General features: G+C 65.7%; 56 protein-coding genes and 1 pseudogene (1 of these 57 running past the window's edge). 26 read left to right on the top strand and 31 right to left on the bottom strand.

Features of this window, described 5'->3' with window-relative positions; translation table 11 throughout:
• Both LL06_RS15350 and LL06_RS15355 read right to left on the bottom strand, forming a co-directional pair.
• A partial coding sequence (locus tag LL06_RS15350; RefSeq protein WP_035528671.1) for a 3'(2'),5'-bisphosphate nucleotidase CysQ occupies window positions 1-457 on the bottom strand: 457 nt, incomplete at its 3' end.
• Entirely contained in the window at window positions 444-1,787 is a 1,344-nt protein-coding gene (locus LL06_RS15355; protein WP_035528674.1) for a TldD/PmbA family protein, read from the bottom strand. The genes LL06_RS15355 and LL06_RS15350, both read right to left, overlap by 14 nt.
• A gap of 99 nt (window positions 1,788-1,886) precedes the next feature.
• On the opposite strand from LL06_RS15355, the gene LL06_RS15360 reads away from it, so the two are divergent.
• From LL06_RS15360 to LL06_RS15370, 3 genes are read left to right on the top strand one after another with little or no spacing between them, the layout of a single operon-like run.
• The gene (locus tag LL06_RS15360; protein ID WP_035528677.1) at window positions 1,887-3,704 is read left to right on the top strand and encodes a monovalent cation:proton antiporter-2 (CPA2) family protein; all 1,818 of its coding nucleotides are present in this window, start codon (window positions 1,887-1,889) and stop codon (window positions 3,702-3,704) included.
• Between the two features lie 54 nt (window positions 3,705-3,758).
• The gene (locus LL06_RS15365; protein WP_035528680.1) at window positions 3,759-4,175 is read left to right on the top strand and encodes a VOC family protein; all 417 of its coding nucleotides are present in this window, start codon (window positions 3,759-3,761) and stop codon (window positions 4,173-4,175) included.
• Window positions 4,172-5,635 carry an MATE family efflux transporter gene (locus LL06_RS15370; RefSeq protein ID WP_081964004.1) on the top strand — a complete coding sequence of 488 codons (1,464 nt, stop codon included), beginning with the start codon at window positions 4,172-4,174 and terminating at the stop codon, window positions 5,633-5,635. The genes LL06_RS15365 and LL06_RS15370 overlap by 4 nt, the downstream gene beginning before the upstream one ends.
• 61 nt (window positions 5,636-5,696) lie before the next feature.
• Here the strand turns inward: LL06_RS15370 and LL06_RS15375 are convergent, their stop codons facing one another.
• From LL06_RS15375 to LL06_RS15385, 3 genes and pseudogenes are all read right to left on the bottom strand, one after another.
• Window positions 5,697-6,581 (bottom strand): patatin-like phospholipase family protein, encoded by an 885-nt coding sequence (locus tag LL06_RS15375; protein WP_035528686.1) that lies wholly within the window; start codon window positions 6,579-6,581, stop codon window positions 5,697-5,699.
• Window positions 6,582-6,639: 58 nt separating this feature from the next.
• A pseudogene (gene rsmD, locus LL06_RS15380) lies at window positions 6,640-7,194 on the bottom strand (16S rRNA (guanine(966)-N(2))-methyltransferase RsmD); the annotation flags it as partial.
• The gene (locus LL06_RS15385; protein ID WP_035528689.1) at window positions 7,175-8,896 is read right to left on the bottom strand and encodes a pseudouridine synthase; all 1,722 of its coding nucleotides are present in this window, start codon (window positions 8,894-8,896) and stop codon (window positions 7,175-7,177) included. The gene LL06_RS15385 and the pseudogene rsmD, both read right to left, overlap by 20 nt.
• Before the next feature lie 191 nt (window positions 8,897-9,087).
• Between LL06_RS15385 and LL06_RS15390 the strand changes: the two genes are divergently transcribed.
• Window positions 9,088-9,534, top strand: coding sequence for a nucleoside deaminase (locus tag LL06_RS15390; protein WP_052161623.1), 447 nt, complete (start codon window positions 9,088-9,090; stop codon window positions 9,532-9,534).
• Between the two features lie 16 nt (window positions 9,535-9,550).
• Here the strand turns inward: LL06_RS15390 and LL06_RS15395 are convergent, their stop codons facing one another.
• On the bottom strand, window positions 9,551-10,216 hold the full coding sequence (locus tag LL06_RS15395; RefSeq protein ID WP_035528695.1) for a hypothetical protein: 666 nt from the start codon (window positions 10,214-10,216) through the stop codon (window positions 9,551-9,553).
• A gap of 189 nt (window positions 10,217-10,405) precedes the next feature.
• Window positions 10,406-13,405 (bottom strand): isoleucine--tRNA ligase, encoded by a 3,000-nt coding sequence (gene ileS, locus LL06_RS15400; protein WP_035528698.1) that lies wholly within the window; start codon window positions 13,403-13,405, stop codon window positions 10,406-10,408.
• A gap of 353 nt (window positions 13,406-13,758) precedes the next feature.
• On the opposite strand from ileS, the gene LL06_RS15405 reads away from it, so the two are divergent.
• Window positions 13,759-14,217, top strand: coding sequence for an antitoxin Xre/MbcA/ParS toxin-binding domain-containing protein (locus tag LL06_RS15405; RefSeq protein ID WP_244447152.1), 459 nt, complete (start codon window positions 13,759-13,761; stop codon window positions 14,215-14,217).
• A gap of 2 nt (window positions 14,218-14,219) precedes the next feature.
• Window positions 14,220-14,654 carry an RES family NAD+ phosphorylase gene (locus LL06_RS15410; RefSeq protein ID WP_035528701.1) on the top strand — a complete coding sequence of 145 codons (435 nt, stop codon included), beginning with the start codon at window positions 14,220-14,222 and terminating at the stop codon, window positions 14,652-14,654.
• 62 nt (window positions 14,655-14,716) lie between these two features.
• Here LL06_RS15410 and LL06_RS15415 read toward each other — a convergent pair whose 3' ends face one another.
• The 4 genes from LL06_RS15415 to LL06_RS15430 are packed head-to-tail and all read right to left on the bottom strand — an operon-like array spanning window position 14,717 to window position 18,042.
• Entirely contained in the window at window positions 14,717-15,469 is a 753-nt protein-coding gene (locus tag LL06_RS15415; protein WP_035528704.1) for an SDR family NAD(P)-dependent oxidoreductase, read from the bottom strand.
• A complete protein-coding gene (locus LL06_RS15420; RefSeq protein ID WP_035528707.1) occupies window positions 15,466-16,185 on the bottom strand; it encodes an SDR family oxidoreductase in 720 nt (239 codons plus the stop codon). Before LL06_RS15420 ends, LL06_RS15415 begins: the two co-directional genes overlap by 4 nt.
• Complete coding sequence (locus LL06_RS15425; RefSeq protein WP_035528710.1) at window positions 16,182-17,171, bottom strand: bifunctional riboflavin kinase/FAD synthetase; 990 nt, start codon at window positions 17,169-17,171, stop codon at window positions 16,182-16,184. Before LL06_RS15425 ends, LL06_RS15420 begins: the two co-directional genes overlap by 4 nt.
• A gap of 22 nt (window positions 17,172-17,193) precedes the next feature.
• The gene (locus LL06_RS15430; protein WP_035528823.1) at window positions 17,194-18,042 is read right to left on the bottom strand and encodes a TIGR01459 family HAD-type hydrolase; all 849 of its coding nucleotides are present in this window, start codon (window positions 18,040-18,042) and stop codon (window positions 17,194-17,196) included.
• A 258-nt stretch (window positions 18,043-18,300) separates the two neighbouring features.
• Here LL06_RS15430 and groES point away from each other — a divergent pair, with 258 nt between their 5' ends.
• From groES to LL06_RS15455, 5 genes are all read left to right on the top strand, one after another.
• Window positions 18,301-18,597, top strand: coding sequence for a co-chaperone GroES (groES, locus tag LL06_RS15435; protein ID WP_035528712.1), 297 nt, complete (start codon window positions 18,301-18,303; stop codon window positions 18,595-18,597).
• 69 nt (window positions 18,598-18,666) lie between these two features.
• Window positions 18,667-20,310 (top strand): chaperonin GroEL, encoded by a 1,644-nt coding sequence (gene groL, locus LL06_RS15440; protein WP_035528714.1) that lies wholly within the window; start codon window positions 18,667-18,669, stop codon window positions 20,308-20,310.
• A gap of 522 nt (window positions 20,311-20,832) precedes the next feature.
• Entirely contained in the window at window positions 20,833-21,216 is a 384-nt protein-coding gene (locus tag LL06_RS15445; protein WP_152599634.1) for a hypothetical protein, read from the top strand.
• Window positions 21,217-21,333: 117 nt separating this feature from the next.
• Window positions 21,334-21,813: a DUF427 domain-containing protein gene (locus LL06_RS15450; RefSeq protein ID WP_035528717.1), complete on the top strand. Its 480-nt coding sequence runs from the start codon at window positions 21,334-21,336 to the stop codon at window positions 21,811-21,813.
• An 88-nt stretch (window positions 21,814-21,901) separates the two neighbouring features.
• Window positions 21,902-22,285 (top strand): DoxX family protein, encoded by a 384-nt coding sequence (locus LL06_RS15455; protein ID WP_052161619.1) that lies wholly within the window; start codon window positions 21,902-21,904, stop codon window positions 22,283-22,285.
• A 66-nt stretch (window positions 22,286-22,351) separates the two neighbouring features.
• Here the strand turns inward: LL06_RS15455 and LL06_RS15460 are convergent, their stop codons facing one another.
• From LL06_RS15460 to LL06_RS28415, 6 genes are all read right to left on the bottom strand, one after another.
• Window positions 22,352-22,693, bottom strand: a complete 342-nt coding sequence (locus tag LL06_RS15460) for a hypothetical protein (protein ID WP_035528733.1) — start codon at window positions 22,691-22,693, stop codon at window positions 22,352-22,354.
• A 452-nt stretch (window positions 22,694-23,145) separates the two neighbouring features.
• Window positions 23,146-23,871 (bottom strand): ATP phosphoribosyltransferase, encoded by a 726-nt coding sequence (gene hisG / locus LL06_RS15465; RefSeq protein ID WP_052161620.1) that lies wholly within the window; start codon window positions 23,869-23,871, stop codon window positions 23,146-23,148.
• Complete coding sequence (locus tag LL06_RS15470; RefSeq protein ID WP_035528737.1) at window positions 23,868-24,989, bottom strand: ATP phosphoribosyltransferase regulatory subunit; 1,122 nt, start codon at window positions 24,987-24,989, stop codon at window positions 23,868-23,870. Before LL06_RS15470 ends, hisG begins: the two co-directional genes overlap by 4 nt.
• Before the next feature lie 40 nt (window positions 24,990-25,029).
• Entirely contained in the window at window positions 25,030-26,652 is a 1,623-nt protein-coding gene (gene hisS / locus LL06_RS15475; RefSeq protein WP_035528828.1) for a histidine--tRNA ligase, read from the bottom strand.
• A 160-nt stretch (window positions 26,653-26,812) separates the two neighbouring features.
• A complete protein-coding gene (locus LL06_RS15480) occupies window positions 26,813-27,295 on the bottom strand; it encodes a BA14K family protein (RefSeq protein WP_035528739.1) in 483 nt (160 codons plus the stop codon).
• A 156-nt stretch (window positions 27,296-27,451) separates the two neighbouring features.
• Window positions 27,452-27,586 (bottom strand): hypothetical protein, encoded by a 135-nt coding sequence (locus LL06_RS28415; protein ID WP_280114115.1) that lies wholly within the window; start codon window positions 27,584-27,586, stop codon window positions 27,452-27,454.
• Window positions 27,587-27,668: 82 nt separating this feature from the next.
• Here LL06_RS28415 and LL06_RS15485 point away from each other — a divergent pair, with 82 nt between their 5' ends.
• The gene (locus LL06_RS15485; RefSeq protein WP_244447153.1) at window positions 27,669-28,592 is read left to right on the top strand and encodes a DMT family transporter; all 924 of its coding nucleotides are present in this window, start codon (window positions 27,669-27,671) and stop codon (window positions 28,590-28,592) included.
• Window positions 28,593-28,639: 47 nt separating this feature from the next.
• Here LL06_RS15485 and LL06_RS15490 read toward each other — a convergent pair whose 3' ends face one another.
• Both LL06_RS15490 and LL06_RS15495 read right to left on the bottom strand, forming a co-directional pair.
• Entirely contained in the window at window positions 28,640-28,990 is a 351-nt protein-coding gene (locus tag LL06_RS15490; RefSeq protein ID WP_052161621.1) for a hypothetical protein, read from the bottom strand.
• The gene (locus LL06_RS15495) at window positions 28,990-29,622 is read right to left on the bottom strand and encodes a DNA-3-methyladenine glycosylase I (protein WP_035528749.1); all 633 of its coding nucleotides are present in this window, start codon (window positions 29,620-29,622) and stop codon (window positions 28,990-28,992) included. The genes LL06_RS15490 and LL06_RS15495 overlap by 1 nt, the downstream gene beginning before the upstream one ends.
• A 253-nt stretch (window positions 29,623-29,875) precedes the next feature.
• Here LL06_RS15495 and LL06_RS15500 point away from each other — a divergent pair, with 253 nt between their 5' ends.
• Together LL06_RS15500 and LL06_RS15505 are read left to right on the top strand one after the other, a co-directional pair.
• Entirely contained in the window at window positions 29,876-30,643 is a 768-nt protein-coding gene (locus tag LL06_RS15500) for a L,D-transpeptidase (protein ID WP_035528752.1), read from the top strand.
• 275 nt (window positions 30,644-30,918) lie between these two features.
• Window positions 30,919-31,539, top strand: a complete 621-nt coding sequence (locus LL06_RS15505; RefSeq protein WP_152599636.1) for a L,D-transpeptidase — start codon at window positions 30,919-30,921, stop codon at window positions 31,537-31,539.
• Between the two features lie 82 nt (window positions 31,540-31,621).
• On the opposite strand, the gene glcF is transcribed toward LL06_RS15505, so the two are convergent.
• The 5 genes from glcF to LL06_RS15525 all read right to left on the bottom strand — a co-directional run bounded on the left by glcF (window position 31,622) and on the right by LL06_RS15525 (window position 36,951).
• Complete coding sequence (glcF, locus tag LL06_RS15510; RefSeq protein ID WP_035528758.1) at window positions 31,622-32,956, bottom strand: glycolate oxidase subunit GlcF; 1,335 nt, start codon at window positions 32,954-32,956, stop codon at window positions 31,622-31,624.
• 3 nt (window positions 32,957-32,959) lie between these two features.
• Entirely contained in the window at window positions 32,960-33,703 is a 744-nt protein-coding gene (locus LL06_RS26910; RefSeq protein WP_081964005.1) for an endonuclease NucS domain-containing protein, read from the bottom strand.
• Window positions 33,704-33,799: 96 nt separating this feature from the next.
• Window positions 33,800-34,177 (bottom strand): membrane protein, encoded by a 378-nt coding sequence (locus LL06_RS15515; protein ID WP_035528761.1) that lies wholly within the window; start codon window positions 34,175-34,177, stop codon window positions 33,800-33,802.
• Between the two features lie 45 nt (window positions 34,178-34,222).
• Window positions 34,223-35,437, bottom strand: coding sequence for a glycolate oxidase subunit GlcE (gene glcE / locus LL06_RS15520; RefSeq protein WP_035528763.1), 1,215 nt, complete (start codon window positions 35,435-35,437; stop codon window positions 34,223-34,225).
• Window positions 35,434-36,951 carry an FAD-linked oxidase C-terminal domain-containing protein gene (locus tag LL06_RS15525; RefSeq protein WP_035528765.1) on the bottom strand — a complete coding sequence of 506 codons (1,518 nt, stop codon included), beginning with the start codon at window positions 36,949-36,951 and terminating at the stop codon, window positions 35,434-35,436. Before LL06_RS15525 ends, glcE begins: the two co-directional genes overlap by 4 nt.
• Window positions 36,952-37,193: 242 nt before the next feature.
• Here LL06_RS15525 and LL06_RS15530 point away from each other — a divergent pair, with 242 nt between their 5' ends.
• The 5 genes from LL06_RS15530 to LL06_RS15550 all read left to right on the top strand — a co-directional run bounded on the left by LL06_RS15530 (window position 37,194) and on the right by LL06_RS15550 (window position 42,078).
• A complete protein-coding gene (locus tag LL06_RS15530) occupies window positions 37,194-38,210 on the top strand; it encodes a LysR family transcriptional regulator (protein WP_035528767.1) in 1,017 nt (338 codons plus the stop codon).
• Window positions 38,211-38,342: 132 nt separating this feature from the next.
• On the top strand, window positions 38,343-39,170 hold the full coding sequence (locus tag LL06_RS15535; protein WP_035528770.1) for an FCD domain-containing protein: 828 nt from the start codon (window positions 38,343-38,345) through the stop codon (window positions 39,168-39,170).
• A gap of 35 nt (window positions 39,171-39,205) precedes the next feature.
• Window positions 39,206-39,952 (top strand): (Fe-S)-binding protein, encoded by a 747-nt coding sequence (locus tag LL06_RS15540; protein WP_035528773.1) that lies wholly within the window; start codon window positions 39,206-39,208, stop codon window positions 39,950-39,952.
• Between the two features lie 21 nt (window positions 39,953-39,973).
• Window positions 39,974-41,410, top strand: a complete 1,437-nt coding sequence (locus tag LL06_RS15545; protein ID WP_035528776.1) for a LutB/LldF family L-lactate oxidation iron-sulfur protein — start codon at window positions 39,974-39,976, stop codon at window positions 41,408-41,410.
• Window positions 41,407-42,078 carry an LUD domain-containing protein gene (locus LL06_RS15550; RefSeq protein WP_035528779.1) on the top strand — a complete coding sequence of 224 codons (672 nt, stop codon included), beginning with the start codon at window positions 41,407-41,409 and terminating at the stop codon, window positions 42,076-42,078. Before LL06_RS15545 ends, LL06_RS15550 begins: the two co-directional genes overlap by 4 nt.
• Before the next feature lie 100 nt (window positions 42,079-42,178).
• Here LL06_RS15550 and LL06_RS15555 read toward each other — a convergent pair whose 3' ends face one another.
• Window positions 42,179-43,087 (bottom strand): MOSC domain-containing protein, encoded by a 909-nt coding sequence (locus LL06_RS15555; protein ID WP_244447154.1) that lies wholly within the window; start codon window positions 43,085-43,087, stop codon window positions 42,179-42,181.
• Here LL06_RS15555 and LL06_RS15560 point away from each other — a divergent pair.
• From LL06_RS15560 to LL06_RS15575, 4 genes are all read left to right on the top strand, one after another.
• Window positions 43,067-43,708 (top strand): LysE family translocator, encoded by a 642-nt coding sequence (locus tag LL06_RS15560; RefSeq protein ID WP_035528831.1) that lies wholly within the window; start codon window positions 43,067-43,069, stop codon window positions 43,706-43,708. The two genes, LL06_RS15555 and LL06_RS15560, sit on opposite strands and share 21 nt — an antisense overlap.
• A gap of 42 nt (window positions 43,709-43,750) precedes the next feature.
• Complete coding sequence (locus LL06_RS15565) at window positions 43,751-44,485, top strand: 16S rRNA (uracil(1498)-N(3))-methyltransferase (protein WP_035528784.1); 735 nt, start codon at window positions 43,751-43,753, stop codon at window positions 44,483-44,485.
• 142 nt (window positions 44,486-44,627) lie between these two features.
• Window positions 44,628-46,001, top strand: a complete 1,374-nt coding sequence (locus tag LL06_RS15570) for a glutamate--cysteine ligase (protein ID WP_035528788.1) — start codon at window positions 44,628-44,630, stop codon at window positions 45,999-46,001.
• A gap of 109 nt (window positions 46,002-46,110) precedes the next feature.
• Window positions 46,111-46,992, top strand: a complete 882-nt coding sequence (locus tag LL06_RS15575) for a DUF937 domain-containing protein (protein WP_035528790.1) — start codon at window positions 46,111-46,113, stop codon at window positions 46,990-46,992.
• 104 nt (window positions 46,993-47,096) lie between these two features.
• On the opposite strand, the gene LL06_RS26915 is transcribed toward LL06_RS15575, so the two are convergent.
• The gene (locus LL06_RS26915) at window positions 47,097-47,378 is read right to left on the bottom strand and encodes a DUF1127 domain-containing protein (protein WP_081964006.1); all 282 of its coding nucleotides are present in this window, start codon (window positions 47,376-47,378) and stop codon (window positions 47,097-47,099) included.
• 134 nt (window positions 47,379-47,512) lie between these two features.
• On the opposite strand from LL06_RS26915, the gene LL06_RS15585 reads away from it, so the two are divergent.
• Complete coding sequence (locus LL06_RS15585) at window positions 47,513-48,472, top strand: LysR substrate-binding domain-containing protein (protein ID WP_035528796.1); 960 nt, start codon at window positions 47,513-47,515, stop codon at window positions 48,470-48,472.
• Window positions 48,473-48,500: 28 nt separating this feature from the next.
• Here the strand turns inward: LL06_RS15585 and LL06_RS15590 are convergent, their stop codons facing one another.
• Entirely contained in the window at window positions 48,501-48,920 is a 420-nt protein-coding gene (locus tag LL06_RS15590; protein ID WP_035528798.1) for an MAPEG family protein, read from the bottom strand.
• A gap of 172 nt (window positions 48,921-49,092) precedes the next feature.
• Between LL06_RS15590 and LL06_RS15595 the strand changes: the two genes are divergently transcribed.
• A complete protein-coding gene (locus LL06_RS15595) occupies window positions 49,093-50,115 on the top strand; it encodes a hypothetical protein (RefSeq protein ID WP_161784983.1) in 1,023 nt (340 codons plus the stop codon).
• Here LL06_RS15595 and LL06_RS15600 read toward each other — a convergent pair.
• The 3 genes from LL06_RS15600 to LL06_RS15610 form a co-directional block, all read right to left on the bottom strand.
• Window positions 50,106-50,726 carry a hypothetical protein gene (locus LL06_RS15600; protein ID WP_035528803.1) on the bottom strand — a complete coding sequence of 207 codons (621 nt, stop codon included), beginning with the start codon at window positions 50,724-50,726 and terminating at the stop codon, window positions 50,106-50,108. The genes LL06_RS15595 and LL06_RS15600 overlap by 10 nt on opposite strands.
• Window positions 50,726-52,225, bottom strand: coding sequence for an IMP dehydrogenase (guaB, locus tag LL06_RS15605; RefSeq protein ID WP_035528804.1), 1,500 nt, complete (start codon window positions 52,223-52,225; stop codon window positions 50,726-50,728). Before guaB ends, LL06_RS15600 begins: the two co-directional genes overlap by 1 nt.
• A gap of 227 nt (window positions 52,226-52,452) precedes the next feature.
• Window positions 52,453-53,427 carry an MBL fold metallo-hydrolase gene (locus LL06_RS15610; RefSeq protein WP_035528807.1) on the bottom strand — a complete coding sequence of 325 codons (975 nt, stop codon included), beginning with the start codon at window positions 53,425-53,427 and terminating at the stop codon, window positions 52,453-52,455.
• Between the two features lie 197 nt (window positions 53,428-53,624).
• Between LL06_RS15610 and LL06_RS15615 the strand changes: the two genes are divergently transcribed.
• Window positions 53,625-55,040, top strand: a complete 1,416-nt coding sequence (locus LL06_RS15615; RefSeq protein WP_035528810.1) for an MFS transporter — start codon at window positions 53,625-53,627, stop codon at window positions 55,038-55,040.
• Here the strand turns inward: LL06_RS15615 and LL06_RS15620 are convergent.
• A protein-coding gene (locus tag LL06_RS15620; protein ID WP_035528813.1) for an RlmE family RNA methyltransferase crosses the window boundary here: on the bottom strand, window positions 55,023-55,178 show its end. Its footprint extends 582 nt past the window's final position; the window shows 156 of its 738 coding nt (coding positions 583-738); its start codon lies off the right edge, out of view; the stop codon is at window positions 55,023-55,025. The two genes, LL06_RS15615 and LL06_RS15620, sit on opposite strands and share 18 nt — an antisense overlap.

Genomic DNA, 55,178 nt, shown 5'->3' on the forward strand with positions numbered 1-55,178 from the left:
CCTCGCCCTGGCCGGACCAGAGCCGCACCTCGTTGAGAAATGCCCCGCCGCCGGCGCGCGCATGCCAGACCTCGCCGCGCGCCGGCGCCGCCAGCACGCCGGCCACCGGCCTGCCGTCCTCGACCAGGCCGATGCTCACACACCAGTCGGGCCGGCCGGAGACATAGGCGCGGGTGCCGTCGATCGGATCGATGATGAAGACGCGGCGGTGCAGGATCCGCGCATCGCTGTCTTCCCGCTCCTCGGACAGCCAGCCATAATCGGGGCGGGCGGAGAGAAGCACCTGGTGCAGCATCCGGTCGATGGCGATGTCGGCTTCCGACACCGGGGAGCGCCCGTCGTTCTTGTACCAGACCTCGGGGTCCTGGCGGAAATGCGCCATGGCGATGTCGGCCGCCAGGCGCGACGCGTCCAGCATCAGGGCCAGATCGTCGGCATGGGCGTCAGTCGCCAGCAAGCGTCATCCCTTCCACGGCGATGGTGGGTGCCGCGATCGCATATTTGGGATCGATGTCGTCGGCGAAGATCATGCGCTTGAACATGTCCTTGAGATTGGAGGCGATGGTCACCTCGGAGACGGCGAAGCTGATTTCCCCGTTCTCGATCCAGAAACCGGAGGCGCCGCGGCTGTACTCGCCGGTCACCTGGTTGACGCCCTGGCCGATCAGTTCGGTGACATAGAAGCCGCTGCCGACCGAGGCGATCAGCTCCTTCGGCGTCTGCCGGCCGGGGGTGACGATGACATTGGTGGAGGACGGCGAGACGCCGCCGCCGCGGCTCGCGCGGCCATTGCTTTTGAGACCCAGTTCGCGGCCCACGGCGGTGGTCAGGTACCACTGCTTGAGGACGCCTTCCTCGACCATGGTCAGAGGGCCGATGGAGACGCCTTCGCCATCGAAGGGTCGCGAGCCGGAACCACGGCGGATAAAGGGGTTGTCCACCAGCGTCAGCCCGTCGATGGCGATCTTCTTGCCCATCATGTCCTTGAGGAAGCTGGTCTTGCGGGCGACGGCGGCGCCGTTGATGGCGGAGATGAGATGGCCGATCAGGCCGCGCGCGGCGCGCGGATCGAACACCACGGTTACGTTCGAGCCGGTCTTGACCTTGCGCGGGTTGACCCTCGCCGCGGCGCGTTCGCCAGCGCTCCGGCCGATGGCTTCTGCGGGATCGAGATCATCGAAGAACACGCGGCTGTCGAAGTCATAGTCGCGCTCCATCTTGGTGCCGTTGCCGGCGATGACGCTGACCGAGCGGGAGAAACCCGAGCGCTCGAACGCGCCCGAAAACCCGTGCGATGTGGCCAGCACCATGCCGAACAGCCCCGCGCCGGCGCCAGCGCCGATGGAACTGGCCACGCCCGGCACCGCGAGTGCCGCCGCCTCGGCCGCCGTCGCGGCCTCGATCAGGCTTTCCGCCGACGGCTCGGTGGCGTCGAACAGGTCGAGATCGGGCCAGGACTGCGCGAGCATCCCGGCATCGGCGAGACAGGCATGCGGATCCTCCGGGGAGACCCGCGCCATGGCGACGGCGCGCTCGGCGAGCGCCTTCTCGTCGGCACCCTGGCCGGCCTGGACGACGGCCACTTTCTGGCCGACAAAGACCCTGAGGCTGAAATCATCGGATTCGGAGGATTCGGTGTTTTCCACCTGGCCGTTGCGAACCGACGCCGATCGGGAGCGGCGGCGAACCACCACGGAATCGGCCTGGTCGGCGCCGGCCGCGCGGGCGCGTTCGATAAGTCGCTCCGCTGTTGCCAGCAAGCCTTCGTTTTGTCTGGATTCGCTCATGATTTTTGGCCTTTCACTTGGCTCTCATGTATTGTTCCGGCGGTCAACCATCAAGTCCCATGCATGAATGGACTCATAAACGCAAAAGGAGCGTCGTGAATGGCCGCAGCCGAAACCAGCCTTTACACGGAAGGCCTCGTCCTGCTGTGCGCAGCGCTCGTCGCCGCCCCGGTTTTCAAGAAAATAGGGCTCGGGACCGTTCTCGGCTACCTCGCTGCCGGCATCGTGATCGGCCCGCTGTTCAGGTTCATCCGGGATGGCGAGGAGATCCTGCATTTCGCGGAACTCGGAGTTGTGCTGCTTCTGTTCATCATCGGACTTGAGCTCAAGCCCTCTCGGCTCTGGCAGATGCGGCGCGACATCTTCGGCCTCGGGCTGGTTCAGGTCATCGTCTCGGCGCTGGTCATCTTCGCCGCGACGGTGGCGTTTGGCGGGCAAATATGGGCCGCGGCCCTCGTGATCGGCTTCGGGCTGGCGCTGTCCTCGACCGCCTTCGGCATCCAGATCCTCGAGGAGCGCGGCGATCTCAACACGAGGTACGGGCAGCAGTCGTTTTCGATCCTGCTGTTCCAGGACCTGGCGATCGTGCCGATCCTGGCGCTGGTGCCGCTGGTCGCCCCGTCGACTGGGGAGGATAGTGGGTCCATCGTCCAGGACGTGGCGATCACCGTCGCCGCGATCGCCGCCCTGCTGGCGGCCGGGCGCTACCTGCTCAATCCGCTGTTCCAGCTCATCGCCGGAACCGGCGCCAAGGAAGTGATGATCGCCGCGGCGCTGTTCGTGGTGCTGGCCTCGGGCATGCTGATGCAGGTCGCCGGCCTGTCGATGGCGATGGGCGCCTTCATCGCTGGCGTCATGCTGGCCGAATCCTCCTACCGGCACGAGCTCGAAGCCGACATCGAGCCGTTCCGCGGCATCCTGCTCGGGCTGTTCTTCATTGCGGTGGGCCTGTCGCTCGATCTCGCGGTGATCGCCGACAACATCCTCGTCATCCTCGTTGCCGTGCCGGTGCTGATGATCCTCAAGGCGCTCGTGATCTATGCCGCCTGCCGGATGTTCGGATCGGGCCACAATGACAGCGTCAAGATCGCCGGTCTGTTGCCGCAGGGCGGCGAGTTCGGCTTCGTCATCTTCAGCGCGGCGGCAGCGGCCGGGGTCTTTTCCCCGGCCACCGCCTCGCTGCTGGTGGCGATCGTCATCATCTCGATGGCGTTGACGCCGCTGGCGGCCGTGCCCGTGCGGTACCTGCTGCGAACGGATCATGCCGACCACATCGACGAGGATTTCGCGGGCGCGGGTTCCGATGTGCTGATGATCGGGTTCTCGCGCTTCGGCCAGATCGCCTCGCAGATGCTGCTGGCGGGAGGATCGGACGTGACCATCATCGACCATTCCGCCGACCGGATCCGCTCGGCGTCGAAGTTCGGCTTCAAGATCTATTTCGGCGACGGCACCCGCAAGGATGTGCTGATCGCCGCGGGCATCAACCGCGCCAAGATCGTCGCCGTCTGCACCCAGAAGAAGGAAATCACCGACAAGATCGTCGACCTGGTGCAGGCGGAGTTTCCCACCGCCCGCATCTTCGCGCGCGCCTATGACCGGACCCACACGCTGTCGCTGCGCGCCCGCGGCGTCGAGTATGAAATGCGCGAGACCTTCGAATCCGGCATGGTGTTCGGCCGCAAGACGCTCGAAGCGCTGGGCGTCACCGAGGACCTGGCGATGGAGATCAGCGACGATGTGCGCCGGCGCGACGAGGAGCGGCTCGCGCTGCAGGCCGTGGAAGGGATTCTCGCGGGCAGCGACAGGCTGCTCACCCGGCCGGTCACGCCCGAGCCGCTGATCAAGCCCAAGCGCGAATCCGAACGTCTGGACAAACCGCTCGAACCCGATATCACCTTGCAGGATCCCGCCTGAGCGCCACTTGGCAACAGATGCCGCCCGGCAGCCCCTATTGAAGAAAGACAGCCCATGACGCCATTCCACCTCGCCTTTCCCATCCGCTCCATCGAGGACACGCGCCATTTCTACGGCGACGTGCTGGGCTGCCCGATGGGCCGCTTCACCGAGAGCTGGATCGATTTCGACCTGTTCGGCCACCAGATGTCGGGCCATGTCCGCCCGGATGCGGGTGCGGGCGCCTCGTCCGGCGCGGTCGACGGCCATTCCGTCCCGATCCCGCATTTCGGCGCCGTGCTGCAGATGGACGACTGGAAGAAGCTCGCCGCGCGGCTCGAGGCAGCAGACGGGATCGACTGGATCATGAAGCCGACCCTGCGCTTCGAAGGCCAGCCGGGCGAACAGGCGACGCTGTTCATCCGCGATCCGTCGGGCAATGCGCTGGAATTCAAGGGGTTCGCCGACCTGGGGCAGGTCTTCGCTTCGTGAGCACGCGCGAGCCTGGAGCGCCCGGACCGGCTGCCGATCCCCGATCAGGCAGGAAGCCCGGGATCTTCGTCACCGGCTCGACCATGCGGCACGTGGTGACCATGACCGCCACCGGCTCGATCGGCCTGGTGGCGGTGTTCATCGTCGATGCGCTCAACCTGTTCTACATCTCGCTCCTGGGGCAGCAGGAACTGGCCGCGGCCATCGGCTATGCCGGCACGCTGCTGTTCTTCTCAACCTCGGTCGCCATCGGCCTGTCGATCGCGGCCACCGCGCTGACCGCGCGCGCGCTCGGCCGGGGCAACCGCGGCGAGGCGCGCGAGATCGCCGGCGCCTCGATCGCCTATATGCTGATCCTGATGATCGCGACCGTGGCGATGGCCTATCCGTTTCTGGCCGATCTCGTGCGCATGATGGGCGCCAGGGGCCGCACCGCTGAGCTCGCCACCGAATTCATGCAGATCGTGCTGCCGTCCCTGCCCGTGCTCGGCGTCGGCATGTGCCTTTCGGCGCTGCTGCGCGCCGTCGGCGACGCCAAGCGCGCCATGTATGTCACGCTCGGCGCGGGTGCGCTGACCGCGGTGCTCGACCCCGTCTTCATCTTCGGCTTCGACCTCGGCATCCATGGGGCGGCCATCGCCACGGTGATCTCGCGCTTCGCGCTGATCGGCATCGGCTTTTACGGGCTCGTCCGGGTGCACAATCTCGCGGCGCTGCCGTCTCGCGCGGTGCTTGTCCGCGAAGTCCGGCCGTTTCTCGCCATCGGCCTGCCGGCCCTGATGACGCAGATCGCCACGCCCGTGGGCAACACCTTCGTCACCACCACCATGGCGCAGCATGGCGACGCCGCCGTCGCCGGCTGGGCCGTGGTCGGGCGGCTGATTCCGGTCGCGTTCGGGGCATTGTTCGCGCTCTCGGGCGCCGTCGGGCCCATTCTCGGCCAGAATTATGGCGCCAGGCGCTATGACAGGCTGATCCTGACCATGCGCGACAGCCTGATCTTCATCATGATCTACACGCTCGCCGCCTGGGCGCTGCTGGCGCTGTTCCGCAACCAGATCGCCGACCTGTTCGGCGCCACCGGCGAGGCGCGCGAGGTGATCGTCTTCTTCTGCCTGTTCGTCGCCGGCAGCTTCATCTTCAACGGCATGCTGTTCGTCGCCAATGCGGCGTTCAACAATTTGGGCTACGCCCTCTATTCCACCCTGTTCAACTGGGGCCGGTCGACGCTCGGGGTGATCCCCTTCGTCTGGCTTGGCTCGCACTGGTACGGGGCGCCGGGCGCGCTTGCGGGATCCGGCCTGGGCGCGGTGGTGTTCGGGCTCGCCGCGGTCATCGTCAGCTTCCGGATGATCTCGAAAATCGGCGATCGTGACGGCGGCGGGCCGGATGCGGTCCCGGTGCCGGTTCCGCCGGCGGGGCAATCGGCCTTCACCAGCGGCAAGGCCTCGACGCTTTAGGACATTGAATTGACGCGCCTGCGGTCATGCCCAAGGGAAATCCCTTTGGGCGCGCCACATCTCAAGACGAGCCGTAAAAGGCGAAGGCGGCATCGAGGTCGCGCTTGAGCTGCTCGGCGACGCCTTTCGAATCAGCCAGAATCTCGCGAGCCTTGAGGAAATCGAGCACCCGGTACTGGTGCACCTCGGGCCTGAGAAGAATGTGCGGCGGAAAGGCGTGGCGCTTCATCTCGATGATCGACTGCATCATCAACTGGCTCGAGCCGAACATCATGTCGATGGTCGAGGGCGTCTGGCCCGGAGACCCGGCCGGCAGGCCGACGACGTCGACGCCGATGATGATGTCGGCGAGCCCGCTCAGCTTGTCGAAGGGCACGGGATTGAAGATGCCGCCATCGATCATGATCCGGTCGCCGATCACCACCGGCCGGAACACCGCCGGGATGGCGGCGGAGGCGGCGATGGCGGTGCGCAGGTCGCCCGCTTCGCACACCACCTCGCAGTGGCCGTAGTAATCGGTGACCATGATCTTGGTCGGGATCTTGAGCTCCTCGAAGGTGCGGGCGACGGAGTCCGGAAGAAATGCCTCGAGGATGCGCTCGACATTGAACTGGCCGAGCCGCAGCCCGTTCTCCATGGCGTCCTTGACGCCGAGCGGGCGGGCTGCCTTCCAGATCCTGCCAAAGGCCGTGGACCGTTTTCCGACAGTCGCGAGCGTATGGTCGCGGATGTCCTTGCCCGACAGGCCCGACGCCATCGCCGCCCCCATGATCGCGCCGATCGACGATCCGGAGATCGCCACGGGGGTGATGCCCAACGCGTCCAGCGTCTCGATGATGTGGATATGGGCGACCCCGCGGGCGCCGCCACCGCCGAAGGCCACCGCGACGCTCGGTCCGGACGATGGGACCGGAAGAGCGGGAATGCTGGTGCCGACTTTATCCATTGTCCAGACTGCCTTCCGTGGCGCTTTCCTGACCCGTCCGCTCCGGGCCAGTATCCCCACCATTATACCGGAAAAACCGCATAATCGTGTCGCCAAATGCGCGGGTTTCCAGGAGTTCGAAGCCTGCTCCCGGATCGGGCCGGGCGGCGGCCTCTTCCTCGAGCACGATCACCCCGCCCGGCGAGATCCAGCCGCCCTTGGCCGCCGAGGCAAGCGCCTGATCGCCCAGGCCCCTTCCATAGGGCGGATCGGCGAAGATGAGATCGAACCGGCCCATCGTGCCGGACGGGCCGAGCTTGGTGGCGTCGCGGCGAAACAGCCGCGCGCGGCCCTGCAGGCCGAAGGTCTCGATGTTCTTCTGGATGATGCCGCGGCCTTCGACGCCGCTTTCGACGAACAGCGCCGACCGGCAGCCGCGCGACAGCGCCTCGAGCCCCAGCGCCCCGGTGCCCGCGAACAGATCGAGGACGCGGGTGGACTCAAGGGCTTCGGGATAGCCGTGGCTCAGGATGTTGAACAGGCTTTCCCGGCTCCGGTCCGTGGTGGGCCGGATCGCCTGGCTCTTCGGCGCGGCAAGGCTCCTGCCGCGAAATTCACCGCCGACGATCCGCACCCGGTCCACGTCCCTTTCCGGAAGCAGGTTTGCCGCCGCGGCCTTCGCCCGCGGGCTTGCCAGACGGCTTGCCATAGGGCTTGCCCGGGCCCTTGGCGGGTCCGTCGAACGACTTGCCGCCTCGCGCTTCGCCGGCGGGCTTTCCGGACGGCTTGCCGAAAGTCTTGCCGGGCGCCCGGGCGGGGCCGTCGAACGACTTGCCGCCACGCGCTTCTCCCGCAGGTTTTCCGGACGGCTTGCCGTAGCTCTTGCCCGGCCCCTTCGCAGGACCATCGAACGACTTGCCGCCGGGTTTGCCCGAAGACTTGAAGTCCGGCTTGCCACCCGGCTTCTTGAAGTCGCGGGCGGGTCGCGCCTCATCCCCGTCGGCGGCGGGCCTTGGCTTGGCGCGGTCCTTGGGGAAGCTGCCGCGGCGGGTTTCCGCGCGGGCGTCGGCGCGGGCGGGCTTGCGCTCGGCGCGCTCGGCTTCGGCCTTCTTAGCCTCGGCGACCGGACGCGCGCCCGGCGCCATCCAGACATTGGTGGCGCGGCTGCGCTGGACGAAGCTGCGCTTGGCGGGCTTGCCGCCGGGCTCCTCGTTGCGCGCGCCGCCCGGCTTGTCGAATTTGCCCGGTTTTTCAAATCTAGATGCGCCGAAGGGCTTGCGCTCGCCCCGGTCGCCGGCGGGCGCGCGATCCCGGTCGCGGCCGAAGCTCTTGCCGTCGCGCGACGGGCCGTCCCGCGAAGGACCCTCGCGCGAGGGCCGGCCGGGCTTGGTGTCGAGCCGCGCCCGGGCGCGCTCGGTCTTCTCCGAGCTCGAGATCCATTCCCGCTGCGCCGGCTTGGACACGGGCTTGGCCTTGGCTTCGGGTTTGGCGGGAGGAAGATGCTCGCTCAGCGGCGCATCGAAATTGGCGCCCGATTCCTCGATCATGCGCTCGCCCAACTGTTCGCGCAGGATGCGGCTCTTGATCTCGACGACCTCGCCCTCGCGGATGTCGCCCAACTGGAACGGTCCGAAGGAGATGCGGATCAGGCGGTTGACGTCGAGGCCCAGCGCGCCGAGCACGTTCTTGATCTCGCGGTTCTTGCCTTCGCGCAGGCCCATGGTGATCCAGACATTGTGGCCCTGCTTGCGGTCGAGCGTCGCCTCGATGGCGCCGTAGAGCACGCCCTCGACCGCGATGCCGTCCTTGAGTTCGTCGAGCCGGGCCTGGTCGATGTCGCCATAGGCGCGCACGCGGTAGCGGCGGAGCCAGCCGGTCTGCGGCAGTTCCAGCGTGCGGGCCAGGCCGCCATCATTGGTGAGCAGCAGCAGGCCTTCGGTGTTGATGTCGAGGCGGCCGACGGTCATGACCCGCGGCAGGTGCTTGGGCAGCTTGTCGAAGACGGTGTCCCGGCCTTCGGGATCCTTGTTGGTGGTCACCAGTCCCGCGGGCTTGTGGTAGACCCAGAGCCGGGTGCGTTCGATGCCGCCGATCTCCTCGTTGTCGACCTCGATGCGGTCGGACAGCGACACCACCACCGCCGGGGTCTCCAGGATCTTGCCGTTGACCTTGATGCGGCCCTCGGCGACCATGCGCTCGACGTCGCGGCGCGAGGCGACGCCCGCGCGCGCCAGGATCTTGGCAATGCGGCCGCTGTCGGCGGCGGCTTCGGCAGGCTCGGGAGTCTGCTTGGCGGAGTGCGGTTTGCCGCGTTTGGGCTTGTCTTGTTCTGTCATTTGTTGTTTGCCTGCCTTCACAGCGTGAACCGCGTTGTCTTGACGCGCCATGGCCGCTGGATACGTTCGGTTTGCGCGAGAGCCTTGCTTGGACCCGTTCCGGTCTGATGGGGCGGTTAAATGGCTGTCTATCAGGTTGGACGGGCCGGGTTAAGAGGTTTCATCGTGGTCTTCATATGTCCGGACATTTCATGATCAGCAACGGCTATATGGATCTCGCGCTCGAGGAGGCCCGCGCAGCCGCGGCGCGCGGCGAAGTGCCGGTAGGCGCCGTGATCGTGCGCGACGGCACGGTGGTGGCGCGCGCCGGCAACCGGACCCGCGAACTCAATGACGTGACCGCCCATGCGGAAATGCTTGCCATCCGGCAGGCCGCTGAGAGTCTGGGAAGCGAACGGCTGACGGACGCCGACCTCTATGTGACGCTCGAGCCCTGCACCATGTGCGCGGCGGCGATCTCGTTTGCCCGGCTGAGGCGGCTCTATTACGGCACTGATGACGAAAAGGGCGGCGCGGTGACAAGCGGCGTGCGGTTCTTCCACCAGCCCACGTGCCACCACAGCCCGGATGTCTATCCGGGCATGGCGTCCAGCGACGCCATGCGGCTGCTCAAGGATTTCTTCAAGGACCGCCGGTAAGGGCGGACGGGGCTGCTTACCAGGGCCACCAGCTACGCGTGCCGGTGCCGGCCTTCTTGGCCTCGGCGATGCGGCGCCGCTCCTTGGCCTTTTCCGGCTCGCCCAGGTCGCCGACCGGGGCGGTCTCGGCGGGCTGGCGGTAGGTCAGCGGCGGATCGGAGAGATAGCGGCGGCGATCGGAATAGGCGCCCTGCTGGATCCTGCGGCCTTCCTGGAATTTCTTGCGCTCGGCGGCGGACGCAAGCGTCTGGCCGGGCGTCGGCGGCCCGTCAGCCGCCCGGCCGGCGGTCGGTCCGGTCAGGCCGCTCGATGCGGACACCCGTCGCGCCAGCGGCGAACTGCCGGAGCTGTTGGGATTGGCGTCGGCCTCGGCGATCAGCCGCTTGCGGGTTTCCTCGGGCGATTCCACCCAGGCGGGATTGTTCTCGACCACGTTCTGCTGCGGCGCAGGAAGGCTCGCCGTGTCGGACGGCGTCACGATCGCCGGGCGCGGCTTGTATTCGATTCCCTCGGCCTTGTTGCTTCCGCCGATCGTGGCGATGTTGCCAAGGTCGTCAAGCAACTGCTCGGTCGACGACTTGTCGGTGCCATAGGTCGGGCCAAGGCAGCCGGACAACGTCAGGCTTGCGGCAATGAGTGCGCCGATGGTCACGCCGGCGCGATACTCTGTCTTCATTGTCATGCACTGGGTCCCGTCTCAGACAGTCATTTTCACATTCATGCTGCTTGTCGCCGCACAATCCGGCCTTTTTCAGGCAGGGTTTTACCGGATCAACAGCGCAAGAGCAATTGACCCGGCAAAATTCGCTTTCCGGCCAAGGGCCTGGTCCCGCCGGACCCGGAAAGTTCCCGGGCCGGCAGGGCGATCGGCTCAAAGCCGGCCGAGCGCCTTGAGTTCGCGCAGGGCGGCCGCGTCCCGGGCGGACACGTCCGGGAAGTCCGGATCGGAGCCGACATCGCCGGTGATCCGCCACGAGCGGGCGCATTTCGTCCCTTCGGCAAGCGCCGGAACGACGGCCACGGCGCCGACATCGTCGAGGCGGAAGGCGTCAGCCGGCCCTGCATTGGTTTCGACGCGGACGCCGGAGGTGATGCAGATTTCGGCGAAATCGCTGTCGCCGACCGCTGCGACCAGCGCCGGGTCGGTGATGTAGACGACCGGCGCCGCCTCCAGCGACGAGCCGATGCGCTTGTCGCGCCGCTCGATTTCCAGCGCGCCGCTGACCACGCGCCGCACGGTGCGGATCTTCTTCCACTTCGCCGCAAGCGCGTCGTCGCGCCAGCCGGCCGGCACCTCGGGGAACTGCTCGAGATGCACCGATTCGGCCTCCGGCCTGTGGGAGAGCCAGGCCTCCTCCATGGTGAAGGGCAGCATCGGCGCGAGCCAGGTCACCAGGCATTCGAAGATCTTGGCGATCACCTGCAGCGACGCGCGACGGCGCGTGCTCGACGGCGCATCGCAATAGAGCGCATCCTTGCGGATGTCGAAATAGAACGCCGACAGCTCGATGTTGGAGAAATCGGTGAGCGCGCGGGCGATGCGCTTGAAGTCGAAACTGTCGTAGCCGGTGCGCACCAGTTGGTCGAGTTCCGAAAGCCGATGCAGCATCAGCCGCTCGAGTTCGGGCATGTCGGCGGGCGCAACCTGATCGCCCGCGTCATGCGCCAGCGTGCCCAGCATCCAGCGGATGGTGTTGCGGAGCTTGCGGTAGGCGTCGATGTTGGTCTTGATCACGGTCTTGCCGAGGCGCTGGTCCTCCCAGTAGTCCGTGTTCATCACCCAGAGCCTGAGGATGTCGGCGCCCGATTCCTTCATCACATCCTGCGGGAACACCTGGTTGTTCAGCGACTTCGACATCTTGCGGCCGTCCTCGGCCATGGTGAAGCCATGGGTGATGACGGCGTCGTAGGGCGCGCGGCCGCGGGTGGCGCAGCTTTCGAGCAGCGAGGAGTGGAACCATCCGCGATGCTGGTCCGAGCCCTCGAGATAGACATCGGCCGGCCATTTGAGATCGGGCCGGTCCTCGAGCGTGAAGGCGTGGGTGCATCCCGAATCGAACCAGACATCGAGAATGTCGGTGACCTGGATCCATTTCGGATCGCTCGCGAGATCGCCCAGGAAGCGGGCGCGCGCGCCCTCGGCGAACCAGGCGTCGGCGCCCTCCGTCTCGAAGGCTTCGAGGATTCGGGCGTTGACCGCCTCATCGACCAGCACGGTGCCGTCGACATCGGCGAAGACGGCGATCGGCACGCCCCAGGCGCGCTGGCGCGACAGCACCCAGTCGGGCCGGTCCTCGATCATGCCGCGCAGCCGGTTCTGGCCGGCGGCGGGGACGAAGCGGGTATCATCGATGGCCGACAGCGCGCGCGTGCGCAGCGTCGTGCCGTCGCCGAAATCCTTGTCCATGTGGACAAACCATTGCGGCGTGTTGCGGAAGATGATCGGCTTCTTCGAGCGCCAGGAATGGGGGTAGTCGTGCTTGAGCCGGCCGCGGGCGAAGAGCGTGCCGGCCTCGATCAGCGCCTTGATGACCGAATCATTGGCGTCGCCCTTCTTGCCCTTGTCGTCGATGACGCGGGCCGGGCCGCCGTCGCGGTCGGGTCCGAGGCCGGGGGCGTCCTTGGTGTAGAAGCCGGCGTCGTCGACGGTGAACGGGATCGCGGACGAGATGCCGCGGGCTTCGAGGTCGCGGGCCGCGTCCATCCACGCCTCGAAGTCCTCGCGACCATGGCCGGGCGCGGTGTGCACAAAGCCGGTGCCGGCGTCGTCGGTGACGTGATCGCCGGCGATCAGCGGAACGGGGAAGTCGTAGCCGCCGCCGAGGCCCTTGAGCGGGTGGGCGCAGACCATGCCTTCAAGGTCGGCCGGCTTGACATCGGAAAGCCGCTTGAACTGGAGTTTGGCCTTGGCGAAGCACTCCTCGGCCAACGCATCGGCGAAGATCAGTTTCTCGCCCGGTTGCGGGCCGAAATCGTTCTCCGCCGCCGTGACTTCATAGAGTCCGTAGGCGATGCGGGTCGAAAACGAGATGGCGCGGTTGCCCGGGATGGTCCAGGGCGTGGTGGTCCAGATGACCACAGAGGCGTCACGAAGATCAGCAGAAACCTGATTCTGCTGAGCAAGTGCGTCTTCATTCGGCTGGTCACCGCCATGGATACCAAAGGCGCCAGGCGCTTTCCTAACCGGAAACTTCACCCAGATCGTGTCGCTCTCGTAGGGCTGGTACTCGACCTCGGCCTCGGCCAGCGCGGTGCGTTCGACCACCGACCACATGATCGGCTTGGAGCCGCGATAGAGCTGGCCGGATTTGGCGATCTTCAAGAGTTCGCCGGCGATCCGCGCCTCGGCGTGGAAATCCATAGTCTTGTAGGGCTTGTCGAAATCGCCCTCGATGCCGAGACGCCTGAACTCGTCCGACTGCACCGACACCCAGTGCTCGGCATAGGCGCGGCATTCCTTGCGGAACTCGATCATCGCCGCCGGCTCCTTGAGGTCGGGCTTCTCGCGGCCCTTGGAGCGGTAGTTCTCCTCCTCGATCTTCCATTCGATCGGCAGGCCGTGGCAATCCCAGCCCGGCACGTAGTTGCTGTCGAAACCGCGCATCTGGAACGAGCGGGTGATCACGTCCTTGAGGATCTTGTTGAGTGCGTGGCCGATATGGATGTTGCCGTTGGCATAGGGCGGGCCGTCATGCAGCACATATTTCGGGCGGCCGGCCGAGGAGGCGCGCAGCCGGTCATAAAGCCGCATGTCCTGCCAGCGGGCGACCAGCTCCGGCTCCTTCTGCGGCAGCCCGCCGCGCATCGGGAAATCGGTCTCGGGCAGATAGAGCGTCTTGGAATAGTCGATCGTGTCGGTGGTGTCGGTCATGGTGTCGCAATCTTCTGGGCCGTTGGCCCGTGGTAGACAGTGTATCGGAGAGTTCGGAAGTGCGGCGCGCAAGAACGCCGAAATTGCCCGGTCTCCAGCGAGCCCTGCTCAGCGGGAAACCGGGACCATAATTCGTAGCGGCGGAATGCCTGTGATCGGGACAGCCGTGGTCATGGCGGGGCTTTTATCAATCTCTGCAATTTCAGGGAAGCGCAAAGTGCGCCATTGCGAATTCCGCCACGTGCCCCTATTTTGAATGGCAACTGGCGAGGATCACGATGACGCAATCGAGGAAATCAAATCCCCATTCTCCCTCAAGGAAGAAGGCGGCCCGGGCACGCAATCAACCTCGGATGGCTGAACAGAAGTCGGGCGACAAAGCCGCCGATGGCGGGTTCATCTTGATGTCCGATGGATCAGGAATGGAGATCTTCACATCGCTCGGCAAAATGTCGAGGGACACGGGCGCGATCACGGTTCGGGCAGAAACAGCGGTGATAAATTCGCTGAAGTCCAGCGGCTTCACACTGCCGGAAATTACCAGGCTGGTCGTCTCCAAACGGTCCCTTGAGCGGCGTCAGCAGAACCGGGAACCCTTGAGCGCGACCGAGTCCGACCGGGCCTTGCGGCTGTCTCGCATTCACGACCATGCGGTGCGCGTCTTCGGTTCGGCGGAAAAAGCCAATCGCTGGCTGCGCAAGCCATCCCGCGCGCTTGACGGGGTGGTCCCGCTCGACCTTCTGGCGTCCGAAACCGGCGCACATATCGTTGACTCCGAGCTTCACGCGATCGATCACGGCATGTTTGCCTGATCATGCGGATCTGGCGGATCTCGAACCACGCCGATCTGTCGGGAATTGGCGGGACCTACCACGCCGGCCGCTGGAACCACCTCGGCAGGCGCATCGTCTATTGCGCCGAACACCCTGCGCTGGCCATGCTAGAATTGCTGGTCCATTTTGACCTCGAAGACCTGCCCGAAACCTATCAGTTGCTCGAGATCGATGTTCCCGACCGGCTGGCGGTTGAACCGGTGAACCTGCCTTCCGGCTGGAAAGACGATCCGGCGATATCGCGCGAAGCGTTCGAGGCGTTCTGCCATCAGGGCGACGCGCCGGTGATGCGCGTCCCCAGCATCATCATGCCGCATTGCTTTAACCTGCTGATCAATCCGGCTCACCCCGAACATGCGAAGCAGTCGATTGTTTCGGCGGAAATGCATCCGCTCGACCCGCGCTTTCTCAAGTAAGGCGCCCAGGTCCGGTCCTCGACTAAGCCGCCCAGGTCCGGTCCTCGACGATCGTCGCGCGACTACCGCTTCAACCGGTCATAGACCAGCCGGCGCATCAGGCCGGTCATCGGTTTGGGCAGGATCCGGCCGGCGATCGCGGCGAGGCGGTTGGCGCGGCCGGGGATGGAGGTCTTTTTGCCCGAGAGGACATCCGCCAGGATGAGGCCTGCCGCCAGATCGGGCTCCATGCGCCTGCTGGGATCGGCGCCCTCGGGCGCATAGGTCTCGGCATGCGCGGTGCGCAAGGGTCCGGGAAAGGCCACGGTGATGCTCACGCCCCTCGCCGCCGCGACCTTGTGCATGCTGCTGGCGTAGATCGCCAGCGCATCCTTGGAAGCGGCATAGGCGGCGGCGCCGGGATATCCGGTGAAATGCGACAGCGACGCGACGAAGGCGATGGCGGCCTGCGGGGCAAAGGCGCCGGCCTCGAACAGGCGGGCGGCGATCACCATCGGCGCCTCGGCATTGACGCGCAGCACCTCGAGATGGGTGCGGGCGGCGATCTCCTCGAAGCGCCCGGTGGCGCTGATCCCGGCGTTGAGCACCACCAGATCATAGGGGCCGGCGGCGATCAGGCCGGGCAGGACGCTGTCGAGCTGCGTGCGGCTCGCCAGATCGCACTGGATGAAGTCCGCCAGCGGCGCGTCGGGTTCAACCTGGTCGCGGTCGAGCACGACGACGGCGTAGCCGCGGGACGCCAGCCAGCGCACAAACGCCGCGCCGAGCCCGGCGCTGCCGCCGGTCACCAGCGCGCGCCTGTGCGGCCCGGTCACAGCCGCCGTCCCATGTAGGCGCCGCCGGAGAGATAGCGCGCCCAGGAGAGCGTGACGGGGGACCGCCGCGAGGCGATCGCCGAGGCCATCATCGACGCCATGTCGCCGGCCTCGAGGAACAGGGCGCGAATCCAGCCCGGATCGTAACCGGCCTTGGCGTGGATCTCCGTCTTCGCCGGACCCGGATGCAGCACCTGCACCGAGACCTGGCCCTTCCACTCCGAGCGCAGCGACCGGGCGAGCCCGTGCAGCGCGGCCTTGGAGGCGGCATAGGCGGGAATCGTCGCCGAGCCCGTGTGCACCACCGAGCCGATCAGGGTCAGCGTTCCGCGGTTTTTCCTGAGCAGCGGATAGAGCGCCTGCGCCTGCAGCATCGCCGCCGCCAGATTGACATCGAGGGTCCGGCGGATCGCCTCCGTGCTGTCGATGCCCTCCCCGGCCGCCAGGCCGATGCCGGCATTGAGAACCGCGTTGTCGAGACCGTCCCAGCCGAAATCGCGGATGCCGCCGATCAGCGCCAGCGCTGCCATCTCCGGATCGCTCTGGTCGGCGACGATATAGCCGCAGCCGCGCGGCAGGGCGCCTTCGACCTCGGCCTTCGATTTGCGGCCCGAGAGCAGGATCTTGTGGCGGCCTGAGAGTTTCTTTGCCAGCGCCAGGCCCAACCCGGCATTGCCGCCGGTGATCAGGATGCGGCGGGCGCCGGAGCCGATCACGCCGCGGGGCCGAAGGTCATGGCGGCATCGAGCGGCGACAGCGGCGTGAGCGCCCCCAGCACGGCGCGCGCCTCGGCCTCGTCGATCTTCATCTGCGCCACGAGTGGGTCGAGCCCATCAAATTTCTCCTCGCCGCGCAGCCTGGAGACGAAGGAGACCGTGCACTGCTCGCCATAGAGATCGCCCGCGAAATCGAACAGGAAAGTTTCGAGCAACAGGGCGGCGCCCTCTTCATCGACGGTCGGGCGGCGGCCGAAGCTCGCCACGCCGTCATGGTGAGAACCGTCGGCGCGGCGGAACCTGACGGCGTAGATGCCCGGCATCAGCGCCGTTTCCGGGGGCAAGGCCATGTTGGCGGTGGGGTAGCCCAGGCTGCGGCCGAGCTTCTTGCCGTGCAGGACTTCGGCCGCCACCGCGTAGCGATAGCCGAGCAGGCCGTTGGCGAGGCCGGTGTCGCCGGTGGCCAGCGCATCGCGAATGCGGCTCGAGGACACCACCTCCCCGCCTTCGTCCGCAAAAGCCTCAACCAGCGTCACTCCGAAGCCGAAGCGCTTGCCGGCATCGATCAGAAAATCCGGATCGCCCTCACGCCCCTTGCCGAAATGGAAATCGTAGCCGGTGACGACGTGGCTGACGCCGAGGCGGCCCAAAAGGATGTCGGTGACGAAGTTCTCCGCCGAGCGGGAGGCGAAATCCCGGTCGAACTGCTGCTCGAAGACCGCGTCGAAATTCATCAGTTCGAGAAGCCGGGCCTTCAGCGGCGCCGGCGTCAACCGGAAGACCGGCTGGTCGGGACGGAAGACCGTGCGCGGATGCGGCTCGAAGGTCAGGGCGTTGGTGCGCGCCGACAGGCGGCCCGCCTGTTCCACGGCTTCCGACAGCACCTGCTGGTGGCCGCGATGGACGCCGTCGAAATTGCCGATCGCGACCACGCCGCCCTTCAGGGCAGCGGGGAACCTGTCGAAATTTTGAATGCGTTGCGCCATTGAAGTCCTCACCTCGCGCCGATCAGGCCAGCCATTCCATCCAAAAGGCCGGGGCGACCCCGGCCTGATCCAGGAAGGCCTGCAGGCGGGTCTCGTCGGTGCCGCGGTCCCCGGCATATTCGCGGGCATGGATGCCGCGGGCGATGAACAGGGCCGGGACGCCATTGTCGAGCGCGCCGCGGATGTCGGTCGTCACGCCGTCGCCGATGGCCAGCGTGCGGGCGGCATCGACGCTGCCCCTAATCGCCCGCGCCCGCGCCATGGCTTCCACATAGATCGGCGCATGCGGCTTGCCGGCGATGCGGGTCTCGCCGCCGAGCTCGACATAGATGTCGGCCAGGGCGCCGGCACAGGGCAGCAGGTGGTCGCCGCGTTCGACCACCCGGTCGGGATTGGCGCAGATGAGCGGCAGATGGCGGGCCTGGAAGCCGGCGAGCAGGGCGCGGTAGTCCTCGGCGGACTCGGTCTCGTCGTCGACGAGGCCGGTGCACAGCACCGCCCGGGCGGCGTCCGGCCCGACCAGATCGACTTCGAGGCCCTCGACCAGCGTCCTGTCGCGATCGGGTCCGAGGAAGTAGAGCGCGCGCGGCGCATCCTTGACCAGTTGCCGGGTAACGTCGCCCGACGTGACGATGTCGTCCCAGCAGTCCGGATCGACGCCGATGGTCTCGAACTGGCGGATGACGGCATCCGCGGGCCGGGGCGAATTTGTGATCAGGATAACGGTCTGACCCCGCTCGCGGGCGGCCTTCAGGGCCTCGACAGACAAAAGGAACGGGTTGACGCCGTTGTGGATGACACCCCATACATCGCACAACAAGACGTCGGCGCGATCGGTGAGCTGATCAAGATCGGTAATCCTGGCTGGCATGGGCACGGTCATTTGCGGGCGGTTCCTTTCGGCACAACGATGTCGCCCAGCTTGCCGCCGAATACAAGACCCACGCGGTATTTTGCGATTTCGCCGGCATCGCATCGCTCCCCAATGCGCGGCGCTGGCTTGACTCTCGGGAGCAGGGCCCCTATCTCAGCCTCGCTAGCACTCTACAGAGGTGAGTGCTAGCGCACTCGCCGTGAGGCCCGATCGGGCTCTCAGCCGCTTCTGTCATTCGATCAAGGAATTTAGACAATGGCAAAAACCAAGTTCCGTCCGCTCCACGACCGCGTTGTCGTCCGTCGTGTCGAGTCCGAAGAAAAAACAAAAGGCGGGATCATCATTCCGGATACCGCCAAGGAAAAGCCGCAGGAAGGCGAAATCATCGCCATCGGTTCCGGCATTCGCGATGAATCCGGCAAGCTCGTGCCGCTCGACGTCAAGGCAGGCGACCGCGTTCTGTTCGGCAAGTGGTCCGGCACCGAAATCAAGCTCGATGGCGAAGACCTTCTGATCATGAAGGAAAGCGACATCATGGGCGTTCTCGGCTGAGCCGAAGTTCCACCCTGTCCATCCAATCTGCCTCAACACGATGGGCCTCAGGCCCGGGAGTTAAGTTAAATGGCTGCTAAAGAAGTTAAATTCGGTCGTACCGCCCGCGAGAAAATGCTCCGCGGCGTCGACATCCTCGCCGATGCCGTGAAGGTGACGCTCGGTCCCAAGGGCCGCAACGTCATCATCGACAAGTCCTTCGGCGCTCCGCGCATCACCAAGGACGGCGTCACCGTCGCCAAGGAAATCGAACTGGAAGACAAGTTCGAGAACATGGGCGCGCAGATGGTGCGCGAAGTCGCCTCCAAGACCAACGACATCGCCGGCGACGGCACCACCACGGCAACCGTGCTGGCCCAGTCGATCGTCCGCGAAGGCGGCAAGGCCGTTGCCGCCGGCATGAACCCGATGGACCTGAAGCGCGGCATCGACCTGGCCGTGACCGAAGTCATCGCCAACCTTCAGAAGAAGGCCAAGAAGATCAAGACCTCGGCTGAAGTCGAACAGGTCGGCACGATCTCGGCCAATGGCGAAAGCCAGATCGGCAAGGACATTGCCGAAGCCATGCAGAAGGTCGGCAACGAGGGTGTCATCACCGTCGAGGAAGCCAAGACCGCCGAAAGCGAACTCGAAGTCGTCGAAGGCATGCAGTTCGACCGCGGCTACCTGTCGCCCTACTTCGTGACCAACCCCGACAAGATGGTCGCCGAACTCGACGACGTCTACATCCTTCTCCATGAGAAGAAGCTGTCGAACCTGCAGGCCATGCTGCCCGTGCTCGAAGCCGTGGTGCAGACCTCCAAGCCGCTGCTCATCATCTCGGAAGACGTTGAAGGCGAAGCCCTTGCAACGCTCGTGGTCAACAAGCTGCGTGGCGGCCTGAAGATCGCCGCCGTCAAGGCTCCGGGCTTCGGCGACCGCCGCAAGGCCATGCTCGAAGACATCGCCATCCTGACCGGCGGCCAGGTGATTTCCGAAGACATCGGCATCAAGCTCGAAAACGTGACCCTCGACATGCTGGGCCGCGCCAAGAAGGTGTCGATCACCAAGGAAACCACCACCATCGTCGATGGCGCTGGCAAGAAGAAGGAAATCGAAGGCCGGATCACCCAGATCAAGGCCCAGATCGAAGAAACTTCTTCGGACTACGATCGCGAAAAGCTGCAGGAACGCCTCGCCAAGCTCGCTGGTGGCGTCGCCATCATCCGCGTCGGCGGTGCAACCGAGACGGAAGTCAAGGAACGCAAGGATCGCGTCGACGACGCGCTCAACGCAACCCGCGCTGCCGTCCAGGAAGGCATCGTTGCCGGCGGCGGCACCGCGCTGCTGCGCGCTTCGGTCGCCATCACGGTCAAGGGCGCCAACGCCGACCAGGAAGCCGGCATCAACATCATCCGTCGTGCGCTGCAGTCTCCCTGCCGCCAGATCGCGACGAATGCCGGTGACGAAGCTTCCATCGTCGTGGGCAAGATCCTCGACCAGAAGAGCGACACCTACGGCTACAACGCCCAGACCGGTGAATATGGCGACATGATCACCATGGGCATCGTCGACCCGGTCAAGGTCGTCCGCACGGCTCTCCAGGACGCGGCCTCGATCGCCGGCCTGCTGATCACCACCGAAGCCATGATCGCCGAACTTCCGAAGAAGGACAACGGCGGCGGCGGCATGCCCGACATGGGCGGCATGGGCGGCATGGGCGGCATGATGTAACAGGGCGCAAGCCCTGGTACGGATGCGCTCCAGCACCCGGCCAACACCCTTTGCTGCGGGCCCGTGAAACGGCCCGGAGCGGGGTGTCGCAAAGAACAAGGGTGGTCTCGCGACCGCCCTTTTTGCTGTAGACTGACAGGACAGTCCTGTCCGGGCGGTATTTCGCCAAGGGGCATTGCAAAAACTAAAATTTCGAAATTAGTATTCCTTTAACCATTAACTGAAAATAAAGAGTAGGTTTAATGAAGAACGCATGCGGTATTTTAGATGCGTTTGCAAAACCCTGTGATTGCAAGACACAGACGCGGTGATGGACACTGATTGGCGGAAATCCGGTCCGGGCGCTCACTGGACAGATCCGACGATGCCTCCCCGCCGAACCGGAACGCGCATGATGTGCTCCGGGCACGCAGGGAACATTGACATGCTCGAATTCATCAGGCGCCGCCGAGGTGGACAGTGTTCAAGATTACGAAGGCAAACGACCTAGAGGGTTTTGGCACGCCGCCGAAAGGCTTCGTGATGCCGGACCTGGAGCTGGTTTCGCATTATTGCCGAATAGAGAGCTGGACGGCCAATCTTGCAACGGGCGTCTTTTTCATCGGCGCGGCGGCCCGGCACCATCACGGGCTTCCCGGGGACGGGGATTTCGGGCTGCTCAACCTGGTTCAGTGCTACGACGCGCAGGACCGGCAGAACGTGCTGGAACTCTACGAGGTCGCCGCCATGCGGCCATCGTCCTTCTGCTTTTCCACGACCATCGTCCAGGACGACGGCGGCCAGATCCCGGTCGTCTGCACCGGCGAATCCTCGAATTTCTCGGATGATGGCGGCGGCTCCATCAACGGCATCTTCATCTTCCCGACCTTCCGGCTGACCCAGAAAAAATCGCTTCACAATCAGTAAGCCCCTGCGGGGTTTGGCGGCAGCGGCCCCCGGCCGGTCCGTGGGCGAAAACAATCCCACCTCCCCGCTTTGCTTTGCCCGGCTCCGCTCCAGGTTACCCTGCAAGGGAGCACAGCGATGAACGAGCTCAAGCCTGAAAATGTGGCGGACTATCCGCGGCCGCCGGCGATCGAGGCCTTCGGCGGCCTGATCCTGGTGCGTTTCGCCGGGGTGGTGATTGCCGAAACCCGCGCGAGCTTTCGCATCCTCGAGACATTCCATCCGCCGACCTACTACCTGCCCGTCGCGGCATTCGCGCCCGGCGTGCTCAGGCCGTCCGCGGGACGGTCGACCCTGTGCGAGTGGAAGGGACAGGCCGGCTATTTCGATGTGACGTCAGGCGGTCGGGTGGCGGAACGGGCTGCCTGGAGCTACGCCGCGCCGAATGCCGCCTATGCCGCTATCAGGGATCATGTCGCGCTCTATGCCGAGCCGATGGACGAGGTGCTGGTGGCGGGCGAGCGAGTGCTGCCGCAACCGGGCAATTTCTACGGCGGCTGGGTGACGGCAAATATCTCGGGCCCCGTCAAGGGCGCGCCGGGAACCACACATTGGTGAATTTGTGAACGATACGTTCAGCATTGTTCAGGTTTCCTGACGCGGGAAATACCTGTAGATGTCCGCTCAGAATCAACAGGAGCGCCCCATGTCCACTCATATCCAGCTTCTCGTCGGCCGTGTGCTGATGAGCATCATCTTTATCATGTCCGGCTTCAGCAAGCTCGGCAGCGTCGAAGGCACCGCAGGTTACATCGCCAGCATGGGCGTTCCCGCCCCCGGCCTCACCGTCTGGCTGGTGATCGCGCTCGAGATCCTCGGCGGCATCGCCATTCTTTTAGGCTTCTTCACCCGCTACGCGGCCTGGGCCCTGGCCGCCTTCTGCGTCGCCTCGGGCTATCTCGGCCACTACCAGCCGGAAGACCAGATGCAGATGATCAGCTTCATGAAGAACCTCGCCATGGCGGGCGGCTTCCTGGCGCTGGCCGCGGCCGGCCCGGGCGCCTATTCGGTGGATGCCCGCCGCGGCTAAGACGCCTCGGCCGAAGCCTGTCCTTGAACCCGGCGTTGAAGAACGCCGGGTTTTTCGTGCGCCGGATCAGCGTGCGTCGGCAGCATCCCCGGCGCCCCCGGCGGAAGGCGCTGCGCCGAAATCGCGCGGCGCCCGGCCGAACAGCCTGGCGACGATCCAGATCGAGACGATGGCGAAGACGGTGATCGCCACTCCCTCGATGACCGGCGATCCGAAGTAGCCGCGGCCGCCGATCGCCATCATCATCAGCCCGATGGCGAGGCCGCTGGTAATGAGGACGCTGAGCATGGCGGGCGCGAATTCGCCGCGCAGGATCGCCGGATCCGGGTTGGCCGCGGCGATCCGGGCGAGAACGGCGAGCAGAACCAGTGACGACAGAAACACTGCCGATCCGATGGTGAATTCCATGATGAACCCCACACTTCAAAAATGTCGCTGCGGCGACCGTGGGTTCACTGCACTGCCCCCGCGCCGCAGGACGAGCCTGAACCGGTGGAGAGGCGGCTTCGTGGTTGGCGGAGCCATTCGGCAGTCGGCGGCGATCTGAAAAGGCCACAGACATGCGAAGGACGCGTTCAGGCCGGGTCTGTCCCGGATGCCCTGACATTGCCTCAACGCCGGAAAAAAACAAGCGGGCGGGCCGGGGGGCAAGAAAAATATCTTATGCCCGCACTCCCGGTGATCCGATCGCAAGACAGCCGCGTAAGAACTTGCATAAGCCGCAAGCGATGTCCCCCCGATCAGACATCCTTCGCCTTATCCGGTCGGCCGGGTCCCCGATCCCCTGCCGCCATAGCCGCCTCTTCGTGAGGCGGCTTTTTTTTGACCTCGGTGCCGGATCCGTTGCCGCCGCGCCCCGGTCAGCCTGCGGACCTGATCGCCTCGACCAGCGCCGCGACGCGGGGATCGTCCGCATGGGAGGGCTTGCGGGCGCGCACCAGGCAGGCCTCGGAGCGGAGGATCACGCCGTCCGACAGGATCCTGAGGTGGTTGGCCTGGAGCGTCGAGCCCGTGGTGGTGATGTCGACGATGATGTCGGCGGCGCCCGAGGCGGGCGCGCCCTCGGTGGCGCCGAGGCTTTCGACGATGCGATAGAGCTGGATGCCGTGGCGGGTGGAGAAGAAGTTCTGCGTCAGCCGCCAGTATTTGGTGGCAATCGTCAGCCGGCGGCCGTGGCGGGCGCGGAAATCGGCGGCCACGTCGCCCAAATCGGCCATGGTGTCGACATCCTTCCAGATGTCGGGCACGGCGACCACGACATCGGCATGGCCGAAGCCGAGCCGGGCGGTGATCTCGACGCGCTCATCGGGCCTGGGCAGGCTTTCGCGCACCAGGTCCTCGCCGGTCACGCCGAAATCCACAGTGCCGGCGCCGATCTCGCGGGCGATCTCGGAAGCCGAGAGGAAGGCCACCTCGACGCCGTCGATGCCCTCGAGGCGGCCGCGATAGCTGCGGTCGTTGCCGATCGCCGAGACGGTGAGCCCGGCGCGGTCGAAGGCGGCGACGGCGTCGTCCTTCATCCGCCCCTTGGACGGCAGCGCGATTGTCAGTGGCTCTGGGGTCAGCAGCTCGGGGGTCCTCGTCATCGGCCTGCCCTCACGGTTTCGATGCGGTCGAGCCAGAGCGAGAAGCCCACGGCGGGGATAGGTTCCTGCGCGCCGAGCAGCGTCATCAGCCGGTCGAAGCGGCCGCCGCCGGCGAGCACCAGCCCCGCCTCGCCCGCGGCGATCTCGAAGACGAGCCCGGTGTAGTAGTCGAGCGGACGGCCGAAGGCCGCGCGCCAGTGCATCTTCGCCAGATCCTCGCCGCGCTCCGTGAGCGCGTTGAGACGGGCTTCGAAACGGGTTTGCGCGGCGGCGATGTCGAGGCCGGCCTTACGGGCAAAGCCCGCCAGCGCGTCGGCCGCCCGGTCCAGTGTCACATCGAGCGCCAGGAACGCCCGCAGCGCATCGAGCGCCGCCGGCGACAGCCGGGTCGAGGCAAGGGCCTGCTTGTCCATCAGCCGCGCGGTGATCTCGGCCGGCGAGCGGCTGGCATGGGTGGAATAGCCGGTCGCCGCCATGACGCTTTCGATATGGGCCTCGAGCCCGCCGGCATCGCCGCTGGCGAGGAATCCGGCCACCGCGCCATCCGGCGCCGCGGAGCCTTCGGGACTGGCGAGCCGGGCGATCATGGCGCTCAGCGCCTGCTCGTTGCCGAAGGCGTGGATCAGCCGCTTCTGCCAGCCCGCGGGAAGGCCCAGGCCGGCGACGACCGCCTCGAACACCGACTGGTCGCCGAGCGTGATGGTGAGCGCGCGGCCCGGCGCGGAGCGGGCCAGCAGCACGCGGGCATCCGACACCGCGCGGGCGTCGGCGCGCGCCTCGTCGGGCTCTCCCAGATCCTCGACGCCGGCCTGGTAGAACTCGTTGGGCCCTTCCCGGCGCTGGCGGAACACCTGGCCGAGATAGGAGTAGCGCCGCGGCGTGGCCACGCCCTCGGCGATATGGGCGCGGCAGACCGGGATGGTGAATTCGGGCCTCAGGCACAGGCTCTCGCCGGTCTCGGATTCGGTCAGGAAGATGCGGCGGCGCAGGTCTTCGCCCGCCATGTCGAGAAACGGCTCGGCCGGCTGGATCACCGGAATGTCGACGCGCGGCGCCTCGAGTGAAACGAGCGCGCTGGCGAGATCGGCGGCGAAATCAGGGGCTCCGAACTGGGTCATGTCCCCTCTCTACTTCTGAACTGACAGATAGGATTGCACGTCACACATCCCGGGCATCGGTCGCCTGTTCGGCCAGAATGCGCTGCACCGTCACCACGAGGTCAGCCTCATCGACCAGGTGCTCGCCGGCCTTAGCCTCGCGCCATTCGGCGTTGTCGGTGATGGTCTCGGCGATGCGCTTGCCCTCGATCAGGTCCTTGACGATGAGCTTGCCCTCGGCCTTCTCGTTGCCGCCCTGGATGATGGCGATGGGCGCGCCGCGGCGGTCGGCATAGCGGAGCTGCTTGGGGAAGTCCTTGGGATTGCCCTGGAACAGCTCGACCGGGATGGCGGGGCCGCGCGGCTGGCCATTTGCATCGAGCGGGTTCAGGGCGGCGCGCAGCTCCTGCGCCATCTTCGCGTAGTCGCCGACGCGGTCGCGGTCCATGATGGTGACCAGGATCGGGCCCGAGGCCGCCTCGCCCGAGATCTTGCCGAGGTTCTTCAGCGCCGTCATCAACCGCGACACGCCGATGGAGAAGCCGGTGGCCGGCACCGGCTGGCCCATGAAGCGCGACACCAGCCCGTCATAGCGCCCGCCGCCGCCGACCGAGCCGAACTGCACCTTCTGGCCCTTCTCGTTGGTGACGTCGAACAGGAGCTCCGCCTCGAAGACCGGGCCGGTGTAATATTCGAGGCCGCGGACGACGGAGGGGTCTACCGAAACGCGACCGTCATCATAACCCGATGCACTGACAAGTTCTGCTATTATCCGTAGTTCTTCGATGCCATCGCCACCACTGCTGTTTGGGGCAACAAATTTAGAAAGCTCCTCAATAGCAGCAGACACCAGTTTAAGATTGCCAGAGTATCCCGAATTTTTGGAGTAGGCTTTGGCAAGCTTGGATATTTCCAAAGCCTGCGTAATGAAGCCAAGCATCCGTTCAACAGCAAAATCGTCCAATCCCGCACCCGGCGTAAAGTCCCCCTCGTCCACCTTGCCGCCATCCCAGCGGCCCGGACCGAGCAGCAACCTCACGCCCTCGATCCCGAACTTGTCGAGCTTGTCGATGGCGCGCAGCACCGTGAGCCGCTTGCCGGCGTTCTCCGCGCCGCCGAGGCCGATAGCTTCCATCACTCCGTCGAGCACCTTGCGGTTGTTGACCCGGATCACGTAGTCGCCGCGGGCGATGCCGAGCGCTTCCATGGTGTCGGCCATCATCATGCACATTTCGGCGTCCGCCGAGACGCCTGGGGCGCCGACGATGTCGGCGTCGAACTGCATGAACTGGCGGAACCGGCCCGGGCCGGGCTTCTCGTTGCGGAACACCCAGCCCGCGCGGTAGGTGCGGTAGGGAAGCTGGATGTCGTTGAAGTTCTCGGCCACGTGGCGCGCCAACGGCGCGGTCAGGTCGTAGCGCAGCGACAGCCACTGGTCGTCGTCGTCCTGGAAGGAGAACACGCCCTCGTTCGGCCGGTCCTGGTCGGGTAGGAATTTTCCGAGCGCGTCGGTGTATTCGACGAAGGGGGTCTCCACCGGCTCGAAGCCGAAGCGCTCATACACCTGGCGGATCTTGCCCATCATCGCATCCGTGGCGCGGATGTCGCCGGGGGAGCGGTCGGGGAAACCGCGCGCCAGCCGGGCTTTGAGCTTCTGGGGCTTCTTCTGCTTGGTGTCGGACATGGAAAAGGCCTGCGAAAGGAGAAACACTCGTGGCGCATCTCCTAACCGACAGGCCCATGGGCTGCAAGGCTTGGGTGATTCCGGCGGATCAAACGAGCGGGCCCGGCCGTTTCCGGCCAGGCCCTCCTCACCTATACTGAAGACCGATCCTGACGAAGCCTCAGTAATAGGGCGAGCGGCATTCCCTGCGCGGGCCGTGATACGGCTGGAACGTGTTGGACCGCACGTCGTAGGAGCGGTACTTGGCGCTGCACCACCGCACATGCTGGGGATTGGAGCTGCCGGGACGCACGATATTGTTGTTGTTCATCGCGCCGCCGATAATGGCGCCGAGCGCGAAGGCTGCCGGCGGGAACCAGTAGCCGTTGTATTCCCGATAGCCGCGGCGGTGATGCCGATAGCCGCGATGGCCATTGTAGTAGCCGTGATTGTTGTGGCGGTAGAAGCCGCGGTCGCGATGGCGGTAGATGCCGCGATACTTGTTGTTGTGACCCCGTCGCCACTCGCGTCCCTGGACCTGGACGAGCGGGCTGGTGATCTCGATGGCCGGCTTCTGCACCATCAGGGGCGCAGCGCCGGCCGGCGCAAGCGCCGCAATGCAGAACGACGCAGATATGACGGTCTTCATCAGTGTTTTCAGCATGAGACTCTCCTCGGATCTTAAATCCCTTCGGCGCTCAACGCTGCCCGGGACGGTTGGTTCCTTTCGGACTTGAAGATTTTCGACAGGCAATCGCGATTGCACTGCCGGTCGGTGGGGCACCGAAATGTCCGGCATCCCCTGCCGCGGTAAGCGCACTCAGCCGCCGACCCTGGTGTCGGCCGCGCCGCAGGCGTGGCGGACACCGTTGCCTTTCCCTTTCAAGGACTGGTTGGTGTCGCTCACCGGAAAATAGCCGATTCGAAATGAACGCCTGATGAGCCGCGCGTTCATGCTGCGTTCAGGTTCGCGTCGCAGGGCCATGACTGTGGAAATCGGCCTGCCGGATCGACACGCGGCGGCAACCGAGAGATAGGTGACGGTCTCGCCCCCGCCCTCCTGCGAAAGCGGTGCTGCCTTGCGCCTGGTTCTCATCACCACCCTGACCATGATCGCCTTTGCCGCCAATTCGGTGCTGGGGCGGATGGCGATCGGATCCGGCGCGGGCGAGGCCGGCGCGCCGCTGGTCGATCCGGCGAGCTATTCGGCCGTCAGGCTGGTGAGCGGCGCGCTGATGCTCTGGGCCCTGGTCGCCGCCAGCGGCGCCGGGGCGAGAGGCAAGGCGCGTGCCCGCTCCGGCTCCTGGGGGTCGGCCTTTGCGCTGTTTGCCTATGCGACGGCGTTCTCCTACGCCTATGTGGGCCTGGATACCGGCACCGGCGCGCTGATCCTGTTTGCCTGCGTTCAGGCGACGATGATCGGCTGGAGCCTGAAGGAAGGCGACCGGCCCTCGGCGCTCGCATGGCTGGGACTGGCGACGGCCTTCGGCGCCTTCGTCTGGCTGGTGTCGCCGGGGCTGGCTGCGCCGGACCCGCTGGCGGCCGCCGCCATGGCGCTGTCGGGCGTCGCCTGGGGCTTCTATTCGCTGCGCGGCCGGGGGTTGCCCGATCCGCTGAAGGCGACGGCCGACAATTTTCTCCGCTCCTCGGCCTTTGTCCTGCCGCTCGCCCTCGTCGTGCTCGCCGCGCGGCTGCCGGTACACGCGAGCCCGGCCGGCCTGACGCTCGCCGTGCTTTCGGGCGCGGTCACCTCCGGGCTCGGCTATGCGCTGTGGTACCGGGTGCTGCGGCAGGTCGGCGCGGCCCAGGGCGCCATCGTGCAACTGACCGTGCCGGTGATCGCGGCCTTCGGCGGCGCACTGCTGCTGGGCGAGGACTGGACGCTGCGGCTGATCCTTTCGTCGCTGCTCATTCTCGGCGGCGTCGCCGTGGCGATCCTCGCCAAGCAGCGGCGGGTCTGACCCGCTGCCCGGCCTTTCGCCAGGCCATTGCCTTGCCGGCGCGGGCCTCAGGCCCTGCCGCGCTTGCGCAGCTTGTAGGTCAGCGCGAGAGCGATGCAGTGGGACAGCGCGTCCCGGTCGACCGGCCTGCCGGCCTCGACGACAATCGCCCGGTTGCCCTCGAAGGCGAGGGCATCGGGATAGAGCGCGCGGAATTGCTCGACCAGATTTGTGTGGCAGATGAACATCAGCGCCACATCGCCGCCCGCGCGCGGCTGGATCCTGACCGAACTGCCGATGTTGGGCCGAGCGGGGGCAAAGCTCCGCTCGCCCCATTTGAGGCTTTGCTCGAGAGCACCCACGCCTTGCGTCCTGGCCGCCGTGTCGCGGATCAGCGCCTCGAGCTCGGCCGGGGTCATCAGGGCCGTGTCAGGGCCGCGCGCGCGGCCTCGACCTCGGCGCGGCAGCAGCAGCCTTCCAGGTGATCATTGACGAGGCCCATCGCCTGCATGAAGGCATAGACCGTGGTCGGGCCAACGAAGCTCCAGCCGCGCTTCTTGAGATCCTTCGAGATCCGGACGGAGACGGCGGTGGTCGGGTTGGCGGTCAGTGTGGCGTAGTCGACCGTCGCGGGACGCTCCGAGGCGTCGGGCTCATGGCTCCAGAAGTAGCGGGCGAGCGAGCCGAACTCGTCCACCATCTCGATGGCGCGGGCGGCATTGTTGATGGTCGAGACGATCTTGCCGCGGTGGCGGACGATCCCCTTGTCGGCGAGCAGCCGCTCGATGTCGGATTCGTCGAAGCGGGCGACCTTGTGGAAATCGAAACCGGCGAAGCCGGCGCGGAAGTTCTCGCGCTTGCGCAGGATCGTCAGCCACGACAGGCCGGACTGGAAGCCTTCCAGGCAGATCTTCTCGAACAGGCGGATATCGTCGGTGACCGGCCGGCCCCATTCGGTGTCGTGGTAGTGGAGGTAATCGGGCAGAGTGCCCGGCCAGAAACAGCGCGTGCGGCCATCCTCGGAGATGATCAGACCGTTGTCATGCGCCATCAGTGTGCTCCATCGTTCTGCCGTTTGGGTGTCTTAACCGGGAATCGGCGGCAATTAAGCGATCGTTCACCGCGTTTGGCAAGGCGGCGATAACCCTAAGAAGAGCTTTCCGGCCGAAGCCGCTTTTTATTGACGCCGATTCACCAATTGATTCCGACCCGCACCCCAGCATGGTCTTGGATGCAGGGCCGCTGCCCGCGAACAGGCGGTGGTGTCCTGCAAGAAATCAGACGAAAGGTATTGGGTCCGTCCGATGAAAAAGCTTGCTCTTCTCATGATGTCAGGCGCGGCGCTGAGCCTCGCTTCCCTTGCCGCGCCCGCCGGCGCCAGCGACCGCTATGGCCAGCGGCCGCCGGTGGTGCTGAGCCCCGACCTGTCCGCCCCCTGGGTGATGCAGCTCGGCGGCCAGGCGGCACCCCGCGGCGGAGTGGTCTACCGCACCCAGCCCCGGAGCGTCCGCACACCGGCCTACCAGGCGCGCACGCCGAGGGCCGAGACGCGCCGGGTGACGAATGCGGCGCTGGCCGCGCCGCGGCCGAAGCCGGCGCCGGTCCGCCAGATGGATCCGCAGTTCCTGCCGCAGACGGTGGCCTATGACGGCGACCAGAAGCCCGGCACCATCATCATCGATACCAGCCAGCGCTTCCTCTATTTCGTCGAGGGCAACGGCCAGGCGCGCCGCTACGGCGTCGGCGTCGGCAAGGAGGGCCATGCCTGGAGCGGCACCGAGCGGATCAGCCGCAAGGCGGAATGGCCCGACTGGCGACCGCCCGCGGAAATGATCAAGCGGGTGCGCGAGAAGGAAGGCCGGATCCTGCCGGTGCACATGGCCGGCGGCCCGGAAAACCCGCTTGGCGCCCGCGCGCTCTATCTCGGCTCGACGCTCTACCGCATCCACGGCACCAACCAGCCCTGGACCATCGGCAACGCGGTGTCCTCGGGCTGCATCAGGATGCGCAACGAGGATGTCACCGAGCTCTACGAGCGCGTGCAGGTGGGCGCCAAGGTCATCGTGATGTGATGGCGAAACGACGGGCCGGCCGGCTTTCCGGCCGCGCCAGCCCGGTCCGGCGGCGGCGCCGGCCCGGGTTTTTCACGTCCGGATCATAGACCCGTCCCGGTTTGCGCCCGACGCAAGGTTGATCCCGTGAAAATCAATGGTACCATTTGACACAATGGGCAAAAGATAAAAGAGGGGATTCCATGACCGTGCCACGCCTTTCCACCCGTTTCGCCATCCTGGCGGCAGGCGCCCTGGCGCTGCTGATCACGCCATCCCTGCCGGGCGCATCGGCGATGCCGCGGGGGCCCGCTCCGCAGGCCCAGACCGCGCTTCCGGTCGTGCTCGCGCAGGCGACGCAATCGAAGAAGCCGAAGCCGGAATTCTGGCGCAAGAAGGTGCGGCTGCAGACCAGCGAGAAGCCGGGCACCATCATCATCGATACCAACACCAAATATCTCTACTATGTCGAGGGCAACAACCGGGCGACGCGCTACGGCGTCGGCGTCGGCCGCGACGGCTTCGGCTGGTCGGGCACGGTGCAGGTCGGCCGCAAGGCGGAATGGCCCGACTGGCGCCCGCCGGCGTCGATGATCGCTCGCGAACGCGCCAAGGGCCGCATCCTGCCCGCGCACATGAAGGGCGGACCCAACAACCCGCTCGGCGCCCGCGCGCTCTATCTCTACAAGGGCGGCCGCGACACGATCTTCCGCATCCACGGCACCAACCAGCCCTGGACCATCGGCCAGAACATGTCGTCGGGCTGCATCCGGATGATGAACGAGGATGTGCAGCATCTCTACAGCCGCGCCGGCGTGGGCTCCAAGGTCATCGTGATCGGCCCCAACGGCAAGGGCGCGGAACGGCTCTACAGCGACCGCGGCATGGATTTGTTCGGCTCGCTGTTCGGCGGCTGAACCAGATCCTCGATCGGACGAGAGAGGCGGCGTTTGCGGACGCCGCCTTTTTTCTTGGGGAGCGCGCCCAGCCGGCAAGAAGCTATTCCGCGGCTTCGAGCGTCTTCGCCTTCCCCGCAGGCACCCCCTCCGGCCGTGTCCCGCCATAGACCCAGTCGAGAAGCTCGACCGTGTGGACGATCGGGATCTGGGTGCCGCCGGCGATCTGGGTGATGCAGCCGATATTGCCGGTGGCGATGAGATCGGGCCTGGTGCGCTCGATGTTCTTCACCTTGCGGTCGCGCAGCGTGCGGGCGATCTCGGGCTGCAGGATGTTGTAGACACCGGCCGAACCGCAGCACAGGTGACCCTCGGGCGGGTCCTTGACGACAAAGCCGGCCGCCTTCAGGAGCGCCTTGGGCTGCACCGTGATCTTCTGGCCGTGCTGCATGGAACAGGCCGAATGATAGGCCACGACCAGGCCCGCGCCGTTGACCGGTTCCGGCATCTCGAGCGTCGCCAGATATTCGGTGATGTCCTTGGCAAGCTCCGAGACCCGGGCGGCCTTGGCGGCATAGGCCGGGTCCTCGCGCAGCATGTAGCCGTAGTCCTTGATGGTGGTGCCGCAGCCCGAGGCGGTGATGATGATGGCGTCGAGGCCGCCATGCTCGATCTGGCGCGTCCAGGCATCGATATTGTTGCGCGCTGCATCGAGCGCGTCATGCTCGCGGCCCATGTGATGGACCAGCGAGCCGCAGCAGCCTTCGCCCTCGGGCACCACCACCTCGACGCCGATCCGGTTCAGGAGCCTGACCGTCGCCTCGTTGATGCCGGGCTTGAGCACGGGCTGGGCGCAGCCGGTGAGGATGGCGACACGGCCGCGCTTCTTGCCCGCGCCCGCATGCGTCCCGGGCCGGGCGAAGTCCGAAGCGCGGGGCACGGATGCCGGGGCGAGATCGAGCATCGCGGCCAGCGGCTTCAGGCCCGGCACGGTGCGGAACAGCGGCGCAAAGGGCCGGCCGAGCCGGGCGGCATGGAGCGAGGCCCGGAGCCGGCCCGGATAGGGCAGCACCAGGGCCAGGAGCGCGCGGGTGACGCGGTTCATCAGCGGCCGCTTGTAGGTCTTCTCGATGTGGACGCGGGCATGATCGACGAGATGCATGTAGTTCACGCCCGAGGGACAGGTGGTCATGCAGGAGAGGCACGACAGGCAGCGGTCGATATGGGTGACCACCTGCTTGTCGGCGGGCCGGTCGTTCTCCAGCATGTCCTTGATCAGGTAGATCCGCCCGCGCGGACTGTCGAGCTCGTTGCCGAGCGTCACATAGGTGGGGCACGTGGCGGTGCAGAAGCCGCAATGGACGCATTTCCTCAGGATCTTCTCGGATTCGGCGACCCCGGAATCGGCCAGTTGCTCGGCGGTGAAATTGGTCTGCATTGGTTACTTTTCTTCTGAGAACTGAAAGTTTATCGTGTATTTTACTAGCTTGAGTGTCGGAACCACTCGCGCCGCAGAGCGTGATCTTTTGTCGAATTCGTGCGCTACCAAGATGCCCCTAACCGTCCGATCTGGTTCTTCTTCAGCAAGATCACCCATGTAACCCAAAATCTGACCAATTGCGCGGCTGTCTGCTTTTCCAGCCTTTAACTCGACAACTACCAGTGATCCATCGACTTCATTATCGCAGGTCACATCGATAAATCCGGATAGAACAGATCGTTCGGCACCATCGTCAATTATCCGAAGATTTTTGTCTAAGCTTTGGATATTTTGCCTAATTGCCGCTTGCATATCCCTTTCTAACGAAAGTTTCTGAGAAATTACCTGTTCAGCTATTTCAACGGCTACCTCTTCCCTCGTATTTTCTTCATCTGAGGAAGCAAATTGTCCACGTTCCCATCCCGCCAAAAATTTCCGATACCGGACGACGGCATTCTTGTACGACTGCAAATTGTTTCGAATATTACCCTCAAAGCCAAGTTTCGATGGGTTCGGGAGAGAACGGCGTTCATCATCCGATGAGTATTGAAGCGAATCTATGATTGATTGCAACGTTCCGGCTTCAAAATGGTCATCCAGATCCCCGTATGCAGCCTCAACTTTCGACACCCGATGAATTTGGGCATTTACTGTGGCATCCGAATATTTTTGGTCTTCTAACCATTTGCGATAATTTTCCCTCATGTCGCAGTTCCCTTGGCTCTTTCACTCGGATCTTTGCACCCCGAAATGAATCCGCCACTCAGTTGGCGGGGACAACTATAAGAATGCTGGGCGCCGTCAGAGCAGCCAGCTCTGCGGATTGTCGATCGGCTCGTTGCGGCTAAGCTTCTGCAGCCCGATGATGGTGCGGATGATGACCCAGAGCGCGACCAGCAGCATCGTCAGCATGCCGATCAGCACCACCATCAGCAGGGCGCTGACGAAGGCGCCCAGGAGCCCGAGCCAGAAGGTGCGGATCGCCCAGGTGTAGTGGCTCTCGAGCCAGGCTTCCGACTTGCCGCGGTTGATGTGGGCCAGCACGATGCCGACGATACCGGAAATGCCGATGACGAAGCTCGCCAGATACAGGACGTAGATCACCTGCAGGTTGGTCTTGCCGGGCTCGAGCCAGCGATCGGTCTGGCGCGGTTGAGGGGCCTGGTCTTGATTGCTCATGGCATGCTCCTTTGCTTCCGAACAGAATCTGCGCGGCAGAACCTATCACATCGTGGCCGTCATGCGCCCGGGATTGAGAATGCCGCCGGGGTCGAACTGATCCTTGATCCGCCGCGCCAGCGCGTCAAGCGCCGGGGGTTGCGGTTCGAACACCGGCACCTCGGCGCGGGTGGCCGCATCGGCGCGGACCAGCGTCGCATGGCCGCCGCCGAGCGCCTTGACGTAGCGGCGGATCAGATCGGCCTCGGGCTCGGCTTCCATCTGCAGCCAGACCAGCCCGCCCTGCCAGTCGTAGAAGGCGTCGACCCCGGTCTGGAGCCTGAGCGCCGCGACCAACTGATGGCCCGCGCCCGGGGCCACGGACACCCGCCAGACGGGTTTTGTCCGGTGAAAGGTGAAGGGCTTCACATCCCTGATGTCGCGCCACAGCTCGCCGGAGACCTGCGCATCCAGCACCGAAACCTCGCCGCGACGGCGCATGTCCGCGACCAGCCGTTCGGCGCGAACCTCGACCGAGGGCGCGAGCCCTTCCAGCCGGAAAACCGTTGTCGCCTCGCTTTTGAGGATGTCGCCAAACCTGTAGGCGACACTCACCGGCAGATGCGCCGCGCCCGAGACCTCGACCGACATCGCCATGGCGGCCGCCATGGCTTCGGCGGCCTCGGCGTCGTTGAGGCCGGAAAGCGCGATGGTGACCGCGGTCTCCGGGCGCGGCAGCACCTTGAAGATGACCTCGCACAATACGCCCAGCGTGCCCCAGGAGCCCGCCAGCAGCTTGACCAGGTCGAGCCCGGTGACGTTCTTCATCACCCGGCCGCCACTCTTGACGACGGCGCCCGAGCCGTTGACGAAGCGCACGCCGAGCAGGCTGTCGCGCGCCGCACCTGCCGAAAGGCGCCGGGGACCGGAAATGTTGCCCGCGAACACGCCGCCGATCGTCGGTTCTCCATCAGCGCCGAGCAATGGCCGGTGATCCATCGGCTCGAAGGTCAGCATCTGGTTGTTGGCGGCCAGCGCCGCCTCGATCTCGGAGAGCGGCGTGCCCGCGCGGGCCGCCATGACCAGCTCCGACGGATCGTAATTGGTGATACCGGCGAGTTTCGCCAGCGACAGCGCGGAGGCAGCCTGCACCGGGCGGCCCAGGCCGGTGCGGGTGCCGCCGCCCCGGATTTCCATCGGCTGGCCCGCGGCATGATGCTCCTTAACGATGCGGGCGACGTCGTCCTCGGTCTCGGGATACAGGATCTCGGCCGCGCTCATGCCGCGGTCCTTCCGGCCGCAGCCGTCCCCGCCGCCATCCTTTCGGCATCTGCAAGCGCGCTCTGATGGCCCTCCTGGCCGCCGTTGCGGCCGTCGAGCGGAAACACCTTCGAGGGATTGAGGATCCATTTCGGATCGAAGGCGGCGCGCACCCGCATCTGCTGGGCGAGATCGGCGTCGGAATATTGATGACGCATCAGGTCGCGCTTCTCGATGCCCACGCCATGCTCGCCGGTCAGGCAGCCGCCGGCGTCGACGCAGAGCTTGAGGATGTCGTTGCCGGCCATTTCGGCCTTCAGGCTTTCCTCGGGATCATTGGCGTCGAACAGGATCAGCGGATGCATGTTGCCGTCGCCGGCATGAAACACGTTGGCGACGCGCAACCCGTAGCGCGCGACGATCTCGCTGGTCTTGCCGAGCACGTAGGAGAGCTGCCCGAGCGGCACGGTGCCGTCCATGCAGATGTAGTCGGCGATGCGGCCGGTGGCGCCGAAGGCGGACTTCCGGCCCTTCCAGATCAAGGCCGCCTCCGTCGCCGACTGGCTTTCCCTGATCGTCTTGACGCCATGGGTGCGGGCGATGGCGATGATGCGCTCCAGCATCGCATCCATCTCGGCGTCCGAGCCCTCGACCTCGACGATCAGCAGCGCCTCGACATCCATCGGGTAGCCGGCATGGGCGAAGGCCTCGCAGATCTCGATCGCCGGCTTGTCCATGAATTCGATCGCCACCGGGATGATGCCCGCGCCGATGATGTCGGTGACGCAGGCGCCGGCGGCAACCGAGCTTTCGAAGCCGAACAGCACCGGACGGGCGCCCTCGGGCTTGGCGATCAATCTCACGGTGGCCTCGGTGACGATGCCCAACTGGCCTTCCGAGCCGCAGATCAGGCCGAGCAGGTCGTAGCCCGCCGAATCGAGCGCCTTGCCGCCGATGTCGACGATCGAGCCGTCGAACATCACCATCCTCACGCCCATGAGATTGTTGGTGGTGACACCGTATTTCAGGCAATGGGCGCCGCCGGAATTCATGCCGATATTGCCGCCTATGGTGCAGGCGAGCTGCGAACTCGGGTCGGGCGCGTAAAAGAACCCGTCGGCGTCGACCGCCTGGCTGATGGAGATATTGGTGACGCCGGCCTGCACCCGTGCGGCGCGGTTGGGATAGTCCACCTCCAGGATGCGGTTCATCCGGGACACGCCGATGACGACCGCGTCCTCCTGCGGGATGGCGCCGCCCGAGAGCGACGTGCCCGCGCCGCGCGGGACGACGGGAATGGCATTGTCGTTGCAGTATTTCAGCACCGCGGCGACCTGAGCCGTGGTCTCCGGCAGCACAACAGCCAGCGGCATGCGCCGGTAGGAGACGAAGGCGTCGGTGTCAAACGGCATCAGCTCGCGCGCGTCGCTGATCAGGCAGGATTCGGGAAGCAACCGTGCGAGGTCGGCGATGATCGCGGGACGACGGCCGATGACCGCCTGATCCGGCTCGAGAAAGGCAATCAGCTCCGTCATCGGCTTCTCCTCGCACCGCGCGCCGCCTTCGCCGAGGCATGGCACGCATGTAATTGGTATTTTTTATTTACCACTTATCGAGGTTGGCGGCAATGCTGAATTCGCCGCCGGATTCCCCTCGGCTTGCCGCGATGGTGCTTCGCGACAATCCCGTCGCCGCGTTTTGTTTAGCGAAGTGATCCGGAACGCGGTAGCTTGCGTAGATATAGGATCACTTTTGTCAATGAGGGAAATGCTTTGCAATGAACAATCTCGGAGACCTGGAAATCTTTGCCCGAGTTGTCTCCGCTGGCTCGATGTCGGCGGCCGGACGGGAGCTGGGGCTGTCTCCTGCGGTGGTTTCCAAAAGGCTTCGACGGCTGGAAGACCGGCTTGGCACGCGGCTGATGCAGCGCACCACGCGGCAGATCTCCCTGACCGAGGCAGGGCAGGGATTTTACGAGCGGGTGGTGGCGATCCTCGCCGGCATCGAGGAGGCCGAGGCCTTCGTGTCGCGGCGATCGGCGCTGGCGCGCGGCGTGCTCAAGGTCTCCGCGCCGACCTCGTTCGGGCGCATGCATATCGCGCCCCACATCAACACCTTCATGCAGGCCAATCCGGATCTCGGCGTCAATCTGATGCTGCGCGACGAATTCGTCGATATCGTCGGCGATGGCTATGATCTGGCCATACGCATCGCCGAACTGAGTGATTCCAGCCTTGTCGCGCGCAAACTGGCCCCCGTGCGCCGGATTCTGGTCGCCTCGCCGGACTATCTCGAACGCCATGGAGAACCCAAGACCTTCGCGGATCTCGACCGGCACATCTGCCTGGCGCCGCACAACAACGACCCCTGGAAGCTCGAGGGGCCCGACGGCCAGATCCTTCACCGTCCGATCGGGCCGCTGCAGACCAATTCCAGCGAAGTGGTGCGTGAGGCGGTGATCGGCGGCGTCGGCATCGCCCTGCGTTCGACCTGGGACATCGGGGGGGAACTGGCCGACGGACGGCTGCTGCAGGTGCTCCCCGCCTATGAAGGCTCGCGCAACGTGGCCATTCACGCGGTCTATGCCAGCCGCCGGTTTCTGCCCGCCAAGGTCCGGCTCTTCATCGACTATCTCGCCGACCTTTACGGCCCCACCCCCTACTGGGAGAACCAGGCCGCCGATGGCGCCGGCCCTGCCCCTGCGTCCCTGAACAGCGCCTCGACCAGGGGCCCGCAAGCCGTCAAGACCGGCGACATCCGGACTTATTCCGGATCGTCCGACGCCGCCGAATAGGTCTCGGACGGGTCCCCGGCGGGCGGGCCCTTCCCGGCCTGGCCGAGTAAACACGACATAAATTGGATAAAAATATTGACCACCTTTCCCGCCCCTTGGTACGATCGCGCCTGAGGGGACCTGGAAGCGTCGATGGCCACGGATATTTTTGCACGGATTGAACACAGCCGGACTGCTGACGAAGTGGTCCATCAGATCGAGATCCTCGTGCTCGAGGGGATCCTGCGCGTGGGCGACCGGCTGCCGGGCGAACGCGAGCTCGCCAAGCAATTCGATGTGTCGCGGCCGATTCTGAGGGAAGCGCTCAAGGTCCTGGAAGGCCGCGGCCTGCTCACCACCCAGCATGGCGGCGGGACCTTCGTCGCCGACGTCATCGGCCAGGTCTTCACCAAGCCGGTGATGGAGCTGATCGCGCGGCACCAGAAGGCGACGCTCGATTATCTCGAATACCGGCGCGAGGTGGAAGGCGTCACCGCCGAATTCGCCGCCCATCGCGCCACCGAAGCCGACAAGGCGCTGCTGACCCGCATCATGACGGCGATGAAGGCCGCACACCAGAAGGACGATTTCGCGGAAGAAGCCTCCATCGACGTGGAGTTCCACAGCGCGGTCGGCGAGTGCGCGCACAACATCATCCTGTTGCACACATTGCGCTCCTGCTACAGGCTGCTGACCGAGGGCGTGTTCTACAACCGCGCCATGATCTACAATCTGCCCGGCGCGCGCGACCAGTTGCTGGACCAGCATCTGGCGATCTACCAGGCGGTGATGGCGGGAAATCCGGGCGCCGCCCGCCGCGCGGCGCAGGCGCATATCGATTTCGTCGCCAGGGCGATGACGGACGCCCAGCGCTCGGGCGACTGGGAACGGGTGTCCCAGTTGCGCCTGCAACAGCGCGCTCCCGATTTTTCGGGCAGCGGCAAGAAAGCCAAGCTGAAACAATCGGAGGCGGTAGATTGACGTCGAGTGAAACGAGGGTTGCCCGGCAGCCGCGTGTGGGACTTTTTGCGACCTGCCTGGTCGACCTCTTCCGTCCGTCGGTGGGGTTCGCCAGCGTCAAGCTGCTGCAGGATGCGGGCTGCGAGGTGCATGTGCCGGTGGCGCAGACCTGCTGCGGTCAGCCGACCTACAACACCGGCGACCGGGCCGACACGCGCGAGATCGCCGAACAGGTGATCGAGGCCTTCGAGGGATTCGATTTCATCGTCGCCCCGTCCGGGTCCTGCGCCGCGATGCTGAAGAAGCATTATCCGGGCCTGTTCAAGGGCAATGCTGACTGGGAAGACCGGGCGCAGCGGTTCTCCGACAAATGCCACGAGCTGGTCTCGTTTCTCGCCGACGTGATGATGGTGCGCGACACCGGGGCGGCGCTGAGCGCCAGGGTCACCTACCATGATTCCTGCTCGGGCCTGCGCGAGCTCGGCGTCCAGCAGCAGCCGCGCAAGCTGCTCGCCAATGTCGGCGGGCTGGAGCTGCATGAAATGAAGGATTCAGATGTCTGCTGCGGCTTCGGCGGCACCTTCTGCGTGAAATATTCGGACATTTCCAACGCCATCGTTACCAAGAAGGTCGGCAACATCGACGCGTCCGGGGCGGACATGCTGCTCGCCGGAGACGTCGGCTGCCTGATGAACATGGCCGGCAAGCTCAAGCGGCTGGGATCGGATGTCGAGGTTCGCCACGTGGCCGAGGTGCTCGCCGGCATGACCGATCAGCCGCCGATCGCCGGAAGCGGCAAATAGGCGGGACACAGGAGACAGCCGATGCAACTCGCCGCCAAACATTTCAAGGCAAGCGCCTCCAAGGCGCTTCTCGATGCCCAGCTGCAGAAGGCATTGGGCAATGTCGAGAAGGGCTTCATCGGCAAGCGCCAGAAGGCCGCCGACGCGCTGCCCGAATTCGATGCGCTCAGGGACAATGCCCGCGACATCAAGAATCACGTGCTCGCCCATCTCGACCTCTATCTCGAGGAATACGAGCGCAACGTGGTTGCCGCCGGCGGCCATGTGCACTGGGCGGAAACCGCCGAGGATGCGCGCCGCATCGTGCTCGACATCTGCCAGAAGGCGAACGCCCGCACGGTGACCAAGGGCAAGTCGATGATCACCGAGGAGATCGCGCTCAACGATCATTTGACGGCCAACGGCATCGAGCCGGTGGAGACCGATCTCGGCGAATACATCATCCAGCTTCGCGGCGAGTATCCGAGCCACATCATCGCCCCGGCGGTGCACCTGAACAAGGACCAGGTCGAGGGCGATTTCCGCCGGGTGCACACGCATCTGCCCGAAGGCCGAGACCTCTCCGAACCTGTGGCGCTTTTGAGCGAGGCGCGCGAAGTGCTGCGGAAGCGCTATTTCGCCGCCGATGTCGGCATCACCGGCGCCAATTTCCTGATCGCCGAGACCGGCACCTCGGTGATCGTCACCAATGAGGGCAATGGCGACCTCACCCAGACGCTGGGCAAGGTGCATGTCGTCGTCGCCTCGATCGAGAAGATCGTGCCGACGCTCGAGGACACCGCGCAGATCCTGCGCGTGCTGGCGCGCTCGGCGACCGGCCAGGACATGAGCGTCTACACCACCTTCTCGACCGGGCCGAAGCGCCCGGACGATCCGGACGGGCCGGGCGAGTATCACGTGGTGCTGCTCGACAATGGCCGGTCCGCCATGCTCGGCACCGAGTACCAGGACATGCTGCGCTGCATCCGCTGCGGCGCCTGCATGAACCATTGCCCGGTCTACCACGCGGTGGGCGGCCACGCCTATGGCTCAGTCTATCCCGGGCCGATGGGCGCGGTGCTGACGCCGTCGCTCAACGGCATCGAGGAAACCGGCCAATTGCCCAATGCCTCCACCTTCTGCGGCCGCTGCGAGGCGGTGTGCCCGATGCGCATTCCGCTGCCCAAGATGATGCGGCACTGGCGCGAGCGGGAATTCGAGCGCAACCTGACGCCGCTGACATCGCGCTACGGCATCAGGGCCTGGGCGTTCTTCGCCAAGCGGCCGCGGCTCTACCGCCTGGCGGTGTCGTTCGGCATGCCGGTGCTGTCGCTGCTCGGCGGCAAATCGCGACGCCTGCACAGCCTGCCCTTCGCCGGCGGCTGGACCCGCCACCGCGACCTGCCCGCGCCCGAGGGGCGGACCTTCCTGCAGGAATGGGCGCAGCGCGAAGCGCTCAAGCAGGGATCAGGACATTGAGCGGGCGCGACACCGTGCTGGGCAAGATCCGCGCTTCCATGCGGGTCTCGGGCCCGGATGCCGAACGCAAGGCGGCCGTCGCCTCCCGCCTCAGGGACACGCCCACCGGTGTCATTCCGGCGCGCGCCGATCTTCCGGCAGCCGGACAGCAGGAGCTGTTCTGCGCCATGGCCGCGCAATTCGGCGCGAGCGTGGCGCGGGTGAACGACTACCGGGAGGTGGCCGCCGAGGTCAGCGCCTATCTGCGCGCGCACAATCTGCCGGCCGAGATCCGCATCGGCGCGGACCCGCGTCTCAAGGACGCCGGATGGGATTTGGAGAAAAATCTCGAGCTGCGGCACGGCGCCTCGGACGGCGGCGACCTGGCCGGCGTCAGCCACGCGATGGCGGGGATCGCGGAAACCGGGACGCTGGCGCTGCTGTCGGGTCCCGACAATCCGACCACCATCAATTTCCTGCCCGAACACCACATCGTCGTGCTCAGGGAATCGGACATCAAGGGCGACATGGAAAGCGTCTGGGCGATGCTGCGCGAGCAGAAGGGCAAGGGCGTGATGCCGCGCGCGCTGAACCTGGTGACCGGGCCGTCGCGCTCGGGCGACATCGAGCAGACCATCATCCTGGGCGCCCATGGCCCGAGGGCGCTGCATATCGTCGTCGTCGCCTGACGCCGGTCGCGCTCACAGGGAGCCGTTCGGGCGATCACATCCCTGCATGAACTCACGGTTCTGAAGCGGCGTTTGCGAATCCGACAGGATGTGCTGCGTTTCAGGTCGGCCCCGGGCCTTCCAGACGCGCGGAGGTGTCCTCACGCTCCTGCCGGCTCGCCTTGCGCGCAAAGGCTTCGGCCCAGCCGGGGGAGAGCCGGGGCAATCGGGCGAGCGCGGATGCTGCATCCCGGTCCAGCGTCGCGCCGAGGCGGGCGCCCGTGACCCGCTCAACGGTCCAGCCGGGATTGGGGCACTCCATGCGCTCGATGGTGTCGCCGATCCCGACGGTGCCGGGCTCCAGCACCCGGTAATACCAGCCGGTGCGCCCGGTTTCCTGGAAAAGCGCGGCCATCTTGCCCACACCCGTATGGGCGTTGAGCTTCCAGCAGGGCTGCCGCCCCTGGGAGACTTCCACGACGGCCGTGCCGAGCCTCAGGACATCGCCGATGCACAGGTCGGCCTCGGTGATCCCGATCGTCGCGATGTTCTCGCCGAACCGGCCCGGTTCGAAATCCTCGGCAACAGGCCCGAGTTCGGAGCGCCAGGACGCGTAGTGATCGGCCGCATAATGATGCACCGCCTTTTCGCGGCCGCCATGGACCTTCAGATCCGCCTGAGCATCCTTTTCAAACCCCTTCCACCCCAGCTTCTGGGGACTGTCGGCAGGCTGCTTGGCGATGGCGGAGGCGGGTTTGTCCGGCCAGGGCTGGCTGACCTGTCCGATATAGAGTCCGACGACCCGCGCGCTGATCCTGGGAGAGCTGTTCATTCTGCTGGCGTAGCGAAACGGAGCGGTTCCGGCAATAGGCGGATTACGACCCGAAGACGTTCTGGTGGCGGCGCACCGGACTTCGCTCCGGCCGTAGTTTCCGCCGCAGCCAGGCGTATTGACCTGAGATAGATTTTGCGGCTCTTTCAGAAGCGGACCAACATTGGATTTCTTGCCATGCCCGTTTCGATCGAACATTTCGCCGCCTTCGTGGTGGCCAGCGTCATTCTCCTGGTGATTCCCGGCCCGACCATCATCATGGTCATCACCCAGGCGCTGGCGCATGGGCGCAGGATCGCCTTTGCAAGCGTGCTCGGCGTCGGGCTTGGCGACCTGGTGGCGACGTCGCTGTCGATCGCCGGCGCAGGCGCGCTGCTGGCGGCGTCCGCTTCGCTGTTCCAGGTGCTGAAATTCGTCGGCGCCGCCTATCTGATCTGGATCGGCTACAAGATGTGGCGGTCGCCGGCGCAGATCCCCGACATGACGGAGGCCGATATTCCGGACGCGTCGGGCAGGCCGGGGGTGATCTTCCGCGATTCGTTCCTCATCACCGCGCTCAACCCCAAGGGCATCCTGTTCTTCGTGGCCTTCGTGCCGCAATTCATCGATCCCGCGGTCCCCTATTCGCCGCAGGCGGCGATCTATGTGATCACCTTCACCCTGCTCGGCATCGCCAATGCCGCGATGTTCGCCTTGGTCGCCGCCGGCGCGCGGCAGACCATCCGCCGGCCGCGGGTGATGAGGGCCGCCATGCGCACCGGCGGATCCTTGCTGATGATGGCCGGCATTGCCGCCGCGCTGACCCGGCGCGCGGCCTGAACCGGCCCCGGCCGATCCCCGCTCACGCGAAAGACATGCGACATGCGCGCTAATTATAAACTGCAACGGCTGTTTCTCGATGCGCCGCTCTCGCCGGGCGCGTCGGTGCCGCTCGGCAAGGACCAGGCGCATTACCTGCTCACGGTGCTGCGGTTCGGCGAAGGCGCCGAGGTGCTGGTGTTCAATGGCCGCGACGGCGAATTCGGCGCCACGCTGAAGCCCACGGGCAAGAAGGCCGCCACGCTCGAGATCGGCGCGCAGACCCGCGCCCAGCCTCCGCGATCGCGGCTCGACTTCCTGTTCGCGCCGCTCAAGGTGGGCCGGCTCGACTATCTGGTGCAGAAGGCCACGGAAATGGGGGTGGGCAGGATCACGCCGGTGTTCACCGACCACACCCAGTTGCACAAGGTCAACGGCGCGCGGCTCGAGGCCAATATCCTCGAAGCCGCCGAGCAATGCGGCAACCTCGCCATTCCCGAACTCGGCGACGCCGTCCGGCTGGAGGCGCTGCTGGCCGACTGGGACCCGACGCGGCGGATCATCTTCTGCAATGAAAGCGAGGCCGGCAACAATCCCGCCGCCGCGCTGTCGGCGATCCCCGAGCGGGACCTGGCGCTGCTGGTCGGGCCGGAAGGCGGGTTTTCCGAGCGCGAGCGGGAGATGCTGACGGCGCTGCCCTTCGTCACGCCGATTCCGCTCGGACCGCGCATCCTGAGGGCAGATACGGCCGCCGTGGCGGCGCTGACGGCGGTGCAGATGACGATCGGCGACTGGTAGGAACGGCGTTCCGGCGTCGCATCAAACTTCTTTGATAGGGCGTTCAGGGATTTTCGCTTGCAAGGGGGGCCGGTTCCGGTCCAAGCAGCATCACGACGCGCGGCCTCGGACCGCGCAATGACCAGACGATAAAGGGCCGGACATGGCGCGCGACACCACCGACGATACCCCGATCAGCACCGTCAACGAGCTGGCGGACTGGATGGCGGCAGGCTGCAAGCCGCGGGAGAAATGGCGCATCGGCACCGAGCACGAGAAATTCGTGTTCTTCACCGATTCGCACCGGCCCGTGCCCTATGAGGGCGAGCGGTCGATCAAGGCGCTGCTCGAAGGCATGGCGATGATGCTCGGCTGGGAGCCGATCATCGACGCCGGCAAGATCATCGGGCTGGTGGAGCCCACCGGCCACGGCGCCATCAGCCTGGAGCCGGGCGGGCAGTTCGAGCTCTCGGGCGCGCCGCTGGAGACCATTCACCAGACCTGCCGCGAATCCAACGCGCATCTGGCGCAGCTCAGGGAAATCGCCGAGCCGCTCGGCATCCGGTTCCTCGGCATTGGCGGCAGCCCGGCCTGGTCGCTCGCCGAAACGCCGAAGATGCCGAAATCGCGCTACGACATCATGACCCGCTACATGCCCACGGTCGGCAGCCAGGGCCTCGACATGATGTACCGGACCTGCACGATCCAGGTGAACCTCGACTATGCGTCGGAAGCCGACATGCGTCGGAAGATGCAGCTCGGCATGAAGCTGCAGCCCTTAGCGACCGCCCTTTTCGCCTCCTCGCCCTTCACCGAAGGCAAGCCCAACGGGCTCGTCTCCTGGCGCGGCGACATCTGGCGCGACACCGACAACCGCCGCTCGGGGCAGTTGCCGTTCGTCTATTCGGATGATTTCTGCTTCATGGACTACGTCGAATGGGCGCTCGACGTGCCGATGTATTTCGTGCTCCGCGACGGCCGCTATCACGAGGCCACCCATGTCACTTTCCGGCAGTTCATGAACGGTGCGCTCAAGGGCGAACTCGACCAGCCGCTGCCGACCATGGGCGACTGGACTAACCATCTGGGCACGCTGTTCCCCGATGCGCGGCTGAAGCGCTTCATCGAAATGCGCGGCGCCGACGGCGGCCCGTGGCGGCGGATCTGCGCCCTGCCCGCCTTCTGGGTCGGCCTGCTCTATGACGACAGCGCGCTGTCGGAAGCGCTCGAGCTCGTCCGCGACTGGAGCCTCGACGAGGTGAACGCGATCCGCGACACCACGCCGAGAGAGGGACTGAACGCCACGATCAAGGGCCGGTCGCTGCGCGACATCGGCAAGGAAGTGCTGGGCATCTCCCGGCGCGGCCTGGTCAGCCGGGCGCGGCTGAATGCGGAAGGCAATGACGAGAGCCATTTCCTGGCCCCGCTCGAGGAAACCGTCGCCCGCGGCACGACGCTGGCCGAGGAAATGCTGGCGCTGTACAATGGCCGCTGGAACGGCAGCGTCGACCCCGTTTTCGTGGATTATGCGTACTAGGCGTCACGTCCGCGGCACGCGCGGCCAATCCGGCGTCCGACCCTAGGCATGCCCTGCCGGGCGGTATAGTCTCTGCTCCTGCCCGCAAGGGATGGAGGAGACAGAACCCATGATGCCGCTTTACGATATGATGATGAATGCCCAGAATGGCGACGCGACGCGCGCCATGGCAGCGCAATTCGGCCTGAACGAAGCCCAGATGCAACAGGCGATGGCGGCGCTGATGCCGGCCTTTTCGACCGGGCTCAAGCGCAACGCCGCAAATCCCGCGGACATGTCGGATTTCCTGACGGCGCTCGCCAGCGGCCGCCACGCCGAATATTTCGAGAACATGCAGGCCGCCTTCACCCCGCAGGGCCGCCAGGAAGGCAACGGCATTCTCGGCCATCTCTTCGGATCCAAGGAGGTGAGCCGCGCGGTGGCGGCCCAGGCGGAGGCCGCGACCGGGATCGGCCAGGAGATCTTCAAGCAGATGCTGCCGGTGATCGCCACCGCCGTGATGGGCGGGCTGTTCAAGCAGGCCACCGGGCAGACAGGCGCGCAGGCGCAGGCCGGCGCGATGGGCGGTTCGAACCCGATCGGCGATCTGATCTCCGAAATGATGCGCCAGGGCATGGGCGGCGCGCAGGCAAAGCCCGCGCCGCAGGCCTCGCCGATGGACAATCCGCTGGGACAGATCCTCGAAGGCATGTTCGGCGGCGGAAAGGCGCGGCAGCCGCAGCCGGGCGCGGGCACGCCGTTCGGCGACAATCCGCTCGGCCAGATCTTCCAGGACATGCTCGGCGGCGCGATGGGCGGCGCGCAGGCGCGGCAGGCCCCCGAACCCGAGCAGCAGCCGGACCCCGACCGCATGCCGTCGGGACGCAAGCGCAATCCCTATGACGATCTCTTCGGCAAGATGTTCGAGTCCGGCCGGGAAGTGCAGCAGGGCTACCAGAAAAGCATGGAGTCGATCTTCGACCAGTATCTGCAGGGCATGAACCGGCGGTAGGCGCCTTAAACGAAAAACCCGGCCGTGCGTGCTCTCAGAGCAAATCGCGCGGCCGGGAAAAGGCGGGATGCAGGGCGGCATCCCGCTGGGGAACGGGAGAAGGTCTAGCGGTAGACGTTGCGCCGCGCGCGGCGGGCGAGTTCCGCCGTCGGATCGGAATTGAACGGCACCGAACGGCCGAAGCGCAGATCCTCGCGGGTCAGGCCGATATCGGACAATTCGTGATCGGAGAGCTGTTCCAGATTGCCGACCACGCGGCGGTTGAACAGGGCGCGCAACAGCGCTTTCATCTTGCCGGAAACGGCAGCAAGGGAACCCGGTCCAACAGCGGCAGAGCTGGCAGGCGCCCGGGCGGCAGCAAAATTACGGGCGTTCATGGTGATCATCCTCGATAGTGCGCGCAAAGTGGAGGGCGGGCGGCGCAGGACCCGATGTGCACCATCTGTTTCTCAAAAACCCATTGATCATACCAGCGAATGTTTCTAATCTTTATCATCAGAACTATTGATAGGAGCCTTTCATGCCCGCCCCCCTCGATATCGATCAGCTGCAAACCTTCGTCGCCATCGTCGACACCGGCAGCTTCACCCGGGCCGCCGACAAGGTGTTCAAGACCCAGAGCGCGGTGTCGATGCAGATGCGCCGGCTCGAGGAACGCGTCGGCAAGACGCTGTTTGTCCGCGACGGGCGGCTCAACCGGCTGAGCGAGGACGGCGAGCGGATGCTGGGTTATGCGCGGCGGATCATAAGGCTCAACAACGAGACCATCGCCGCCTTCGACGACCAGCAGCTCGAAGGCTCGATCCGGATCGGCACGCCCGACGATTACGCCGACCGCTACATGCCGGGCATCATTGCCCGCTTCGCCAAGACCAACCCGAATGTGGAACTGTATATCGAGTGCGAGCCCTCGGCCGAACTCGCCGCCCGGCTCGCCCGCGGCGAGCTCGATGTGGCGCTGGTCACCCACAATCCGCGCGAGCGGACCTCGGAAGTGGTGCGCACCGAACCGCTCTACTGGGTCACGTCGATGAACCACACGGTGCACGAGGACGCGGTGGTGCCGCTGGCCGTCGGCCGCCGCTCCTGCAACTGGCGCAACCTCGCCTGCACGGCGCTCGATTCGGCCGGACGCGATTACCAGGTGCTGTTCACAAGCTGGTCGGCGACGGTGGTGGCCTCGGCGGTGCTGTCGGGGCTGGCGGTGTCGCTGCTGCCCGAATGCGCGGTGCGCCCGGGCATGCGGATCCTCTCGCCCGCCGACGGCTTCCCTTCGCTGCAGCCGGCGCAGATCGGCCTGATGAAACGGCCGGGCGCGCCGGCGGCGCTGGTCAATGCCATCTGCGGCCATATCGCCGCGAGCCTCGACAACATCACGCCGGTGGGGACGGAGGAAAAGCCGATGTCGGCCATGTCCGGCTCGTCGTCGCGCAGGGAGCACAGGGGCCGCTCCGACATCGCCGCGGTGCCGGCCTGGTAGGCCAACAGCGTCAGATCATCGGCAGCGTCTAGCTCGTGGCGATATGGACCGCCAGAAGCAGCCATTGCACGGCATTGGCGGCGAGGCTTGCGATGAACAGCCGGCGGCGCAGCCGGACCCGGTTCGAGGTCACGTGCACATAGGCATGGACGGCGCGCGCGGCGACGAAGGCCCAGGCCGCGACGATGGCCGCGGTCCCTGCCCCGCCGGTCACGAAAAGCGACAGGCAGGCGGCATAGAACAGCACCGGAAGCTCGAACTGGTTGACGAGGTTGCGCGCCGCCGTCGCACTCGGCTCCGGCTCGATGGATGGGACCCTGAAGTCCGAGACCTTGGCCCTCCCCGCCTTGACCGCGCCGATGCGGCGCGCGGAGACCAGGAAGTAGACGGCATAGGTGAGCAGAACCTGGGCCAGGACAGGCCAGAAGATCGCGGTTGATGAGGTCATGGACGGGGCTGCCTTGGTTTTAGGATCACGCGGAAAGCGTAGCTTGTATCCTCGAAGCCAACAAGCTTGGGCGGGACGTGCCGCACCGCATCCTGCCCGGTTCACACAGCCTTAACCAAGTCAGGGTTAGTCTGGCGGCATAGTCTATTGATTTCGAGCCATGCCTATGTTGATGCCAGCCACGACCTCGGCGCTCAGCCCGGCGCTGTCGATCATGCAGTCCATCGTTGCCGACCAGGCGCTGCGCCAGGAGCAGGATCGTCCGGTTGCGCCCGGCGCCGCGCCCACCGTGGCGGTGACGCCGGGATACTCCGCCCGGGTAACGGAAAAGCTCAACGCCTATTATTTCGGCGATCATCTCAGGGTGTCCGAGGTCCAGGCGAGGATCTTCACCCATCTGGCGCAGTATGTCGGCCAACAGATCGATGCTGTCGAGGCCGAAGAGGCGGGCGACCCTTCGGGCGCCTCATCGGCCGGCACTGCGCTCAAGAACAGCCTCAAGGCCATGGACGCGGACGCCCGGGGCGGTCTCCGGAACGCGCTCGATGAGTTTGCCGAAGGCAAGCGCTCGGTCCAGTCGACCGCCCTCAAGATGTTCATGACGCTGGATCTCGACGTGCTGTCGAAGGATTCGAAGATCACCCGATATCTCGAGCAGCTCATCGGCTTCGATCTGCACGGGATGAGCGCGGAGGACATCCTCAAGTCCTTTGTTGATCCCGGCGGCAAGGAGAACGACAAGCTCCGTTCGATCGTCTCCAACGCGCTGGCAGGCCAGGACGGCAGCAAGGCCATGCAGCGGTTGGAAGACGCCTCCACAGGCATCCAGTCGGTTGACGACACCAAGCGGGAGGTCGAAGACGTCAAGCCCTATGACGAGGTGGATGACGAGACAAAGGAAGAGGACCAGAAGGACATCCGCATCGCCAAGGCCTATGCGGCGCTCACCGAAGCCAGGGAAATGATCGACGCGGCACGGCAACAGGACGCCGAACTGGCCAAGGCAAAGGCCGAGATCGAGGCCGCCGGGCAGGTCACGCGGCCGGCGGACGAACCTGTGGCAGACGAAAACGGCGCACCTGACGGGTCCGACGCGGACGGCGACGCGGATCCGGCGTACGGGAACGGTTGGGGGTACCGGGATCAGGACGAAAAGGCCGGTGACGGACAGCCAGCCGTAGAGCTCTATCTCTGATCCAGGGATGATCCGGCTTCCGGCGTTGCGCCGCGCGGGCCTGCCCAGCGGACAATCCAGAGTGCGAGGATGAGCAGCGCCGCCAGCGCGAGGGTGAGATATTTGCCGCGCGTCAGCACCTGCAGCACGAACACGAAGGATTCGTTGAAGCCCGCCTTCATCGCCTGCGGACCGTACATCGCGTCGGCCACGGCGTTTTCGAGAAAATCGCAGGCGAGATAGGTGAACGCCAGGGCGAGAACCAGTCCGATGCCGATGCTGACCGGGCGCTTCGGGCGCGCCTGCGAGCGGCCGGCATATGCGGAGGCGAAGGCCAGGAAAGCGAGGCTTGCGGCGAGCAGCGGGGGCACTGCCAGGTCGAACCCGGCATGCAGGGCCACATAGGCCGCCGCTGCGCTTTGCCGCCCGGCGGTTTCCGCCGCGGCGAATTCAGCGGCGAAGGCTGTGTACAAGGCCCGCGCCTGGTCTTCGCCGTACCCCAGCAGCGTCGAGTCCGGAAGGGCAAGCCCGCCCAGCAGGGCGCTGATCGCCGGCGCCTCGACGAAGGCCATGTAGCCGAACAGGCCGGCAGCCAGCGCGCAGACCAGCCAGCCCGTCCAAAGCCATTTCATTACATCGCGCCGGGATAGTTCGGGCTTTCCCGCGTGATGGTCACATCATGGGTGTGGCTCTCGCGCAGGCCCGCGCCCGAGATGCGGACGAAGGTGGCGCGCTCGTGGAAGGCCTTCAGGTCGGCGGCGCCGACATAGCCCATGGCCGCCTTGAGGCCGCCGGCAAGCTGGTGCAGCACGCCTGAGACCGGGCCCTTGTAGGGAACCTGGCCCTCGATGCCCTCGGGCACCAGCTTGAGCGTGTCGCGCACCTCGGCCTGGAAATAGCGGTCGGCCGAGCCGCGCGCCATGGCGCCGACGGAGCCCATGCCGCGATAGGCCTTGAACGAGCGGCCCTGGTGCAGATAGACCTCGCCGGGGCTTTCATCGGTGCCGGCCAGCAACGAGCCGACCATGACGGCCGCGGCGCCGGCGGCAATCGCCTTGGCCATGTCGCCCGAATATTTGATGCCGCCGTCGGCGATCACCGGGATATCGTGCTTCTGCGCCTCTTCGACGGCGCTCATGATCGCCGAAAGCTGCGGCACGCCGACGCCCGCGACGATGCGCGTGGTGCAGATCGAGCCCGGGCCGATGCCCACCTTGACGGCGTCGGCGCCGGCGTCGATGAGCGCCCGCGTGCCCTCGGCGGTGGCGACATTGCCGGCCATGATGCGCACCGAGTTCGACAGTTTCTTGGCGCGGGTGACCGCATCGAGCACGCGCTGCGAATGGCCGTGCGCCGTGTCGATCACCAGGAGGTCGACGCCGGCGGCGATCAGCCGTTCGGCGCGCTCGAAGCCGTCATCGCCGACAGAGATGGCGGCGGCGGCGCGCAGCCGCCCCTGCTCGTCCTTGGAGGCGTGCGGGTTGAGCTGCGACTTCTCGATGTCCTTGACCGTGATCAGGCCGACGCAGCGGCCTTCGCCATCGACCACCACCAGCTTTTCGATGCGGTGGGTGTGCAGGAGACGCTTGGCCTCGGTCTGCTCGACGCTTTCCTTGACCGTGACCAGGTTCTCGTGGGTCATCAGTTCGCGGATCTTCTGGTGCGGATCGGAGGCGAAGCGCACATCGCGGTTGGTGAGGATGCCCACCAGATGGCCGGGATCGCCGGCGCGGCCCCGATGTTCGACGACCGGAATGCCGGAAATACCATGCGCCTTCATCAGCGCCAGCGCCTCGAACAGCGGCGCCTCGGGGCTGATGGTCACCGGATTGACCACCATGCCGCTTTCGAACTTCTTGACCTGATGCACCTGCTCGGCCTGTTCTTCCGGCGTCAGGTTGCGGTGGATGACGCCGATGCCGCCGGCCTGGGCCATGGCGATGGCGAGACGGGCTTCGGTCACCGTGTCCATGGCCGACGAAATGATCGGCAGGTTGAGCGGGAAATCGCGGGCGATGCGGGTGGCGACATCGGCCTGGCCCGGCATGATCTCGGAGTGCCCCGGCTGCAGCAGAACATCGTCAAATGTCAGCGCTTCAGCGCCGGTAATGGTTTGGATAATGATCGCCATCGCCTGTCGGTTCCGTCTGTTCGGGGCCGCCCGAACGGGGCTGCCCGGTGCTGTTTCGGGTCTCTTGCGTTGGCAGCGGCAAGTACCATGCTTCCTCGGCTTGGGAAAGAGCGGGAATGCGTTTGCTCACCGAATTGCGCCGCAGTGCACACATTCGCGATCACGGACAAACAAAACCCGGGCATCGCTGCCCGGGTTCTGGCTCTCACACTATCCGACATCGATGCTCAGAGGTCGAATTGATAGGTCTCCGGGATGAACCGGTAGCCCTCCGATGCCTTTTCGACGAAGCCGACCGACGGGAACGGCATGTGGTAGCCGATGAACGGCAGCCGGTCGGCGGAGATCATGTCGAAGACGTCCTTGCGGGTCTTGGCCGCCATGGCCTTGTCCGAATCAAATACCACTTCCCATTCCGGCCGCTGCAGCGACAGGACGAAATGATTGGCCGTGTCGGCGGTCAGCATCAGCTTGCGCCCGCCCGATTCCAGGCCGTAGATCATGTGGCCGGGGGTGTGGCCGAAGGCGGCCATGCCGGTGATGCCGGAGACGACGCTATCCCCGTCCTTGACGAAGCTCATCTTCTCGGCGAGCGGCACCACCTTGGCCACCACGCCCTTGTGGCCGTTCTCGGCGCCGGTGCCGATCCGCTCTTCCGAGGACCAGAAATCATATTCGGCCTGGCCGGTGACATAGCGCGCATTGGGGAATGCGGGCTGATCGCCTTCCATCAGGCCGCCGATGTGATCGCCATGCAGATGGGTGAGCACCACCACGGTGACCTGCTCGGGCGTATAGCCCGACGCCTGGAGGTTGGCGAGCGTCTGGCCGACGCCGCCTTCGCGTCCGCCCTCGCCATTGCCGGTGTCGAACAGGATCAGATCCGAGCCGGTGTTGACCAGCGTCGGCGCGAAGGTGAACTGCATCTTGTCGACCGGCAGGTAATTGCTCTCGAGCAGGGCCGCGATCTCTTCCTGGGTCTGGTTGGTGCCGAAGATCTTCTGCGGATCGGGGACGACCCGGTGGCCATCCGACAGAACCGTGATTTCGAAGTCGCCGAGGGAGAAGCGCTTGTAGGCCGCGGGCATTGTGGCCGACATCGGCACCTCAGCCTGGGCGGCGCGGACCAGGATCTGCGGCGCGGCGAGCGTGGTGAGACCCGCGGCCGACAATTTGAACATGGAACGTCTGGAAAACTGCATGTCGAACTCCCTCTGATTTTTATGATATCCCCTCAGGTAGCGCGGCCCGGGCAGGCGGCAATGACTGCCCGGTCATTTCTGATTGACATAGTGTCAACCAAATCGGAACGCTGTTTGCCGCGGGGCGATTGCCAGAAGCTTGACCGGCGCGCCGAAAACGCCAAAAAGGCACCTACCCGCCGCATCGGATACGCATTGTGAATCGCCGCATCCCCCTCGTGCTTGCCATCGCCCTGTTCATGGAGCAGATGGATTCCACCGTTATCGCCACGGCGCTGCCGGCGATCGCCGCCGATATCCACACCAGCCCGATCGCCCTGAAGCTGGCGCTGACGGCCTATCTGGTGTCGCTGGCGGTGTTCATCCCGATTTCCGGATGGATGGCGGACCGGTTCGGCGCACGGCGTATCTTCGCCATCGCCATCGCCATCTTCCTGGTGGGCTCCATCGCCTGCGCGGTATCGGGAAGCCTGCTCGAATTCGTGCTGTCGCGGTTCCTGCAGGGCATGGGCGGCGCCATGATGACGCCGGTCGGGCGGCTGGTGCTGCTGCGGTCGACCAAAAAATCCGATCTCGTCAACGCCATGGCGTGGCTCACGATCCCCGCGCTGGTGGGTCCGCTGGTCGGCCCGCCGGTCGGCGGCTTTCTCACCACATTCCTGACCTGGCACTGGATCTTCCTGATCAACATCCCGATCGGGATCGCGGGCATCGTCTTTGCACTCACGGTCCTGCCCAAGGATGACGGGCGGGAAAGCGGCCGGGTCGACTGGGTCGGCTTTCTGCTGTCGGGCGCCGCCGCCTCCGGCGTCGTCTTCGGCCTGTCGGTGATCAGCCTTCCGGTCCTGCCCCCGGTCTGGGGGATCGCGGCGACGCTTGGCGGCATCCTGTGCTTTTTCGCCTATCTCGGGCATGCGCGGCGGCATCCACGGCCGCTGCTCGATCCGCGGCTGTTGCGCAACCGCACCTTTGCGCTGTCGCTGATGGGCGCCAACCTGTTCCGCATCGGCGCAGGCGCCGTTCCCTTCCTGCTTCCCTTGATGCTGCAACTCGCCTTCGGCATGACGCCGTTTCAGTCCGGCATGGTCACCTTCGCCTCGGCGGCAGGCGCGATCGTGATGAAGTTCATCATCCAGCGCGTGCTGAGATTCGGCGGCTTCCGCCGCACGCTGCTGTTTGCGGCGGGCGCATCGGCGCTGTCGATCGGGGTCAACGGGCTCTACACGCCGGCGACGCCGGTGGTGCTGATCATGGTGATCCTGTTTTTCGGCGGCCTCGTCCGCTCGATGTTCTTCACCTCGGCCAATGCGCTGACCTTCTCGGAAATCAGCGAGGAGACCGCGGCCCAGGCGACGTCGATCACCTCGGCGTTGCAGCAGGTGTCCATCGCCATCGGCGTGGCGCTGGCCGGCGGCGTGCTCGACATCGTCAGCGGCTTCAATGACGGTCAGTTGACGCTGGGCGCGTTCCATGCCGCCTTCTTCATCGTGGCCGTGATCACGGCGTTCGCGATCCTGCCGTTCCTGGCGCTGCCGCCCAATGCCGGGGAAGCCGTCTCCGGCCACGGGCTGACGCGCGCCGGGTCGCGCGCGGCGTCACCCGTGCGAAGCTGAGCCCGGATCGCCATTGGCGCCCGACGGCTGCTCGCGGCGGCCCTTGAAGCCCTTGGCGAGCACGAACATCTCGACCGATTCGGCGCGCGAGGACGGCGGCTTGATATGCGCCACCGATTTGAAATTCTGCTTGAGCAG

Origin of the sequence: Hoeflea sp. BAL378, from assembly GCF_000759435.1 — a bacterium.
GTDB lineage: Bacteria > Pseudomonadota > Alphaproteobacteria > Rhizobiales > Rhizobiaceae > Hoeflea.

Bases quoted from the DNA above. Each gene is read 5' to 3' on its own strand.
- LL06_RS15355 (WP_035528674.1), bottom strand. From the start codon at position 1,787: ATGAGCGAATCCAGACAAAACGAAGGCTTGCTGGCAACAGCGGAGCGA.
- LL06_RS15360 (WP_035528677.1), top strand. From the start codon at position 1,887: ATGGCCGCAGCCGAAACCAGCCTTTACACGGAAGGCCTCGTCCTGCTG.
- LL06_RS15365 (WP_035528680.1), top strand. From the start codon at position 3,759: ATGACGCCATTCCACCTCGCCTTTCCCATCCGCTCCATCGAGGACACG.
- LL06_RS15375 (WP_035528686.1), bottom strand. From the start codon at position 6,581: ATGGATAAAGTCGGCACCAGCATTCCCGCTCTTCCGGTCCCATCGTCC.
- LL06_RS15385 (WP_035528689.1), bottom strand. From the start codon at position 8,896: ATGACAGAACAAGACAAGCCCAAACGCGGCAAACCGCACTCCGCCAAG.
- LL06_RS15390 (WP_052161623.1), top strand. From the start codon at position 9,088: ATGATCAGCAACGGCTATATGGATCTCGCGCTCGAGGAGGCCCGCGCA.
- LL06_RS15395 (WP_035528695.1), bottom strand. From the start codon at position 10,216: ATGACAATGAAGACAGAGTATCGCGCCGGCGTGACCATCGGCGCACTC.
- ileS (WP_035528698.1), bottom strand. From the start codon at position 13,405: ATGACCGACACCACCGACACGATCGACTATTCCAAGACGCTCTATCTG.
- LL06_RS15405 (WP_244447152.1), top strand. From the start codon at position 13,759: ATGGCTGAACAGAAGTCGGGCGACAAAGCCGCCGATGGCGGGTTCATC.
- LL06_RS15410 (WP_035528701.1), top strand. From the start codon at position 14,220: ATGCGGATCTGGCGGATCTCGAACCACGCCGATCTGTCGGGAATTGGC.
- LL06_RS15425 (WP_035528710.1), bottom strand. From the start codon at position 17,171: ATGGCGCAACGCATTCAAAATTTCGACAGGTTCCCCGCTGCCCTGAAG.
- LL06_RS15430 (WP_035528823.1), bottom strand. From the start codon at position 18,042: ATGCCAGCCAGGATTACCGATCTTGATCAGCTCACCGATCGCGCCGAC.
- groES (WP_035528712.1), top strand. From the start codon at position 18,301: ATGGCAAAAACCAAGTTCCGTCCGCTCCACGACCGCGTTGTCGTCCGT.
- groL (WP_035528714.1), top strand. From the start codon at position 18,667: ATGGCTGCTAAAGAAGTTAAATTCGGTCGTACCGCCCGCGAGAAAATG.
- LL06_RS15445 (WP_152599634.1), top strand. From the start codon at position 20,833: ATGCCGGACCTGGAGCTGGTTTCGCATTATTGCCGAATAGAGAGCTGG.
- LL06_RS15450 (WP_035528717.1), top strand. From the start codon at position 21,334: ATGAACGAGCTCAAGCCTGAAAATGTGGCGGACTATCCGCGGCCGCCG.
- LL06_RS15455 (WP_052161619.1), top strand. From the start codon at position 21,902: ATGTCCACTCATATCCAGCTTCTCGTCGGCCGTGTGCTGATGAGCATC.
- LL06_RS15460 (WP_035528733.1), bottom strand. From the start codon at position 22,693: ATGGAATTCACCATCGGATCGGCAGTGTTTCTGTCGTCACTGGTTCTG.
- hisG (WP_052161620.1), bottom strand. From the start codon at position 23,871: ATGACGAGGACCCCCGAGCTGCTGACCCCAGAGCCACTGACAATCGCG.
- LL06_RS15470 (WP_035528737.1), bottom strand. From the start codon at position 24,989: ATGACCCAGTTCGGAGCCCCTGATTTCGCCGCCGATCTCGCCAGCGCG.
- hisS (WP_035528828.1), bottom strand. From the start codon at position 26,652: ATGTCCGACACCAAGCAGAAGAAGCCCCAGAAGCTCAAAGCCCGGCTG.
- LL06_RS15480 (WP_035528739.1), bottom strand. From the start codon at position 27,295: ATGCTGAAAACACTGATGAAGACCGTCATATCTGCGTCGTTCTGCATT.
- LL06_RS28415 (WP_280114115.1), bottom strand. From the start codon at position 27,586: ATGAACGCGCGGCTCATCAGGCGTTCATTTCGAATCGGCTATTTTCCG.
- LL06_RS15490 (WP_052161621.1), bottom strand. From the start codon at position 28,990: ATGACCCCGGCCGAGCTCGAGGCGCTGATCCGCGACACGGCGGCCAGG.
- LL06_RS15495 (WP_035528749.1), bottom strand. From the start codon at position 29,622: ATGGCGCATGACAACGGTCTGATCATCTCCGAGGATGGCCGCACGCGC.
- LL06_RS15500 (WP_035528752.1), top strand. From the start codon at position 29,876: ATGAAAAAGCTTGCTCTTCTCATGATGTCAGGCGCGGCGCTGAGCCTC.
- LL06_RS15505 (WP_152599636.1), top strand. From the start codon at position 30,919: ATGCCGCGGGGGCCCGCTCCGCAGGCCCAGACCGCGCTTCCGGTCGTG.
- glcF (WP_035528758.1), bottom strand. From the start codon at position 32,956: ATGCAGACCAATTTCACCGCCGAGCAACTGGCCGATTCCGGGGTCGCC.
- LL06_RS26910 (WP_081964005.1), bottom strand. From the start codon at position 33,703: ATGAGGGAAAATTATCGCAAATGGTTAGAAGACCAAAAATATTCGGAT.
- LL06_RS15515 (WP_035528761.1), bottom strand. From the start codon at position 34,177: ATGAGCAATCAAGACCAGGCCCCTCAACCGCGCCAGACCGATCGCTGG.
- glcE (WP_035528763.1), bottom strand. From the start codon at position 35,437: ATGAGCGCGGCCGAGATCCTGTATCCCGAGACCGAGGACGACGTCGCC.
- LL06_RS15525 (WP_035528765.1), bottom strand. From the start codon at position 36,951: ATGACGGAGCTGATTGCCTTTCTCGAGCCGGATCAGGCGGTCATCGGC.
- LL06_RS15530 (WP_035528767.1), top strand. From the start codon at position 37,194: ATGAACAATCTCGGAGACCTGGAAATCTTTGCCCGAGTTGTCTCCGCT.
- LL06_RS15535 (WP_035528770.1), top strand. From the start codon at position 38,343: ATGGCCACGGATATTTTTGCACGGATTGAACACAGCCGGACTGCTGAC.
- LL06_RS15545 (WP_035528776.1), top strand. From the start codon at position 39,974: ATGCAACTCGCCGCCAAACATTTCAAGGCAAGCGCCTCCAAGGCGCTT.
- LL06_RS15560 (WP_035528831.1), top strand. From the start codon at position 43,067: ATGCCCGTTTCGATCGAACATTTCGCCGCCTTCGTGGTGGCCAGCGTC.
- LL06_RS15555 (WP_244447154.1), bottom strand. From the start codon at position 43,087: ATGTTCGATCGAAACGGGCATGGCAAGAAATCCAATGTTGGTCCGCTT.
- LL06_RS15565 (WP_035528784.1), top strand. From the start codon at position 43,751: ATGCGCGCTAATTATAAACTGCAACGGCTGTTTCTCGATGCGCCGCTC.
- LL06_RS15570 (WP_035528788.1), top strand. From the start codon at position 44,628: ATGGCGCGCGACACCACCGACGATACCCCGATCAGCACCGTCAACGAG.
- LL06_RS15575 (WP_035528790.1), top strand. From the start codon at position 46,111: ATGATGCCGCTTTACGATATGATGATGAATGCCCAGAATGGCGACGCG.
- LL06_RS26915 (WP_081964006.1), bottom strand. From the start codon at position 47,378: ATGATCACCATGAACGCCCGTAATTTTGCTGCCGCCCGGGCGCCTGCC.
- LL06_RS15585 (WP_035528796.1), top strand. From the start codon at position 47,513: ATGCCCGCCCCCCTCGATATCGATCAGCTGCAAACCTTCGTCGCCATC.
- LL06_RS15590 (WP_035528798.1), bottom strand. From the start codon at position 48,920: ATGACCTCATCAACCGCGATCTTCTGGCCTGTCCTGGCCCAGGTTCTG.
- LL06_RS15595 (WP_161784983.1), top strand. From the start codon at position 49,093: ATGCCAGCCACGACCTCGGCGCTCAGCCCGGCGCTGTCGATCATGCAG.
- LL06_RS15600 (WP_035528803.1), bottom strand. From the start codon at position 50,726: ATGAAATGGCTTTGGACGGGCTGGCTGGTCTGCGCGCTGGCTGCCGGC.
- guaB (WP_035528804.1), bottom strand. From the start codon at position 52,225: ATGGCGATCATTATCCAAACCATTACCGGCGCTGAAGCGCTGACATTT.
- LL06_RS15610 (WP_035528807.1), bottom strand. From the start codon at position 53,427: ATGCAGTTTTCCAGACGTTCCATGTTCAAATTGTCGGCCGCGGGTCTC.